This is a genomic window from Collinsella aerofaciens (assembly GCF_025289055.1).
In the GTDB taxonomy this organism is placed as follows: domain Bacteria; phylum Actinomycetota; class Coriobacteriia; order Coriobacteriales; family Coriobacteriaceae; genus Collinsella.
Map to the genome: position 1 here is coordinate 1 of NZ_JAESIQ010000010.1, position 57,139 is coordinate 57,139.

Genomic DNA, 57,139 nt, shown 5'->3' on the forward strand with positions numbered 1-57,139 from the left:
CACTTACAACACTATAGGCTTCATTGACGCAATCTTTTTCTATGTAGTCGGCCCCTTATCAAGCGAACTGGTCGCTTTCCTTGTCTGCCTCAACCTGAATCAACGAAGCCAAACTCATTCAGCGACTTCGGCCAAACAAGGAATCAATCTCTTCGCAATAACGATAATTCTGCAAATTCTGACAGTGTTGATTATCGCCCTGACCGCAACAAACGTTTTGAGGTATGAGTTCGGATTCATCGTGAGCTGTCTCGTGGCAATTGCCGCGGGTATAGCGGTCTCGTATACGACACTGGCAAAGAAGTGGCTCAACTAACAGGGCCTATTTGGAATCCGAATCGTCCATGGAGCCGTCGATGCCGATTTTGGTGTCGTCGTCCGTATTGGAATCGTCATCCTTGGGGCTTATAGGACAAATTGTGTATATCTCATAATGTATACGTTGCACCATGAGAGAGGGGTCTGTCATGAGCTGGAAACCGAGAAAATGCGTTATCGCCGGTCTCGTGACAACCGGTCCAGGCGGCGGCTTTTTTGCAACCGCAATGACATCGTACCGACTTTTCACTTGCATGCTCTGAAAGGAAGTCGCCATGTTGTCGCAAAATGAATCGAGATACTTGAACACAATCGGCTTTGCCCTGCTTGCATTACTCTTTGCTAGCGACCTTTTGCTGAAACCGCCCAAGGAACTCGTTTCGCTTGCCATAGCCTGCATTTCCGCCCTTTACTTTACGGCAACCCTATTCGTCGGACTAAAGGAGAGGAAAAAGGGCGCAGTCGCTGCATCTGCCGTAGGCGTGATCATAGCCATTGCCTCATTCTTTGTCTGACGCATTGGTGATCTAGGGGCGATATCGTAGGAATACGACCGGGGGAGCCGGGACCAGATTGCCCGGGTTGCCCGGTCGGCTCGCGCGACGGCGCGGCGGTTCGACAGAAAGCTCTCCGGACTTCACGCCGTTTCTGATCGCATTGTAGACAGCCATCTCGTCTTCGCAGTCGGCGAGCACGCGGTGTGCGTCGTCGTTTTGGATGTACAGTAAATCTCGAAGGTCCTCCATGCACCAGCGTCCGAGATTTGGCCATGCGCGTCGCGCGAGCTGATAAGTGTCGATTGCGATGTTGTAGTTAAAGTCCAGGCCAAAGCCGTCCCAGGCAGAACGGCATTGTTTCCTTGATTATCAACTTCATCCGGACACTTCCCGCATTCATCCGTGTGTGTACGGATGAATGCGGGGTTCGATACCCCGGCGGCCTGATCGGCAGGCCGCCGGGAATTCTCACTCCTCGATAAAAGCCGGCACTCGGTTAGTCCTGCGCATCTTGAAATCGCCAGTCTCGTGGGAGACGTAGAGAATACCGTCCATCCCGTCTCGCGATGCATATGACAGGTGAACAGAACCGCAATCCGATCCATCATTGTCGAGAAGATCGAACGAATTCGGATCGCTCGTTGCGGCCAAACGACCGCTCAGACAAGAGCCATCGTCATTACAGATTTGCCATTCCATGTCTTCGCCTGCAAGAATCGCCATAGACGGCCCGGTCGCGCCATCGCTGACATACATCCCGTCTATGCCAAAACCGTTTTCAGCGCCATCGATAAACGACTGCTCGGACCTATACCTCGCGAATGATGCGCACAGCGCCATTGCAAGACCGATCGCAAGGCCAACAATCGCTATCTTTGCATAGCTCTTGCCTATCATGTCATTCACCTCCCTCGTATGTATCGAGGTATTTCTGCTTGAGCGTCTGCGAGGACGACTTGATCTTTTCCACGAGCGTGCCGGCCTCGATGAAGTAGAACGAGTTGGTGAGGTCTGCCAGGTCGTCGAGCAGATGGCTTGAAATGAGCACGCTGCGTCCCCGCGCCACCTCGCTGCGCATCGCGTCGCAGGAGGTTTTCCGTTTTCCAGGATCGAGGCCGTTCAGCGGTTCATCGAGGATGAGGTACGGGCAATCGGTCGCTATCGCCATGGCAAGCTTTACCTGCTGCTTCATTCCTGTCGAGAGTTTACGGGTCGGCTTGTCGAGATATGGGGAGATTCCGAGGGAGTCGCAGAGCGAGTCGATGTCGGCGGCCGATTTCCACGCCTCCCTAACGAAAGCAAGGTGCTCGATGGCCGATAGCGTGGGATAGAGATCCGCGCTGCCCGAAGAGCTCAGGTAGACGAGTTCTGCAAATTCGGCTGATCGACGTTGGCAGATTCCGTCTGCCGCCAGGCTTCCCGAGCGGATGCGGGTGGGAAATTGGCCCGACAGCGCTTCAAGAAGGGTGGTTTTCCCCGAGCCGTTGGGAGCAACGAGGCCCGCCGCCGTTCCCGGGCTCAGGAAAAGCGACCCGATTGAAAGTATCGTCGTGCTCCCGTATCCCACGCTCGCGTCTAGAAGCTCGAGCCCATGGTGCTTTTTCGCGGGTCCAGGCTGTTTGGGGGAACGTGTCGCAACGGCGCCGACCGCAAAAAGGACCGCGACGTATGCCAGGGCCACGGCAAGCATCGATGCGCTGCCCGAACCGGAGCCAATGAATTCTGTCGGGAAGCATCCTACGTAACCCGTTGCCTCGATAGGCGAGAACACGGCCAGCGGCAGGAGCCCGAGCGCAGCGTTATGCCCTAGTGCCGAATCGGACAGTAACGGGAATGCCGGGGCCGCGACAAGCAGCGCGGAGGTAAGGGGGCCCGCGAGGACGCGCCTCGTTGCGGTCGATAGGACGGCGGAGCAAACGGATATCAAGGTTCCGCCCGCAAGCAGCGCGAGAAGCAGGGCTGTGAAGACGTTTCCCGCGGTCGTGGTGGTAAGCGCGCCGTCATGGAAGAAGGCGATCGGGTACCCAATTTGCCCGAAGCCGTTTAGGGCCAAGGCGTAAATGCCCCCGGGTGCGAGGCCGGCGAGGAGCATCGCGGTCCCCGCGACGATTATCGAAAACACGATCTGAATAAGGCGCCGGAATTTGGGCACGGGCGCCTTTGCCGCCAGGGTCCCGGGCCTTGTGGCGCCGAGCACGAGTATCGACGAGAGAAGGAAGGGGATGAAGGGAAGGAAAGACGGCGCCGTGGCAATGGCGTAAGGCAGGAAGGAAAGGAATGGCAGGTCGTTTGCGGAGGCCGGGATATCCGTGATGCCGGAGCTGCTCAGGGCACGGCAATACGCGAGGTCTGCGTCATTGGTCTCTTGGTCTCCCACGATGGACCCGGATTGGAAGCCTTCGTCCATGAGCGCGTAGTAGCTCTCGGCAGAATCGAGAAAGGCGGCGTCAGTTTGAGCGGCAAGGGCGGCGTTCGCGTATCTTGCAAGCTCCGCGTCAGCTTGCTGCTCTGGAGATAGGTCTGTGCCGCTGGCCTGGGGCGCGCGCGTATTGAATGCGTCGACAAAGCTCTGCATGCCCTGTTTCATAAAGAAGGGCCCGTAGATGGGTGAATTGAACGCAATGGGGACGGAAAAGGCTGCAGCGAGAACGAGCGTACAAATCCATACGGCCTTGTCTCTTAGGATTAGTTTGAGAAGAAGTCGACAGTACATTTAGAAGCACCTACGTTCCTCAAAGAATTGTTAGATTAAAAGTAACAGACCGGATGAAGATGCGTAAGATGGGGGCGAGGCGAATGGCTGAGCGGTATCGATACGCGGGTTCAACGGTATTATATTGACCACATAGATTATTAACTTGCTTCACTTGTAAACCTAATCGTCCTGTCATCATATTCAACTTCGAAAAAAGGGGAATGAGGGCATCCCGATGCATCGAGTATTACTGGAACCCTGGCGATACGCTGAATGATTTGTGACGAATAGTCATGTCCATCAAGAAGGCTCGACGCTTCGGGCAGCTAGTCAATCGATATATCAATTCTTGGAGGCATGTATTCCTACCATTTTTAAAGAAACAACGGCGGTAATCGCTATCGCGATTGCGCCAATAATACCGAGCGCCATCTATTTATACTTGATTTAAGGCGGAGTGGAATGTGGGCGCGCAAGGAGATGCGGAATCGATGAGAGCCTCAAAAAAAATTACTGCAGTGTTATCATCTTTCATCCTCTCTTTTCTTCCATTTCTGATTCTATGGGCGGCTTGGTCAGTCCTCCCTGATACAATTCCCGCTCATTGGAGTGGGGGTGTGGTTGATCGATGGGGTAATAAGCTTGAATTGCTGGTTGTTCCGCTGTTTTCTCTGATTGGTTCTATTGCAATTTCTGTGTACCTTATTGTTTCCACGCGGCGAAGAGAGTTCGCGGATTTCTCTGTTCGAATGCGACGGGACTTTGTTGCGTGCTATATTTCTAGTCTTCTTTTATCGACAACCTGCTCAGTGATAATTGCCGTTTGGGTTCAGTTGATTCTTACGCAAAGCACTGCGGTTGATGGGGGGCTTGGACTATCGATCCTGTATTCCCTTCCCGGGCTATATGTGATCTTGTGCGCTTTGCCGCCTTTTTATGCGAACGGCGAGAGCAAAAAGGCAGAGCGCCTGATAACAGTTCTTATTGGCGGCGCGGAAATTGTTCTTTGTGGAATAGTGCTTGAAGGTTCGGCTGCCTCTTATGCGATGATTGGACTGATGATTCTGTTCTGTGCGTTTGAGATTGTGTCACAGGTAAGGGATAGCCGGTCCTTATGAGTTGAATTACGCGCGTGCGGATATAAAGGTTGGCATGTTAAGCTGGTCGTTTTCTCGTTCTGTGACATTTGCAGTAGGATGAGTGGGACTAGGCGCGCTGCGGTGTGATGGTGACGGTTGAGACTTGTATCGCTGCAAATCCGCTGATGCACATTTTGCTATTGGGCTTGAAGGTAGGACCGACAGGCCTTTGTTTGGGATGTTCTGGTCGTCCAACGCGTGTTGCACGGCTGTATATTGTTACGCTCGTTCGGCGCTCCGTTGGAGCATTTCCGGGTTTGTCAGCATCATGACTTGGCCAAGTGACACGCTTGCCGGGACGGTTGTAACGCCGCGCCGGTTCCGTGTGCTCCTTCGTTGTTGGCCTGTCCAGCCGGGGGCGGATTCGGCCTCATGTTGTGGCGCACGGCCAACACCGAGATCGACTGCGACGTCCTATTCCAGTACTGCGACCTGCGCGAGGTCTACAAGCCGCTCGAGTACCTCAACGTCGCCCTCCAGTACGATGATATCCCGTACCGCAAGTGGTCGTCCCCGCTCGACCTAAAGGAGATCGGGATGGACGACCCAGCCTGCACGAGAGGTGCGCCCTGCAGCTCGGCTGGGAGCTCGCGGGGAATGACGCCACACGCGACCGCGCCGACATGTCCGTCGATGAGCTGATCGGGATGGGCGAGAACGAGGCGGAGGGCCGCGAGCTGGTCGTCTGGCTCCACGGCTACATGGACCCCTATGAGGGCGAGATCGACACCGCGAGGTATTCCAAAGACCAACTCGTCGAGATGGTGTTTCCCGACGGGATGCTGCCGTAGGCCCCCGACGGATGAAGGGGTCTGGCCGGCTTGGGCTCGTTGCCGGGCACGGTTCAGCCATCGAGTGGCCCCAGGCGGGGCGGGGAGGATATGCCGCTGCATGCGTTGCGGCTTCCCTAGGGTTGGCTGTATCCGAACCCATTCGAGCCTATACACTTCGCCGGCTTTTTCCATCGGTCTTGCCGCAGCGGCAATGTCCGCACGAGCAGATATCATCGGATTCACGGAAAGGCGTTCGCCGCAGACGCACGCGTCGCGGCAGGGGGAGGAACCATGCTGGCTGAGAAACTGGTACGCGCGAGGGGCGCCGGCATACCGTGGGCGGACAAGACCGGCATACAGCGCTTCTTCACTGTCTTCGGCCCGGTCATCTACATAGCCTGGGGACTCCTGCTGGCGTTCGGGACCGTGTGCGCGGCGATCATCGCGTGTGCGTTCGAGCGGAACCCGCCGAGGAGAAGGCGGTAGGTGGCATACACCCCTCGTCGCACGCACCGGGCCTCAATCCCTAAAATATATAAGTACGCCTTCCGTTTTCAGGTTTTCGATGAACCTGTCCGTGGCACCATTGAGCCTCACGGTGACGTCGACGTCCCTGCCGAGTGCGGACGCGAGCGAGTCGAGCATGGACAGGTAATCGGAGGACGTGCAGGACGGATCCAGCCCGAGGAAGAAATCGACGTCGGATGAATCCTTCTGCTCGCCCCTTGCGAACGAGCCGAACAGTACGGCCTTTTTGACGAACGGGTTGGCAGCGAAAACCGAACGGGAGCGAGTGACGGCATCGAGACGGTTGCCCACGGGGGCCGAGGGGTTCTCGCAGTCCTCAACGAGCCATTTCATCGCCGCTTCCTCCTTCGGATTAACCCATTGTCTTCGATTGTAATTTTCCCGCCATGCCGCAGGCGACAAGTTTTCGCAATCGGGTCGGGAACGCACCTATATATAAGTGTATATCCCAGACGGGCTATCGCCTTCAGGCAAGCGACCACGCGCACGGTAATCTTCCGCGCCGTGCCCGTAGCGGCCTACGCCGCTACACGGCTACACGCCTACGGGGCTACACGCCGCCGCCCGGCCGAACGGCGGGTGGGTCGCCCATGGGCGCCCTCGGGCCATGCTCCCATTTTTGAGAGAGCTGCCGTCGGGGCTTCCCGAAAGCCGCCTGCATTCCCGCGGACGCATTGCGCAATCGTAAAAAGAAGGGCACGGACGTCCGCGTTCGCGGAAACCCGTGCCGCATTTGCGTAACCGAGAAGACCGGGTAGAATCTATCTAAACGCGTTTCCACATTCCCGTACTTGCACTACGGATTTGGGAAAGCGAATGCCTCAGCCTCTACTCGACCACGGTCGCCTCGGTCGGGATGGCCCCCAGCACTGCCGCGTACTCGGTGGGGTAGAGGCGGCTGATGGTCTGAACGTCGCGGATGAGGACGTTGCGGTCGTCGGGCTCGGAGATGCCGTAGCCGAACGCCTCGAGCGTCTCGATCGCCTCGCGGATCTTCTGCTGGAACATGGGGCCGGGGTCCACCCTCAGGCCGAGATAGCCGCGCCACAGGCTCGGCGACACGCGAAGCATGTTCTGGATCTTGGACATCGGCTCGATGTCGGCGTAGACGTTGAGCGTGACCATGGCGTCCTTGTGCCCGAGGATCGACTGCAGCGCCTTGATGTCGCCGCCGTGGCGGATCCACTGCGTCGCGAAGGTGTGGCGCAGGCCGTGGAACGTGATCAGCTCGTCGTTGGTGCCCATGAGGCCGTTGGTCTCCGAGAACGTCTTGAACGCCCTGCGGATGTAGCTGGTGGTGGCGAAGGAGCCGTCCGGCCGCGACACGACGTAGCTGTCCGCGAGGTCGCGCAGGCCGAGGGCCGATGCCTCCCGGAGCCTCTGCGAATCGATATCGTGGATCTCTTTCAGGAAGGGGAGCAGGCCCACCGGGTCGATGGGGATCGTCCTCAGGTCGTGGTTCTTGGTGTCCTTGATGAAGGAGCCCCTGTCCTTGACGTAGGCCACCGAGTGCCTGACCGTGATGAGCCCCGACTCGAAGTCGACGTCGCACCAGCGCAGGCCGCAGACCTCGCCGATGCGCATCCCGGTGTGCAGGGCGAGCACGACCGCCCGCCTGAAGGTCGAGTCCGGCATCATCGAGGTCACCGAGTTGAGCTTCGGCACGAGGTCGGAGCGCAGCGCGTTCCTGGGCCTGGCGATGACCCTGGGCGCGAGGGCGCCGTCGAACGGGTTCCTCCCGATCGTGTCGTTGCTCCTCTTCAGCAGGACGGCGTAGAGCCGCTTGCCGAGCTTGAAGGACTTGTTGAGCGTGTCCGGAGCGGTGCCCAGGGCGATCCTGCGCCTCGACCACGCGTTGACGTCGTCGGTCGTCACCTCGTTCACGGGGACGAGGCCGAGCTCGTCGCGCTCGATGTGCAGGGCGCTGTAGTGGTAGTCGTCGCGGGTGGTCGGGGTGATCCTGTTCATCTCCAGGCAGAAGTCGATGAACTTCTCGAGCGCCTCGGAGAGCGGCAGCGCGGCGTAGTCGTCACGCTTCTCGGCGGGAAGCCCGGCGCCGACAGCGGCCCTCGCCTCCTCAGCCTCGGCGAGCTCGAGCTCGATCTCCGACCTGAATTCCGAGAGGAAGCGCATCGCCGCCGCCTTTCCCCTCGTGCTCTGCTTCAGGCAGGGCACGCCGGTGTTCTTGGTCCTCTGGACCTTCTTCCCGGTCATCTCGTCGGCCACCGTCACGACGGCCTGCCACTTGCCCTTGTTCTTCCTCACGCCGCCGGGTCCGCATACGCGTAAGGTTTTATTGCTGCATTTCTCGTTTTTCATGTCTGCTCCTAAATCCACAGTTGATTAGAAACAGATGGGCCCACCTGCGGGAACCCGGGGAGACGACGATTCGGGGCTCCTACCCCCGTTGATTAAGTCATCGGCTGCACCGCGCTCCGCAAAACCGATAATATTCTAACTTGACAAAACGCGCTGAGCTGGGTTAATTTACATACGTAAAAACGCTCTACTTGCGCTATCTGCGCGTGCTTTAACAAAATAACCACAGGTCAGGGCCATTCTGGGCCCGCTGGGGGTCAAGGGGTCGCTGGTTCGAATCCAGTCGTCCCGACCAGAAGTTTGCAGGTCAGGCACCTAGTGCCTGACCTTTTTTTATGCTGGGTCACCAGATGGGTCACGAATGGGTCACCGGCTGTTTTTTTAGATGATAAAGACATGCCTTTCTACCTGCCGCGCCCAACCCGGATAGGTATCCGGCGGTGTCGAACGCCAGTTCATAGCCGTTCAGGGTCGCTTTGCCCAGCAGCACCGCGCCGGGGCAGCGGGTTTCAACTTGATGGATATCAAGGTTGCTACCGTACGCGAAGTTGATGATCGAGGGTGCAGTCTCGGGGTGACGGGCTGAGGCGTTGTTGCGCTTCTCATTGTACTTCATGGTTCACGCCTTTCGGTGTTGTGATGGGCTTCGGTCGCTCGAGCTGATTGCAGCATACAGTCTGAAGCCGAAAAGGCGTGAAAACCTGAGATTGTCATTTTAAGAAATAGAACGAAAAGGACGGCCATGCACGAAATCGCGCAGGCAGAAAGCGCTGTTCGAGGCGCATCCTGCGAAAGGATACCCGTTCAGAAGCGTTGTTGCCAGTTTTTATCGATTCAATTTTTTACGAGCGCACGAAGAGGTTGCGTTTAGAAAAACGCAAGGGCGGCTGTTTTGCCTGTAAGCAAACATGAAATCGACCGCAGCGGTACCGCCTGGGAGGGCGGACGAGGGACTTGGCCGCAACCTAATCCCCGGGTGCGGCTGCTACGCTCACTACTTGAGAATCGTAGACCGCCCAGTATGTTCCATCCAAGAGTCGCAACACGAAACAGCGGTCATCTTTGCCTATTTCGGCGGCGTTTACGCATTTCTGAAGATCGGCGTGGCGCGCGTAGCGGCCGACGAGCTTACCTCCATTTACAAGCACGACTTTAAGGTCGAGGCCCATCTTCTCGTACATGACAATGCGATCTAAAACGGACACCTCGCTTGAGTCGAAGTCGGGCCTTTGCCCACCGCGGCGAATCCCTCGTTCAGTCAATGCCCTGTCGATCCCGCCCTTTGCGTAGTCGCTCAGCTGGGAATAGATTCTGCCAGCGAGATCATCGGCCAAGACGCGCTCTGGGTCCCCGCCTGACCGTTCCGCTCGAAACTCGCCTAATGCCGACAGCATCAGGTACACCTCATGCAATCGCAGCGGCAGGAAGATCGGGCGAGCCGTCGACTTCAGGCCGCCGCGGCTTGTCGGCTCGGCCTTGATGTAGGAGTCGCCAAAACGCACGCCGCCTGCCAGGGCGCTCAGGCGTTTTTGCACCGCCGTGCGCGAGCAGCCCAGGTACGCGGCGATCGCTTGCTGGGTCATTCCCTTATGCGCCGCTTTGAGCAGCATGAGATTTGCCTCGTCCGTGCCTATGAACGATTTGTCCAAGTTGTAGTGGCGCTTTTTCAGGGCGCCGCCAATCTCGTTGCCCTTTTCGAACAGCTCGTGCACGCTCAGGAACAATTCATGGCGGCCGTTGCTTTGGGGGCCTTCCTCTGAGTTGGCATAATCTGCCAGCGCCTTGCAAAACGAGCGATAGTTTTCGTCGGTGACGAAAATGGGCCACTGCATGTTGTGAAAGCGTGTGCCTTCACGTGTGTCGGCGAATTTCGCATACGCAGACTCAGGATCGCAACCGACCCTTTCCGCAATTTCCGCAACTCTCATGCCAATCCCTTCCGCAACCCAATCACACGCACGAAAAACCTATCAAGCCAGAAGATTGATGTGGCAAAAAAGAAGAAGAGGCATTACACCCCTCCTTCCGGACAGCCTGTATCCCGGTTCCCTGCCCGCCAGTTCGCCCTCCCCGAAACCCTCGGGGCGCTATGGGGTCGAGCCCCTCCGCATGGAAAATTCTATCGCGGTCATGCCCGCTATGCGTGTCACGCACACCACGCCAAACGTCAGGTTTACCAGCCGGGACTGAGCCCTCTTTCGAGAGCAGGGTTATATTAGCATCTACAAACTCGAAAAACCCTGCCGCATTTGAGGAGTACCAAGAAAAAGGTCTACACCTTGAATATCAACCTCATCCGAACACCTCCCGCATTCATCCGAACAAGTACGGATGAATGCGGGAATCCGATACCCTGAGGGCCGGATCGGCCGAGCCACTGGGCACAAGCGGGACACGGTCCAGAGGATGCCGGGGCGCGGGGTCCCGTGCGGGGAGATCGCGAGGGAGCCGGGCAGGTCGCCCTCGACGATGAGCGCAGAGATACCGTCGCGCCCACCCATGAAAAGAGGGTTCCCTCGCAGGCGCCGCATCCGCACGTCCCCGCAAAGAAACCCTCGCACTCGCATCTCTACCTGCGAACCCGTATGCAGCCTCGCGCGTGTGTTCCGCAGTTGCTAGTCGCGGTAGAACGAGCCCATGTAGCGGATGTACTCGTCCTCGGTGTGGTTTGCCTTCCAGTCGTGGACGGAGTCCTTGTTGCGCTGGCCGGCGATGACGGAGAGCTCCTTACCCAGCTTCTCAAAGGCCTCGTCGACGCACTCCTCGGGGGTGAGGGCGATCTTCATGACGGCCTCGCCCTGCGGGCCGCCGGGGAGGTTGGACAGCAGGCTGGGGGTTAGGGTGGTGCCGAGGGTGATGACCTCGACGTCGACGCCGGTGCCCTCGCACTCGCAGGCCACGGCCTCGGTCATCTTGAGGATGAAGGCCTTGCCCGCGCCGTACTGGCCGTTCCAGGGGCTGGAGCTGATGCCGGTCATCGACGAGACGTTGATCACGGCGCCGCGGTCCTGGGCGGCAAAGATCCGCATGTAGTGGTGGAAGCACTTGAGGAAGGTCACGACGTTGACGTTGATCATGGCCTCGTGCTTCTCCCAGGGGGTGTCCTGGATCTTACCGAAGCTGTGCAGGCAGGCCACGTAGCTCATGAAGCCCATGTCCAGGCCCTCGGTCGCGGCGAAGACGGTCTCGGCAGCGCCGGGCTGGCTAAAGTCGGCGCGCACGACCTTGGTCTCCACGCCGTAGGTCTCGCGGATCTCGCCTGCGAGCACGTTCAGCTTCTCCTCGCGACGGCCGACCATGACGACGTTCATGCCGCCGGCGGCGATCTTCTCGCAGAACGCCTTGCCGACGCCCTCGGTCGCGCCCAGGATCAGGCCCCACTCACCGTACTTCTCCCTCAGGTTCATGCTGCATCCTCTCTCTCGATGCCCATGCGGGCACATCTCCTTTAGCGTGCGACCGCACAGCCGCACACGGTGCACCATTATGCGCTGAACAAGAGGGGAGCGTGTTCACGACTTTGCGAACGAGCCCGTAACAACGATGAACGGTGTCGGTCTATCACCACGAAGAAACCCTTGCGGCATCGAGAGAGGAGGTGCTGGCAGGTGGAACCAAAAGGTGAACGCCGCCATCTCTAGCTCCACCTTATCGGGTTTCCCGTCGCAAGCGATGCTTCAAAGAGCTTGCGCAGCGAAACGTTGGCGAAGGTCCAGGACCACGCTTTGCTGCTGCCCACTGTGACTCGGCCCTCGGCTCTGCGTAGAACCCGAAGCCGCTTTTGCAGTCGATGCGATTGACTCCGTCGAGGTCGGTGAGGGTGTAGCTTTCGCCCTCTCCATCCTGGCTCGAGCGTCCCTTGCGCTCGAAAGCAAAGTGACTTGACGCGAAGAGCACCTCACCAGCGCCGTTAATTTTTGGCATCTTTGGGGGCTGATGTACACAAATGCGACTCCACGTGCCGACCAGCAACGTCCTCCACATGTCTGGACTCTCTATGCTTGCGCTGGATAGACATCGCAGGAACGGGTATAGTATCGAAAGTTTTGTCGTTAACCAGCGGGGGAGTCCTGTGGGCATCAAAAAGAAGATCAAAAAGGAGCTTATCGGCACTTCCGATTACCCGTCGAATAAGATCTTTACGATCTCCAATTTCATCACCTTTACGCGCCTGATCCTCACCCTGGTATTTCTGTACCTGTTTGTGACGGACAACAACCGCGTCATCGCCATCGTTATCTACGCCGTTGCCGCCTCCACCGACTGGATGGACGGTCAGATCGCCCGCATGACTAAGACGGTCTCATGGCTCGGCAAGGTCATGGATCCCATCTGCGACCGTGCGCTGCTGTTCACCGGCGTCTTGGGACTGGTGGTCCGCGGAGAGCTACCCATCTGGGTCTGCGTGCTCATTATTGGCCGCGATATCTATCTGGGCATCGGCACGCTTATCGTGCGTCATTATCACCGTCGCCCCATCGATGTCGTCTTCCCCGGAAAGATTGCCACAGCGCTGCTCATGACCGGATTCTCGCTCATGCTGCTCGGGTTCCCCGTTGTTGACGGCCTGCAACTTTTACCTTCAACCCTCACGGCCTTCCCGGGCCTCAACGGAAGCTCGGTGCCCCTCGGCATCTTCTTTGTGTACGGCGGCGTGATCTTCTCCATGCTCACGGCTGTCATCTACTCCATTAAGGGCGGAGCGGCCATTAAACAGGCTCTCACGCATCCCGAGGACGAGGACATCGACTTTCTGAACCCTGAAATCGAAGACTGATTCGTTGGGGTATGATTACGTACGGTTCATTATTTGCGGCACGTCCGCGATAAGTTAGGGGTTGTCATGGACAACATGGTTAACAATATGCCTCAGAATGATAAGACTGCTGACGCTACCTGCGTATTCCGCGTGCCTTCAAGCGACGTCACCGTTCCCGACCTCATGGCCAACGTGCGCATCACCGCCCCCGTTCTGTCCATCGTCAAGGGTCCGCAGACTGGTGCCGCCTTTGAGCTCGAGGACGACGTGACCACCATCGGCCGCGATCCTGCGAACGGTATCTTCCTCAATGACATGACCGTATCGCGCAGCCATGCGCGCATTATTCGCGAGGGCCTCGGCGCTCGCATCGAGGACCTGGGCTCGCTCAATGGCACCTGGGTCGACGGTGCCATCGTCAATGCAGCCCCGCTGCACGACGGTTCTTCCGTCCAGATCGGTACGTTTACGCTCATCTACCACGAGAGCACGCCGGAGCGCATCGAAACCGGTGAGTAGGGCATGGCCGAACGCAACTATCTGAGTATCGGCCAAGTCGTCAACCTACTTCGAGGCGCATACCCCGATCTTTCGAACTCAAAAATTAGATTTCTAGAGGATGAGGGGCTCATTACCCCTCATCGTACGCCTAAGGGATACCGTCAGTACTCCAAGGAGGACGTTGATCGCCTAGAGGTCATTCTGCACTTGCAGAAGACTCGCTACATGCCGCTCAACGTGATTAAGCAGCGCTTGGAAAATGCCACGGACCTGTCAACGCTCGCCTACGAGGTGGGCTTGCTGTCCGATGTTCCGCTCAAGACGGAGCCCAAGGAGACTAAACAAAAGCTGCATCCCATCGAGACCATTCCCGATATGCTGGGCGTCGAGATTTCGTTTATCCGCTCGCTCGCCGAGAACGACCTCATTCGCATCATCAAGAGTCCGCAGAATCGTGAGCTCGTCGATGGCCGCGATTTTCCGATTATCCGTTACTGCGCCGAGCTGTCACGCTTCCATATCGAGCCGCGCAACCTGCGCCAGTACGTGTCTTCCGCCAACCGCGAGTCCTCGATGTTTGAGCAGGTGCTCGTGAGCATGCTCGGAATGGATACCTCCGATGACGAGCGCGACGCCAAGCTCGAGCGTGCGTTTAAGAAGCTTCACGACCTGACGGAGGGCGTGCACACCGCGCTGCTCAAGAACCGCGTTTTTGAGTCGCTCAACGCCGTGGTCGAGGACGCCGACATCGATGCACTCGATGAGGAAATCACTCGCTCCGAGTCAACCAAGGCCAAAAACGAAGAGATAGGCGCGCCGGCTTCGCACGAGGATTCCCTCGTAAAGCCGCTCAAGGTCGTCACCCCTTCGCAATCCGGCACCGCCACCGCGGGCAAATAACAGTTGCCGCTTATCCGGCAACCCATTGAAAGGTCATGCAATGTACGACTTCGAATCTCAAATCGTCGACATCCCCGACTATCCCGAGCCCGGAGTCATCTTTAAAGACATCACGCCGCTCTTTGGCAATCCCGAGGCGCTCAAAGCCATGACCGATTCCCTCGCCGAGCACTTTGCCGGCATGGGAATCACCAAGGTCGTGGGCCCCGAGGCTCGCGGCTTTATGGTTGGCGTACCGGTGGCTGTAGCCCTTGGCGCCGGCTTTGTTCCCGCACGTAAACCGGGCAAGCTACCGCGCGAGACCGTGAGCCAGAGCTACGAGCTCGAGTACGGAACGGATTCCATTGAGATCCATGCCGACGCTATCAGCTCTAAAGATACCGTGTTGATTCTGGACGACTTGGTCGCGACGGGCGGAACCGTCGAGGCAACAGGTAAACTGGTGCGAGATATGGGCGCAAAGCTTGTCGGTTACGGTTGTATCCTTGAGCTTGCGTTTCTCAACCCGCGCGAGAAGCTCACGCCGTCTGATGACGATGTGGAGCTCTTTAGCCTGGTGACGGTGGACTAGCCGTTACCCTTAGTTACTGGAAAGGAAGCTACATGCGCACAGCAAACACGCACAAAAACATGGCACGCTGCGCTGCTACGGCAACCCTCGCTTGTGTTTTGGGCTTGGGCCTCGCGGCTCCTGCCTACGCCGATACCGCATCCGACCTTGCCGCTGCTCGTACGAAGCTCGAGCAGATCGGTACCCAAACCCAGCAGATTTACGATGAGCTCGCCACGCAGACGCAGGCACTCGATCAGACTGCTGGCGAGATCACGCAAAAGCAGCAGGAGATCGCCGATGGTCAGGCCAAACTCTCGACCTATGTCGCCGGCGAGTACAAAACCGGCGGTCTGAGCCTGCTTCAGGTTCTGACGGGTGTCGATGACCTGAGCGATATGCTCAACCGTTTGTTCTACTACGGCAAAGTTTCCGATAAGCAAGCTCAGACCATTCAAGAGGTCAAAGAGCTTAAGCAGCAGCTCACCGATAAGCAGGCCGAGCAGGAGAAGAACGTCGCCACCACGCAAAAGAAGGTTGACGAGCTTAACGCCCAGCAGGCTGAAGCCCAGAACGTCGTAAACTCCCTGGATTCGCAGCTGCAAGCCGAGCTTGCCGCAGAGGCCGAGGCCAACGCCGCGCTGCAGGCCGGCATCAACGCCAGCACCGCCGAGAAGGCCACGGTGAGCAACGAGACTGCCGGTACGACCGAGAAGACCAACAACGGTGGCCAGACCAGCAATAACAACAACCAGGGCGGCAACACTCCGGCTCCTACGCCGGCACCTGCTCCGACGCCGCAGCCCTCCACACCTGCTCCGGCTCCGACGCCTTCTGCTCCGAGCCAGTCCGTCGACGGCGGTTCTGTTGTATCGCGTGCATACAGTAAGCTTGGTTGCGCTTATTCCTGGGGCGGAATTGGCCCGAACAGCTTCGACTGCTCTGGTTTTGTTAGCTATTGCCTCACTGGTCGCTATTGCCGCCTGGGCACCACGGGTACCTTTATGGGCTGGACGCGTGTGTCCGATCCGCAGCCCGGTGACGTTGTGGTCAACTCGTACCACACCGGCATTTACATCGGTGGTGGTCAGATGATTCATGCTTCCGACTACAACACGGGTGTTATCATCAGCTCTGTTGCCGCCGGCATGAACAATAACTACATCTTCGTGCGCTACTAAGTATTCAGATAAAGCAAACGGATATGGACCTCGTGGCTTTGAGTCATGGGGTCCATTCTTTTACCTTTCGTGCAGGTCGCTATCAAGTTTTGAATACTAGATAGCGACCCAATCGGTCTGCAAGATGGCTATAATTGTTAGGGAACAATTAGAAAGGACCCTCTATGAGCTGGGCACTTATCTCCGATTCAAGCTGCAACCTCCGCGATTGGCAACCGACCGCGCCCCATACCACCTTTTCATTTGCGCCCCTCAAAATTCGAGTGGGGGAGCGTGAATTCGTCGATGACCTTTCGCTTGATGTTCATGAGCTCAACTGCGCTGTTCAGGCGGAGACGAACGCTTCTTCGAGCGCTTGTCCCAGCGTAGGGGAGTGGGCCGAGCTCTTCAAATTGGCAGACAAGACCATCTGCATGCCGATCTCTGAGGGCGTGTCGGGCAGCTACAACGCGGCAGCCACGGCTCGCGATATGGTTCTTGCCGAGGAACCGGACCGACAGATTCATCTAGTCAATTCACGCGCAGCTGGCGGCAAAATGGACCTCATTTTCCTGCTGTTCGACCGCTATCTTGCAAGCAACCCGGATGTCTCATTCGAGGATGCTTGCGCATACTTCGATAGTCTTGAACAGAACAGCAAAATCCTCTTCAGTTTGTGCAATTACGAAAACCTCGCCAAAGCCGGACGTATCCCTAAGGCAGCCGGCGTCATTGCCAACAAGCTCAATATCCGCATTTTGGGCACGGCGAGTGAGGCCGGTAAAATCGAACTCGTCGGGCACACGCGTGGCGAAAAGAAGATGCTCAACAAGATCATCGACACCATGGAAGCCGAGGGCTTTACGGGCGGTGAGGTCGTCATCGACCATGTGGAAAACGTATCGAGCGCCCAGGCGCTGGCCGATCGCATTATTGAGCATTGGCCCGACTCCAAGACCATCATTATGCCCTGCAATGGCCTGGATTCCTATTACGCCGAGATGCACGGCCTCATCATCGGCTATGGCATGGGCGTAGCTTCGGGCAAATAAAGTCCAACCAGCAAAATACGGGCGGGACAAAGCGACAGATGGCTCTTTGTCCCGCCCGTTTTATACGTCGGCTAGCTATTAAACCCGTTGAACTTGAGATAGCTCATCAGGTACGCTTTCGAAACAAAGGATGAAACCGCGCTGCGCACAAGCAGCGACTCACGCGTTACCTGATGCGCCGTATCGGGAACCGGCGTCTGCTCGACAGAAAACGCCGAACGAATCGATGCCTCGAGCTGATCGACCACATAGTCGAAGGCCGTCGGGGCATCGTAGCTCAAACGCTGAATGTTAAAGAGCGCCTGCACCGCAGCAATAGGTAGCACCTGCTTAAAGATGCAGATAGCGATCAGGCGGGCAATCTGCTCGCGACCATACTGCTTTTTGACCGGAGCAGGCACCAGGCCGACCTTCACGTAGTTATTGATCATCGATGGCGTAATGATAGGCTGCTCAACGCAAATGGACAGCGGCTCCATCCAAAGCGCAACATACTCAATAACCTGGTCGCGGTAGAGTGTCACATTGGGCAACTGGTCATAGCGCGGCAGACTCAACGTATTGAGTTTGCGCACGATATCGGACTGAATAAATGCATCGGGCAGCACAGTGGGCTGAATATCCTCAGGCTTAATGCTGACCGACGAACCGGACATCGGGATAACGCGTTTGGCGTGGTTCATAAGGATCCTCCGTTCATTAGCTATATTGTATTCTAGGTTATCTAGTTTTGCATACTATATAGCAGGAAAGTAAAAGAGGCTGGACAGCACATTGATGCACCGTCCAACCACTTTGTTTTAAAGATAGCAACCTTACATAAGATATATTATCGTACTTATCTACGGAGAAATGCGTATGCGCTGGTTGCCGCTATGGCTCCGTCAGAAACCGCGGTCACAACCTGGCGCAAACGCTTGGAACGGATATCGCCAGCGGCAAATAGACCTGGCGTGCGGGTCGCCATGGATTCATCAGTCAGAATGCCGCCATCAGGCGCCAGATCGACTAGATGCTCGACAAGTTCGGTATGGGGTTGCGTCCCGGTATAGACAAAGATGCCGAAAGAGCCGGGCTCAAATGACTCGGTATGAATTTCCCCGGATGAATTGTCCTTAAAGGCGATCGTCGTTGGCATGGCTTCGCCCGAGAGCTCCACAATACTAGTTTGGTACCTAACTGTAATATTGTCCTTTTCGAGTACTTTCTGAACAACACCATCGGGCGCACGGAACTGGTCGCGGCGCAGCACGATGGTCACACTGCTGGCAATGTCTGACAGGAACAATGCCTCTTCGCATGCCGAATTGCCACCACCGATTACAAAGACCTGTTTGCCGCGGAAGAACATGCCGTCACATGTTGCGCAATATGAAACGCCACGACCGCGATAGGTATCCTCGCCAGCGAAACCTGCCGGACGCGGGGTGGCACCCATGCAAGCGATAACGCTCGAGGCCAGCGTATCGCCCATGTCGTGATGCACCGTAAACAGCGCTGCATCGGCATCGTAATCGATACCCGTAACCATGCTCCATGCGACCTGCGCTCCCAGGCCCTCTGCATGCTGCTGAAAACGCTCGCCGAGTTCGGCACCACTCAAGAGCGGAATGCCCGGATAGTTCTCGACTTCATTGGTCGTGGCGATCTGACCACCCGACATGCCCTGCTCAATAACGGTCGTCATCAGGTTGGCACGCGCAGCGTAAATGGCGGCAGCATAGCCCGCGGGGCCTCCACCGATAATCGCAACATCAATCGGCTGATCGGTAGTCATGAAGAATCCTCTCGTCGAAACGTTGTCGTTCTTTGCGCTCATACCCAAATTTACGTGAACATGACACTCATGCACTACAATGTTAAATCGCGTAACAAAGCTGAAGGGGAGTTATCGATGGATCAAACGCAGACGGGCAATAGCGCTCCCCTGCCCATGCAAGCTACTCCCCAACCGGAGCAAATGACCGTTTCACCTGCACAAAAACCCCTAGTAACCATTGTGCACGCATCGGTTGGATCGGGCCACAAAGCCGCCGCCAACGCGATTGCACAAGCATTTGACCTTATCCGCGGCACCAAGGGAATCCCTGAGGATATTGAGATCGAAGTCCTGGATATCCTCGATTTTGGACGCATTAGGTTCGATGGTAATAAAACAGCAGCGTCGTTTACCGGCGCCACGCGTCCCATTTACGACCTGACCTGGCGATATACGCTTACGGGACATCTTCTCTGGGGTGGCGGCACGGCATGGTCGCGAATTATGTTCCCCGCCTTCAACGAATATATTCGTCGCCGCAGGCCTATAGCCGTGGTCGCAACGCACATCACAGCAGCCAATGTTGCCGTGGGCGCCCGCGTCATCACGGGTATCGATTACCCGGTCATCTGCGTACCAACAGACTATGAAGTCGAAGGCTTTTGGCCCCACAAGGACACCGACCTGTTCTGCGTGGCCAACGAGTTTATGGCCGAAACGCTGCGCCCGCGCAAAGTTCCCGAGTCAAGGATCCGCATAACGGGCATCCCCATCCGAGCCGGTTTCGATTCAGATTACAAACGAGAAGATGAGCTCAGCAAGTTCAATCTCCCCATAGACAAAACCGTCGTATTGGTGATGGCCGGCGCCAGTTTGCCCCAACCATACGTGCGTTTCCGTGCCGCGATGGACCACACGCTCCCCTTCTTACGCAGCTTTGAGGACATGCACTTTGTCTTTTTACCGGGCAAGGATAAGGAATACGCCACCCGACTCAAGACGCTCTTCGACGCCATGAAGCTCGACAACGTGACGGTACTGGACTACGTAGATGACATGGCGGCCCTCATGCACGGCTGCGACCTGGCAATCCTCAAATCGGGCGGACTCACCGTCACCGAGTGCCTGTGTGCTCATCTGCCGATGATCCTGCTGGGCAAGTCCTATGGCCAGGAAAAGGCCAACACCACCATGCTTACCGGCATGGGCGCCAGCATGCACGTCACCACGGCACGAGAGCTCATCGTAACCCTGCGCCACCTGCACGACCATCCCGAATCACTCAAAGCCCTACTCATCAACGGCGAAGTACTACGCCGCCCCCACGCAGCGGAGGACATCGCTATCGCAACCATGGAGCTCGTAGGCAAACCCCAAAAGCGCAAACGAGCCTTCTGCCGCTTCTACTGGGGCGGAAAACCCGCGCATATCCGCTAGTCGAATGTCCGCCGCTCTGCCGGAGCCGCCCTTATATCATTCCATGCTCAAACATTATCGCTTCGCTGCGAAACTGCGCGTGGAACGATATAAGGGCGGCTCCGGCAGAGCGGCTGCGTTTACTTACTAGCAGCTACTTCGGTATCCCCTCCATTAGAACCTGCAAAGGTAAAACAGGAAAATATAAATACAGTAAGCCGATGCTACAAAGGGACAGCCCCTTTGTCGCATCGGCTTACTAGAAAAGTAAATATTGTTTCAAGCGAGTAGCCACCCGCCCGCCTCTCACACATATCGTTCCACGCGCAGTTTCGCAGCGAGCGAAGCGAAGCGAGAATGTTTGAGCATGGAATGATATGTGTGAGAGGCGGGAGGGAGGGATATGAGCGCCCCTAGGCGACGCCGCTGGAGCCGAAGCCTCCGTTGCCTCGGTCGGTTTCGTCTAGTTCTTCTACTTCTACGAGGTTAACCGTGGGGACTTCTTGGATGACGAGTTGGGCTATGCGGTCGCCTTTGTTGATTTGGATGTTGTTGGAGGGATCCAGGTTGATGAGGATAACCTTGAGTTCTCCTCGGTAGTGGGCGTCGATGAGGCCCGGTGTGTTGACTATAGACAGGCCCTGCTTGATGGCGAGACCGCTGCGGGGCTGGACGAAGCCGGCGTAGCCATCGGGCAGTGCGATAGCCAGCCCAGTAGAGACCAGACGACGTTCGAAAGGCTTCAGGACGCAGTCCTCGTTGGAGCGCAGATCCAAGCCGGCATCGGTGGGATGGGCGTATTTGGGAAGCTCGACGGTGGGATCGAGACGCTTTATGTTGAGGGTAATGTTGGACATGGAATCACCTTAGCTTGTCGAGCTCTTGCAGAAACTCATCGACGTCTTTGAAATCGCGGTAGACCGAGGCAAAGCGGATGTACGCCACCTTGTCGATCTTGGCCAAGCGTTTGAGCACCATGTCACCCAACTCATGGGACGTGACGGCCGTCAGCGTGCGAGAGCGCAGCTCCACCTCGATGTCGTCGATAATCTCATTGAGCTTCTTAGTGTCGATATCGCGCTTGATGGTGGCGCGCATCAAGCCGACGAGCAGCTTATTGCGATCGAACCGCTGCTTGGTTCCGTCCGACTTAATGACCTCGATTGGGTCTTCGCATCGCTCGAACGTTGTAAAGCGGTAATTACACGAGCAACATTCGCGACGGCGCTTAATGGTGTTATTTGACTCCTGCATACGGGAATCAACGACGCGGGTATGTGCCTTGCCGCATTTAGGACAGCGCATGGTACCTCCTCTTAAACGATAACAAGGGTACCATGCGCAGCGCGATAATGATTACGAACGAGCAGGAACCTTAAGATGCGCACCGGCGGCGAGCGAACCATGCTCCAGATGATTGACGTTACGGATCATGTCGGAAGTCTCTTGCGTGGAAAGGCCTTCGATTGGATATTCCTCGGCAAGCGACCAAAGAGAATCACCAGGCTGAACGCGAATGGTCTCGTAGGTAACGTTGGAAACGGACTCGGCATACGCGGCGTGACGAGCGCTAAAGACCGACGTAGCGAGGACAAAAAAGAGCGTGAGCGCAACGGCGACGGCAACAATCGTCGAGACCTTCAGGGCAGCGGGAGTCGGCGCGGCAACAGCATACTGAGTGCGAGCAGACTTTACGGGCAAAGGCTGATAACCGGAACGTCCACCCTTGACAACAGTAAAAGCGGGCGCGGTAGGCGTCTCGAGCTTAAGGGCGAGGTTTCCCTGGACCATATTCGTTGCGTTCATCATGTTCTCCTCTCGCGTGTTTTGCTGAGAACAGTTTTATCAAGCCGCGCGGACAAAAATGTCTAGCGCGAGAACGAATGTTCGGTTATTATTATCTTCGAACAGTTGTTCCTGTCAAGCAAAATTCGAACATTTGTTTGACATGGGTAGAGAGGATGCCCTGATGGCTCGCAAAATTACCAAGCGCCAGCAGCAAATTTACGACTTCATCAAGGAATATCAGCAGGAGAAGGGTTATCCGCCCAGCGTACGCGAGATGGCTTCTGCCGTGGGCCTATCCTCCCCCAGCACCGTGCACGCCCATCTATCTGCTCTGGAGGCGCGCGGGCTACTCAAGCGCGATGCCACCAAACCGCGCGCCCTGGAACTCTTTAACGAGGACGGTTCCTCTGTCTCAATTTCTAAATCTGACGAGCCCACCGCACCTCGCGGAACGGTCTCGCTACCGCTCGTTGGTCGCGTCGCGGCTGGGATTCCCATTCTGGCCGAGCAGAATATCGAAGACACTTTTACTATCCCGACCGAAATCGCCACCGATCAGGGTTCCTTTATCCTTGAGGTGCATGGGAGCTCAATGATCAATGTCGGCATCTTCAATGGCGATTACATCATTGTCCGTGAACAAAAGAGTGCCATGAACGGCGAAATTGTCGTGGCCATGATTGATGGTTCAGCGACCGTCAAGACGTTCTACAAGGAGCAGGGACGCGTACGCCTGCAGCCCGAGAATGACACCATGGAGCCTATCTATGCAACGAATCCCGTTATCTTGGGCAAAGTCGTCGGCTTGATGCGCCGGTTCTCGTAATGCAAAAACGCATCACCATCTTTGATACCGTCCGCGGGTTTACGATGATTTCAATGGCAGGTTTTCACGCTTGCTACGATCTCGCCTACCTGTACGACTGGGATATGCCCTGGTTTACCCAGACCGTCTTTCAAGACATCTGGCGCGCCAGCATCAGCTGGGTATTTTTGTTTATCGCGGGTTGGATGTGCACCCTTTCGCGCAACAATATCAAACGTGCCGCCAAATACGCCTTAGCAGCACTCGTCGTCTGGCTGGCAACAACACTTGTCTCAGTCGACGATTCGGTTAATTTTGGCATCATCTACTGCATGGCCGCATGTACCGGCATCGTGGCGTTGACCGACCCCGTCCTTAAGAAGATATCGGCGAGATGGGGCATGTCCCTATGCCTTGTGTTGTTTGCCCTCACCTGGAGCATCCCCAAAACGATCTACCCTGTCCCCTACCTGGCGTGGCTGGGATTTCCAAGCCCTGGGTTTGTCTCAGGTGATTACTACCCCATCATCCCGTTTATCTTTATGTATCTTGCAGGATACTTCGCCGCACATATAGCGCAGGGAATCGATAAGACCGCCCCAAGCTGGGCCTACGCCAATCCCGTCCCGGAGCTCGCCAGCCTTGGACGTCATGCACTCCCCTTTTATCTGCTGCATCAACCCATCATTCTGGGCATTTTGGAGCTCGTCTACTCGGTGCGATAACGCTCGAGCCGCGGCGCGATACGGGCCGGCAGCTTCGCCACAATGCGAACGCCGTCCTCAAGATATTCCTCATGCAAAAGGGTTCCCTGCTCATGCACCAGCGTGATGAGGGCGCCCTCGCGATACGGGATATCAGCAGAGAGCAACACATCGGTAGCAGCCGCCTCACGAGCAATACGGTCGACGAGATCGTCGAGTCCCTCGCCCGTCTGGGCCGAGAACAGCACGGCCTCGGGATAGCGACGACGGAAACTCAATCGATCAACGCTATCGAGAAGATCGATTTTATTAAACACCGTAAGCGTCAAACGCTCGCCGGCACCGATCTCGTCAAGAACGCGATCGACTGCCTCGAGCTGGCGCTCATAGTCCTCGTCAGAGGCATCCACAACTTTAAGGATCAGATCGGCACCAAGAACCTCAGACAGCGTGGACTTAAAGGCATCAACGAGACCATGCGGCAGCTTTTGAATAAAGCCGACCGTATCGGTAATGGTCATGCCGCGACCGCCGGGAAGACGATACGAGCGCGTCGTCGGGTCGAGCGTAGCAAACAGCTTGTCCTGCGAAAGTACCGTAGAGCCGGTCAGACGATTGAGCAACGTCGATTTACCGGCATTGGTATAACCGGCTAACGCGACGCGAAACGCCGGTGACTCAATGCGGCTCTTGGATTGAACATCGCGACGCTGTTCAACCTGCTTGAGCTCACGACGAAGCGCAGCGATCTTATTACGAATAAGGCGACGGTCGACCTCGAGCTGGCTTTCACCCTGACCAAAGCGTGAGCCGATGCCGCCGCGCGTCTGTTCCTTGGCGAGATGGCTCCACATGCCACGCAGACGAGGCAACAGATATTGAAGCTGTGCCAGCTGTACCTGTAGGCGTCCCTCACGCGTCTGAGCATGCAGGCCAAAAATATCCAAGATCAGTGCCGTACGATCGATAATCTTTACCGGCTCGCCCACGGCTTTCTCCAAATAGGATTGCTGCGAGGGCGTCAGGTCGTCGTCAAAAATAACGACATCGGCATCCATGCGATGCACCAGGCCGCACAGCTCTTCAACCTTACCGGAACCGATAAACGATTTAGGATACGGCTTTACCAAACGCTGTGACAAGCGTGCCACGCACTGGGCACCAGCCGTGTGGGCAAGACGCTCCAGCTCATCAAGCGAGCGATCGAGCGGCCATTCATTGTCGCGCCACTCAACACCAACTAATATGGCACGCTCGGGCTCGGGTGCCGTGGGAACAAGGGGGAAACGGGCCATTAGGCAGCCTCAATACGATGCAGGATGTCCTCAACGACCTCATCGATCGTAAACTCGTCCATATCAAACCACACGATACGGTCATCGCGCTTAAACCACGAAAGCTGACGTTTGGCATAGCGACGCGAACGCATCTTGATGAGTTCGCGAGCCTCATCCATAGAAATCACGCCATTGAAAGCATCAATGATCTCTTTATAGCCAATTGCCTGCATCGAAGTCAGGGCATCTCCCAGCCCCTGTTCCATAAGACCGCGAACCTCATCGACAAGACCCTGTTCAAACATCAGATCGACACGCAGGTTAATGCGCTCGTAGAGCACCTCGCGATTACGCGTCAGACCAAACCATAGAGCATGATAATGCTCGCGCGGAACACTAAACTGACTTTTTTGCCTTGCATAGGAGATACCATCATCATGCATCTCGAGCGCACGAATCACACGGCGCACGTTATGGGGATGAATAACAGCAGCCGATTCTGGGTCGCGCTCAGCAAGCAGGGCATGCAGTTCTTCCTCGCCAATACGCTCGGCAAGCTCCTGATAGCCCACACGGCGATCGTCCTCAAGTTCACCCGAGGGAAAGTCCATCTCATCGAGGGCGGCCTTGAGATACAGCCCCGTACCTCCGCAAAAAACCGGCAGACAACCCGAACCAAGGAGACGTTCAACATGTGCGCGAGCGTCAGCCTGATAAAGCGCAGCAGAATATGCCACACCCGGATCTACAATGTCGACGAGACGCAGCGGCGCCGTACACTCATCGGGCGTCATCTTTGCGGTACCGATGTCCATGCCGCGATAGATTTGCATCGCATCGCACGACAGCACTTCGGACGAAAGACGAGCGGCCAAACGGTCGGCAACATCACTCTTACCAACCGCCGTCGGACCGACGATCGCAACGGCGGAAAGACCTGCCCCGGGAGAAACCATTAGCGCGGCTCGCCCACAACGGAGCCGGACAAATACCAGGTCTTGGCAACGTCAACGTCAACATCAACGATCTTGCCAACAAGCTGATCTATACTGTAACCCTCGGGAATAGGCGCATGCACGGTCTGATTCTTAGGACTCTTGCCCAGCAGGACCGCGTCGTTCTTTTTACTCGTTCCCTCAATGAGCGCCGGCACCACAGTATGAAGCTCACCCTGGTTATACTCGTGCGCCGTAGTCTCGATAACCTTAACCAGGCGGTTGAAACGCTCGAGAATAACCTCATGCGGCGTAGGATCGTCAATCTCTGCGGCCGGGGTACCGGCGCGCTTGGAATAGATGAAGGTATAGGCCTGGGCATAGCGGACCGTCTCGGCAAGCGAGAGCGTCTGCTCAAAATCTTCTTCAGTCTCGCCTGGGAAGCCGACGATAATGTCGGTCGAGAGCGCGATATCGGGCATACGGTTGCGAATGCGATCGACCAGGCCCAAATAGTCCTCGCGTGTATAACGGCGATTCATCTCTTTGAGGATCCGCGTCGAACCTGACTGGACGGCCAAGTGCAGCTGCGGCATAACGGCAGGCGTCTCGGCCATAGCGTCGATGGTCTCAGGCAACAGGTCCTTGGGATGCGAAGACGTAAAGAAGATGCGCTCCACACCCGTATCGCCCACGGCACGCAGCAGATCGGCAAAACGCGGCTTGCCAAACAGATCGCGACCATATGAGTTAACGTTTTGGCCTAGCAGCGTAATCTCACGCACGCCCTGGCGCACCAAACCAGTCACCTCGTCGACAATCTCCTCGAAGGGGCGGCTCTTTTCGCGACCGCGCACGTACGGCACGATGCAATAGGTGCAGAAATTATTGCAGCCCGTCATGATGGGCACCCAGGCGTGATACTGGGTCTCGCGATGCCACGGCATGCTCATGGCATCCGTATCCTCATGCTCATTGGTGCGGATATGACGCTTGCCGTCAAGGAACGCCTCGGCAATGAGCTCGGCCACATGTGCGATAGAATGCGTGCCAAAGATGACATTGACGTTATCGACGTTGGTGAGCAGGCCCTCGCCATCACGCTGCGCAATGCAGCCGCCCACGGCAACCACGCGCTTGCCCGAAGGCGAAGGCGGCAGGCTTTTGCAGGAATTGCACTGACCGTACAGGCGAGTATCGGCGGCCTCACGCACACAGCATGTCATGAAGACAACGATATCGGCATGCGAGGGATCGAGCGCCATGAGACAGCCATACGAATCAAGCAGACCGCTCACGCGCTCGGAGTCGTGCTGATTCATCTGGCAGCCAAAGGTGCGGATAAAGTAGGTTTTACCGGCAAGAATATCGCGTACGGAACGCTGATCCATGTGCATAAGTCCTAACGTTGGGGAGCGAAACGAGGCAAGCAGAAGCTATGCCACAGGCTTAACATCATCCATGACGACGTTATCCATAGCAGCTCGATTGATCTGGTGAACGTAGATAGAAAGGCGGATGGCCGTGCGCGACTCCCCGTTAATGAGGATGTCGGAGAACACGGGCGCGCAGGAAATATCAAAACCGGTTGGGATCAAAAAACCGCGCGCGATGGCAACGGCCTTAATGGCCTGGTTGACAGCACCGGCGCCGACACACTGGATGTTGACGGGTACACCATCCTTGACCATGCCGGCGATGGCGCCGGCAACGGACGCGGGCGATGATTTGCTTGATACCTTCAGGCAATCCATGAAGAAACTCCTGCGTTTAAAAGTACGTTTTAACTGCAATAACTGTATCGTACCGAGAGGACACGGTAAAGATGCTATTCCTCTTTGGCAAGATCGAAGGTCACAGTGATTCGATCACGCGAAACACGAATCTTTGGGTCGCCGCAAAGGTTGAGATAGTACCTGGCGGCAAGGTCATTGAAGTCCCGCTCCACAGCACGCGAAAACTGTGCCATGTCATCCTTGGCAATACGTAGCCCGCGACGATCCTTCGCGAGATCGACAGGAGCCGGCGCATGCGAGGACGAATCACGCTCGCGCAGCAGACGCGCGGTCACACCGCGAACGGGCTTAATCTGCCCTGCCAAAATGCGATGTGCCGTGCGCTCGGACATCTCAAGACCCAAACCCGAGCAGATACGGATAAAGTCCTCGGCATCAGAGGCAAGGCCTAAACGATCGACAACCGGAAGCTCGCTCTCGTCATCAATGAACAGGAGACGCGACGTATCGAGCCGACTTGACGCCTGAGCATAAAGGGTCGCGGCAATCTCAGACGGAGAACCAAGATAGACATCGCAACCACGCAACTCCTCGAGCGCAAACTCACAAGCAGCGCGAATAATATTATGCGGACCGCGAGCACAGACATAACGTCCATCCTCATCCTTGACGGCCTGGGGCCAGCTGGACTGATCGGCACGCTCGCTGAGGCGGTCGGCCGCAACGCTCACCTTAAAGGCCGAGCCAAGATCGACACCGGACGTGACCACACGGGCCTCGTCGGTGTTCTGCTTGATCGAAAACAATGCCATGCCACGACCGTGAACGCCCCAACGGTCCATCTTCATGCTCTCGAGCTTGGAGGTAACGCGGGCATCGAAGATTCGCTCTTGCATATCCTGCGGAACGCCCGAACCGTTATCCAGAAAGACAAGCGTGCGGACGCCATCTTCCTTGGTCGTAGCGAGATAGACTTTGTCGGCGCCAGCATCGCGAGCATTACGGAGCATTTCAATGACGATATCCTCGACATGCTGAATGTCGTGCTTTGCCTGGCGCCTCTCGGCCTCCGAAACGCGGAGGCGGACATAACCCTCGCCAAGGTTCTCCTCGACGCGAAGGTTGCCCTCCCCCGACATCGACGCGATAAATGAGATGAGCTCGTTCGCGTCGCTCATGTTATTTAGCGATATCGACAGCGCGGCTCTCGCGAATCACGACGACGCGCACCTGACCGGGATACTCCATCTCTTCCTCGATCTGATGGGCGATATCGTGAGCCAGGACCGTGGACTGGGCATCGGAGATCTTGTCCGGCTGAACCATGACGTGGACCTCGCGACCAGCCTGCATGGCATAGGTACGCTCGACGCCTTCATGGGAGTTGGCAATCTCCTCGAGCTTCTCAAGACGCTTGATGTAGTTCTCGGCAGACTCGCGACGGGCACCGGGGCGAGAGGCGGAGACGGCATCGGCCGCCTGTACCAGGACATCGAGCACCGTGTTGGGGTCGACATCGGCATGGTGAGCCTCGATAGCGTGAACGATAACGGGCTTCTCGCCATAACGGCGGGCAAGCTCGGCGCCGATGACGGCATGCGGGCCCTCGACGTCGTGGTCGATTGCCTTGCCCAGGTCGTGCAGCAGGCCGGCGCGCTTAGCGGTCACAACGTCCAGGCCAAGCTCGGAAGCCATCACGCCGCACAGGTCAGAGACTTCGAGGGAGTGCTGAAGCACATTCTGACCAAACGAGGTACGGTAGCGCAGGGCACCAAGGGTCTTGACGATCTCGGGGTGCAGGTCGTGGATACCGGTATCAAAGGCAGCCTGCTCGCCAGCCTCGCGCACGCGCTGCTGAACCAGGTCGGCAGCCTTGTGATACATCTCCTCAATGCGGGCGGGGTGAATGCGGCCGTCGGCGATGAGGTTCTCGAGGGCAACACGGGCGGTCTCACGACGGACCGGGTCGAAGCTCGAAAGAACGACGGTCTCAGGCGTGTCGTCGATCACGAGGTTGACGCCGGAAACCTGCTCGAAGGTCCGGATGTTGCGACCCTCGCGACCGATGATACGGCCCTTGAGGTCATCAGAGGGAATGTGCACGGAGGTAACGGTGACCTCGGCTGTGTGGTCGGCAGCGCAGCGCTGAATCGCCAGGGACAGAATCTCCTGGGCGGTCTTGTGGCACTCGGCGCGAACCTGCTGCTCGGACTCGCGAATGATCGTGGCAGCCTCGTGGGTGACCTCGCCGCGAACCTTATCGAGGAGCTCCTTGTGGGCGTCCTCACGGGTCAGGTCGGCGATACGCTCGAGCTCGGAGGTCTGCTTGGCGCAGAGCTCCTCAAGCTCGCGGGAGCGCTTCTCGACCTGACCGGCCTGGCTGGACAGCTGGTGCTCACGCTTGTCGAGAGCGTCGTTTCGGCGATCAAGGGACTCCTCGCGCTGCATCACACGGTTCTCGAGCGTACGAATCTCGCTCTTACGCTGCTTGTCCTCGGCCTCGGCGGCCTGCTTGTTCTTGATGATCTCCTCTTTAGCCTCGAGCAGAGCCTCTTTTTTGAGGGTCTCGGCCTGACGCTTAGCATCACCGATCAGGGACTCAGCCTGTGCGTGTGCCGACTGGATCTTTTCGTCGGCCTCGTGAAGACTACCCTGCTTGGCGGTGCGCATGTAGGCAATGGCGGCGATGGCACCCAAAACGATGCCAACGAGCGCTGCGATGATAGGCATGCTCACTCCTTTTTATGGATTCGTTACACAACAAAGCGAACCGTCCTTACGAACGGCTCGCGACATTTGAGTAATATGGGCGCAGCTTATGCGGGTCGGATACAGATAAACATATAAACAAACTCATCACAGATGAGCACATATCACAAAGCAAATGACAGTGTTTATCGTACGTTGAACCACAACAACTGTCAAATAAATGGCCCCGGCACGGCGGCTAAAACACGGTGAACGGCAGGGCCACAAAACGCATACGCCTAAACCGCACATTCCTCGCGTTCGGCATCGAGACGTGCCTTAACGGCATCGGCGGCGACGTGATACGAGAAGCCCTTGCCCATCAAAAACCGAACCAGTTTTTCGAATGCGCGCGTCTCTGGAACACGCCGCTTGGCGAGCAGGGCTGACGCACGCGCCAAATCGTCTTCGACGGCAAAATAATCCTCGGGATAACCGGGAATGTCATCGAGCACGACATGACGGCGCTTGAGCTCGGTCTCGATTTTGCGCTGTCCCCAACCGCGCCGCTTGCGCTCCTCGATAAAGTACGAGCAAAAGCGGCTCTCGTCTAAAAAACGATACTCGGTGGCGCGCTCGACGGCGAAATCGATCGCAGGCTGGTGAAAGCCGTAGCGAGCCAGCTTGTCACGGACCTCACCCGTCGCATGGTCGCGGCGCGATAACATCTCGGTCACCATGGTAAGTGCACATTTACGCTCAATGAGCTGCACCGCCTCACGGAAGTTGTCCCAATCACAGGGAAGATCGGGGCGGTTTTTGACATACAGCCGCGCGACCCGCACGGGAATCCAAATGGACCGCTCAAAACCGCCCTCAAGCTCACAATCGATATGTGCGCAAGGCTTTTTGGACGCATACCCGCTCGAGAACGAGGAGACCGCCTTCTTATCGGGAAAGACGACCGTGGCCTCGGTCACCGTATACGACATGAGCGTAACCGCTACTCGTCGTCATCATCGAGCATGGCGGAACCATCGATGGCGTAAAGCTCGTCAAACTCCTCAGGCGCAGGCTGATCGGTCAGCTCGACCTCGGACGGAGCATCGTCATCAAACTCAAGTCCACAGGCAAGGCGGACCTTATGCTCAATCTCGTCGGCACAATCGGGGTGTTCGCGCAGGAACGCCTTGGCGGCCTCGCGACCGTTGCCGAGCTTATCCTCGCCATAGGCAAACCAGGAGCCCATCTTCTTGCAAATGCCGCACTCGACAGCCATGTCCAGAATCGAGCCCTCCTTAGAGATGCCCGTACCGTACATGATGTCGAACTCAGCAGAACGGAACGGAGCTGCCACCTTGTTCTTAACGACCTTGGCGCGCACGCGGTTACCGATAACCTCGTCCTTAAGCTTAATGCTGTCGATGCGGCGAATGTCGATACGCACCGAAGAGAAGAACTTAAGGGCGCGGCCGCCCGTCGTGGTCTCGGGGTTGCCGAACATGACGCCGATCTTCTCACGCAGCTGGTTAATGAAGATGCACGTCGTGTTGGACTTGGACAGCGAGCCGGCGAGCTTGCGGAGCGCCTGGCTCATCAGGCGAGCCTGAAGACCGACCGTAGTGTCGCCGATTTCTCCCTCGATCTCGGCACGCGGGGTCAGCGCAGCGACGGAGTCAACGACGATGGCATCGATGGCGCCGGAACGCACGAGCATGTCAACGATCTCGAGCGCCTGCTCACCCGTATCGGGCTGGGAAATGAGCACCTCGTCGATATCCACGCCGATGCGTGCGGCATACGTGGGATCGAGCGCATGCTCGGCATCGATAAATGCCACAACGCCACCCATTGCCTGGGCCTCGGCCAGGATCTCGAGCGAAAGCGTCGTCTTACCGGAGGACTCAGGACCGTAAATCTCGACGATACGGCCGCGCGGCACGCCGCCGATACCCAGCGCGGCATCGAGGGCCAGGGCGCCCGTGGGAATGGCCTCGACCTCGAGCTCGGGGCCACCATCGCCGTACCTCATGATGGAACCCTGGCCGAATTTCTTCTCGATCTCGGCCTTGGTGGTGGCGATCATCTCATCGCGCTCTTTACCCGTCGTGCGAGCATGAACGGTACGTACGGGACCTGAATTCTTGGCCATGAATAGCCCTCCTCTTAACAACCTGCATCGATAATAAACGAACGGCTGTTCGTGGTCAACCGTTCAGGCCAATCATATGCAGGCAGTCTTTCCAAAACCAAACCAAACGCCGACCAAACACTGACCAAATGCTTGACCACAAAGGGCCAAATAAGAGCAAAGAAGGCGAGAATACATCTATAACCAGCACAAACGCTAAATTTGTCAGAGGTCCCTATCTCCACAATTAAGGGGCCCGGAGGCCCCTTAAAACACGTCTATTCCATAGAATCGAGCACGCAGACAATGCGACCCAGTGCCTCCGCGACCGCATGGGCACGAACACACGAACGGTCGCCCTCATAGTGGCAACGCACAGAGTCCACGACCGGCACGCCCCCATCGGCGGAACGATACGCCCAGCCAATATAGAAAGTGCCAGCCGGATCGTCCTCAGTGCCACCGCTGGGGCCGGCATAACCCGTTGCGCTCACTGCAATATCGCTCTGGTACAGCTCCAGCGAACCCACCGCCATCTCACGCGCAGTCTGATGCGACACCGCGGTATAGCGGTCGAGCGTCTCCTGCTCAACACCAAGAACGCGATGCTTAATCTCATCGCAATAGGTCACCGCACCGCCGCGCAGCACCGCCGACGCACCCGGGATATCGGCAATCGTCGAGGCGATCATACCCGCCGTCAGCGACTCAGCCGTCGAAACCGTCACGCCCCGAGCGCTCGCGCGCTCGACAATATCACGCGCCAGCTCCTCGTTATGTGCGGAAATCTGCTCAAAAGAGTCCGTCATACCCACCAGGACCTAGACCGAAAAGACGATCTTGCGGCAGTTCCAGAAGTACTGGGCGCCCGAGATAACGGTCAGGACAACGGCAACGGCGTACAAGAAGCGCGACACCGAGTAGATGCCGAGCGTCAGCGCCACCGGGCCAAGGTGCAAGCCGGCCATAGCAAAAACGCACAGGTAACCGCAGATGGAGACCATCGTGGTTGCCGTCTTGTACTTGCCGAGCTTATCGGCCGCAACGACCACACCCGCCGCACTCGCGACCATGCGAAGGGCGCTCACCAGAAGCTCACGGAACAGGATAATGAACACCGACCACACGGTCACCGCGCCAAAATCCAAGAACAGCAGCAGGGCCGAGAACACGAGCAGCTTATCGGCGATGGGGTCCAAGAATTTACCGAAGTCGGTGATCTCATTGCGCGAACGCGCCAGATAACCGTCGACCTTATCGGTGAACGACAGGATCACATACAGAATGAAGGCAGCGGCGGCGAGCGGGCCGTCGAAGGTGCTCCAATCCGTACCGGCAACACTCGTGTGAGAAAGCGCCGACACGATCATGAACACCGGGATAAAGACGATGCGAACGCACGTCACGATGTTGGCGGGCGTCCAGACACTCGTCAGTTCCTTATTGCTCTCGTTTGCCACGACGCTCTCCTACTCCACAACATGACCGATAAGCTCATAGCAGAAGCTATCGGTAAACTCGACAGTCAGAATATCGCCCACGGACGCCTCGCTGGCGTCCAGATGCACCGCTCCATCGGAATCGGGCGCCTGGAACCAGGCATGGCCGATCAGCTCGGCGCCGTCCTCGGTCTCTTCGATACCGTCGACGATCACCTGGGCGCGCTCGCCCACATGGGCGGCGGTGGCGGCAAAGCCGAGCGACTCGGCCAGGTCCATGGCCTCCTGGGCGCGCTCGAGCTTAACCTCCTCATCGACCTGACCCTCCATCTTAGCGGCCAGGCTGCCCTCCTCCTGCGAGTATGCAAAGACGCTCGTGTAGTCAAAGCCGACGGTGTCCATAAAGTCGATAAGGTCGCGGAACTCGTCGTCGGTCTCGGTCGGGAAGCCGACCATGGCCGTGGAACGAATCACGATGCCGGGGATGCGCTCGCGAAGGTCGCGGAACAGATCCTCGAGCTCCTGGCGCGAACCGGAGCGACGCATGGCCTTGAGAATGCGCGCGTCGCAGTGCTGCACGGGGATATCGATATAGGGCAGCACCTCGGGCGTATCGCGAATCGTCTCGATGAGTTCGTCAGTCATGCCCTCAGGCTGCAGATAGAGCACGCGGACCCAGACGTTGTGCGGGCGCACGGCCTCGGCGACGGCACGCAGCAGCTGCGCCAGATTGCGCGGCGAGCCATCGGCGACGTCCTCGTCGGCAAAGTCGGTACCCCAGATGCCCGTGTCCTGGCCGATCAGCACGATCTCGCGCACACCGCCGGCAACCAGGTCGCGCACCTCGGAGATGATGCTCTCGGCATTGCGCGAATGATAGCGACCGCGAATATAGGGGATCATGCAGAAGCTGCAGAAGCGGTTGCAGCCATCGGAAATCTTGACGTAGGCGACAGCACCCTCGACGGTACGTTTGACCTGCGGGATATAGGCAGCAATCTCGCGCTCGACGCCCAGCACGCCATCGATGACCGCCACGATGCCGTCCTCCTCGTCGGCCTTCACAAAGGCAGCGACCTCGGGCAACTCGTCAGGCAGGTCATCGCCATAGCGCGACGGCACGCAACCGCACATAACGATGGGGCAAGAACGAACACCGTCCTGAACCTCGTTGGCGAGTTCGAGCGTGGTCTCGATGCTCTCGGACGTTGCGGAGGCGAGGAACGAGCAAGTATTGACGATAGCGATATCGGCATCCTGCGGGTCGAATGCCTCCTCGTAGCCCGCGGCGGTCAAAAGAGAACGCATACGGTCGGTGTCAACCTCGTTCTTAGCGCACCCGAGGGTGATGTAGAGCACGGAGCCCAAAGGTGTATCCATGTTGGAGAGCGGTCCTTTCGATTGATATTAGCGGTAGTTGGTGAACTGCAGCGGCTGGCCGTAGTCCTGGTCGCGCAGGAACTGGATCACGGTCTGCAACGCGTCCTTCGAAGCAGAGGAAACACGCAGCTTATCTGCCTCGATGGTCACCTTGACCTTGAGCTTTTGGTCCTTGATGTCCTTGTTGATCTTCTTGGCGGTCGCCTGGTCGATACCCTCGACGATATGGCCGAGCACGCGCACGGTGCCGCCCGACGCCGCCTGCGGAGCATCCCACGAGACAGCCTTGAGGTCGATGCCGCGCTTGATGAGCTTGGAGCTCAACACGTCGATAATCTGTTTGGAGACAAAGTCGGCCGGGGCGTTGATCGTAAAGAGCTTGTCGCCCTTCGAAAGCTCGATCGTGGCGCCGGAATCCTTAAGGTCATAGCGCTGGGAAATCTCGCGCGTGGTCTGCTGGAAGGCGTTGTCGACCTCTTGCATGTTGACCTCGGACACGACGTCGAAGCTGGAATCTTTAGCCATGATGTTTCCTTTCGCGTACGAGCGGCTTAGTAGCTATCGTACGAATAGTCGGTAGAATCGGTGGGCGTCTGACCGTCAGATGCGGTATCGGCGCCATCCGTGGACTGGGCATCGGTGCCGTCGGTGGTGTCGGTACCATCGGTGGTGTCGGTACCATCAGAACTTTCACCATTCTCGGAATCAGTCGTCTCCTTCTTGGGAACGGTGATCGTCACACGCGCCACGCCCGAGGTCTTGGTATCGTAACGGACCTTTTCGCCGTTCTTGGTAACGGTGACATCGGAAGGCTTGGACGTGGTGATCTCGATCGAGGACTCGGGCGTGTACTCCTGCTCAAAGGGGCCAGTCGCCTGGGCGCCATAGACCGACTTTCCGTCGACCTTGACCTCAATCCACGCGGTCTTTCCCTTGGCAACGGAGACCTTGACCTTCGTGACCTCGTTCTCTTCCTTCTTGGCCGTCGTCTTGGTGGCGTCCGAATCAGTCGACTCATCCGTCGCCTCATCGGTGTCTTCATCCTCGTCGACCGTTTCGGTCTTCTTAGAAGACTTCTTAGTCGTCGTCTTGGTGGCAGTGGGCGTCTCGGGCGTGGTCTCGGGCGCCGAAGATGCGCAGCCGCGCAGAAGCACCACGATGAGCACAATCAACAGCAACGCCACGGCACCGATGCCGGCGTAGACGATACGCGGATCGAGCCCGTTGTTTTGAGGAGCACGTGATCCGCCGCGTCCACGACTGGAACTGTTGCGGCCGCCTCCCTGAGGCATACGACCACGATTGCTATCGGAACGGCCGCGATAGCCACCCTGGCCCTGAAGGCTGCGCTGACCCGAGCGGGGCGCAAGTTCACCGCGGCCTTGATAGCCACGCTGGCCCGAACGCGGAGCCGAAGAGCGCTGGCCATACGGCTGTGATTGAGAGCGAAGACGCGGCGTCACCTGCGTGGTATCGGCATCCGCATAGCCACCGCGAGAGCGTCCGGTGGAGACACCACGGTAACCGCGATCAGAATAGCCGCCGTCGCCGTAGCCGGCACGAGGGTCACGCGCCACGCCGCGGGCAGCGGGAAGTGCACGGTCCTCGGGCATCGGCGTACTGCGGAACCGGTCACGCTGTGAGCGAATCTCCTCGCCTGAACCCGTCTCGGTAATATAACCGGCCTGCTGAGGACGCTGTCCATAGCGGGTCGAACGACCGCCCTGAACCATCAGGAAGCGCCCGTTATCGACCGAGGAACGTGAATTGACGTAGCCGGCGGCGTCCTGAAAACGACCGCCCTGCTGCGACGTCTCACGTTCGTATGCCATCAGGTCGTCAAAGTAGGCATTGACGACCTCGCGCGGATTGAGGCCCAAAAAGCGAGCATAGCTCGAAATCATGCCCTGCGCATAGCCGCGCGGCGGCATCGAAGCAAAGTTACCGGTCTCGAAAAACTCGATGATCTGCGGCCTGATTTTGATGGTGTTGGCGACCTGCTGAATGGAAAGGCCCATTCGGCGACGCTGCTCGAGCAGCATGTCACCAAAGCGTGCAGCCATCAGAATCCTCCAAACTCACGATCTTCACGTGCCATCTCGGCGTCGACAGACTCCAGCGCGGCAAGCCCCTCCTCGTCCAACAGGACCTCGCGCGGCTTAGAACCGTCGGGCGGGCCGACGACACCCTTTTCTTCCAGCATGTCCATAATACGCCCGGCACGCGCATAGCCAACCTTCAGACGACGTTGCAGGCCAGATGTGGAGCCAAGCTGCGATTCCACCACAATATGGGCGGCTTCCCAAATGAGCGGATCATCGTCTTGCGGCTCGGCGACTCCGGTGCGGACAATGCCGCCGCCACCCGCCATGGACATGGAAGCGGGCGCCACGGCAGACAGGATCTCCTCGTGGTAGTCGGGCTCGCTCTGCGACTTGACGAACTCGACAATCTCGTTGATTTCGTCGTCCGAGACAAAGCAGCCCTGGATACGGCGAGGCTTGCCCCAGTCGACCTTGGAGAACAGCATGTCGCCCAAACCGGTGAGCTTTTCGGCACCCATCTGGTCGATGATGACGCGCGAGTCGATGCCCGTGGCAACGTTAAAGGCGATACGGTTGGTGATGTTGGCCTTAATGAGGCCCGTCACCACGTTGGAGCTCGGGCGCTGCGTGGCCACGATAAGGTGGATACCGGCGGCACGGCCCAGCTGAGCAATACGCACGATCGAGGCCTCGACATCCTTACCGGCGACCATCATCAGGTCCGAGAGCTCGTCAATGATGATGACCAAGTAGGGCATCTTTTGCGGCGGGTTGTCGTAATGCTCAAACTCGCCGGCGGCCTGCTTTTCGTTATAGGTCGAAATCTTACGAACGTTAAGGCGCTCGAAGACCTTCAGGCGACGCTCCATCTCGGACACGGCCCATTGCAGAGCGCTCGCGGCCTGCTTGGGCTCGGTCACTACAGGCACGTAAAGATGCGGCAGACCGTTATAGCCCGCAAGCTCGACGCGCTTGGGGTCGACCATGATCAGGCGAACGTCCTCGGGAAGGGCGCGCATGAGCAGGGTCGTGATGATGGAGTTGATCATGACCGACTTGCCGGAACCCGTGGTACCGGCAATCAACAGGTGGGGCATCTTGGCAAGGTCGGCGACGACCGGCGTGCCCTCGGCGTCGCGGCCGATGGCGAGCTCGAGCGGACCGCCCTTCACATAGGGCAGCACGTCGCCCAGGTTGACGTTCTGGCGCTTGCGGTTGGGAATCTCGATGCCCACGAGCGAGGTGCCGGGGATCGGGGCAAAGATACGCACCGACTGGGCAGCGAGCGAAAGCGCGATATCGTCCTCGAGGCTCGAAATCTTACTCACGCGCTCGCCCTCGCCGGGCTGAAGCTTAAAGGTCGTAACCGTGGGGCCGGCGATCCAGCCGACCACGCGGGCACTGCGGCCAAACTCAAGCAAGGTGGATTGCAGTGACTCGGCAGTCTGTTCCAGCTCCTTGTCCGAAGACGCGGAGGACGCCGACTGCGGGTTGGCATGCAGGATCTCGAGCGGCGGAAGCTTGAGGCCGTCCTCTTCTTCGCCCTCGTTATCTGCGGCGCCGCCGTCCGCTCCCCCATCGCTAGCCGCAGCCGATTCGACAGCACTCGAGGCAGACGCATCGGCAACCTTGGGATGCTTCAAGAAGTCGGGGATCTGAGGTGCTGCCGAGACAGGATTCACGGCAAACGGCGGCTCGGACTCGTCGATCTTATCGGGGTCGTCTTCCATCGAAAGCTGACCGGTTACCTGGTCGCGCTTTGCATGGCGGCGCGGCAGCAAAGTTGTCTTTGCGGTCTCAATCGGAGCCTCGTCATCCTCGTCATCGCCCTCGGTGAGCTCAATCTCGCTATCGGACCAAGACGGGTCGGGCTCGCTTGTATTGAGCTTAGGCGCAGCCTTGCCCTTCTTGGCATGGCGGCGCGGCAGCAGCGTCGTCTTAGCGCGCTCAGCCTCAACCGACTCGGACACGTCGACAAACGGATTCTCGTCCTCGTCGTCATCGTCCAAAACCGGGTCCACATCGTTGCCCATGACCGTGGTCACGGCAGCATCGGAGCCCTTTTGACGAAGAATGCTCAGGTGCGGACGGGCAACGCCGGGCACCGACAGGGCTTCGTCGTCACCCCACGGGCTGGCGTTGACATCGGCACGACGGCGCTCGACAAAATCGGCCGCACGGTCGCGAGCAGAGCGCAAAACGCCGCCAACCGAAAAGCCGATGATGACCAAGCCCACGACGACAAAGCCCAACAGGACTACCATCGCGATAGGCTTACCCAGGGCATTCTGCAGCGCACTCGCAATAAACGCACCGATGTAGCCACCCGAGGCGGACAAATTTTGCGGCGTGAACATAAGGTCACAAGAAACACTCGTACCCGGCACCATCAGCGAAAGAATGGAGACGACGGCGATAAAGACCACGGCGCCGCCCGCAACAGAGCGTACGTTGAGCGGCGAGTCCTCGCCTAAAAAGAGCGTGGCGGCAAACAGCAAAATGACGATCGGCAGCACGTAGGCGCCCAGACCAAAGCCCAGGTGGTAGAAACCGGCAACCGCAGCCGTAACAGGTGCGGTCGCCGGCGAAATCACGGCAATGAAGGACGCAATCGCCAAAACGGCGATGACCACGCCGGCGATATCACGGTTGGCCGAGGGCTCAACCAAAGGCTCAAAATCGTCGAAGTCCGCCTCGTGGCCCTTATTGGCACGCAGATGGGAACCGGCACCCTTAGCAGATGCCGGTTGATTATTGGCCTTATTGCCTTTGGCGTTTTGTGCAGATCCACGCGCCAAACTAAACCTCCATGACGACCGGGATGATCATCGGACGGGTGCGCGTACGGCTCCAGATAAAGTTAGAGAGCGAATCGCGCACGGCCTTACGAATAGCATCGGAACCGCTGCTCGTAAAGCTGAACTTGCCCTTCTCGATCGTCTTCATGATAGACGCGGAGGCATCCTCAGAGAACTGGTCGTCGATGGCAAACGAGACGCCGCGGCCCGAGAACTCGATGGCCTCGATCTTCTTGTGTTTAAGCGAGACGATGGCAACAGCGGTAACCATACCGTCATTGGCGAGCTTCTGACGATCGCGCAAGACGATGGGGTCGGTATCGCCGATACGAAGGCCGTCGACGTAGACGACGCCGGACTCGACGGGCGTACCGCGCTTGACGATACCGCCGCGCATCTCGAGCGTGTCGCCGTTATCGAGGATAAAGATGTGATCATCCTTGATGCCCATCTTGCGGGCCAGCTGAGCATGGGCGCGCAGATGCACGGCCTCACCGTGAACCGGCATAAAGTACGTGGGCTTGGCCATGGCCATCAGGAGCTTAAGCTCCTCCTGGCTGCCGTGACCCGAGACGTGGACAAGAGCACGGTTCTTATCCCACACGTCGCAGCCGAGCTTGGCCAAGCTGTTGACGACCTGCTGAACGGCTTTCTCGTTGCCGGGAACGGGAGTTGCCGAGAGGATGACGGTATCGCCCTCGTGGATGGAAAGCGTCTTGTGCTCGCCGTTGGCCATACGGGACAGGGCCGACAGCGGCTCGCCCTGCGAACCGGTGCACATGACGACGATCTTGTCGTCGGGCAGGTTATCGATATCGAAGGCATCGATAATATCGGCGTCGTCGATGTTGAGGTAGCCCAGCTCGCGCGCCACGCGGGTGTTAGTGAGCATGGAGCGACCGGTCACAACGACCTTACGGCCGCACTTGCGGGCAGCATCGCAGATCTGCTGCAAACGATGAATGTGACTCGAGAACGACGCGACGAACACGCGACCCGGGGCGTTCTTGATGGCGTGCAGCAAGTTGGGACCGACCTCGGCCTCGGACTTGGTAAAGCCGGGAACCGTGGCGTTGGTAGAGTCGGAAAGCAGCAGGTCGATGCCCTGCTTGGCAAAGCGGCTGATAGCGGCATAGTCGGGCGTGACACCATCGATGGGCGTCTGGTCAAGCTTAAAGTCGCCCGTGTGCATAACGGTGCCCTGGTTGGTGCGAATGAACACGCCCAGAGCGCCGGGGATGGAGTGCGTCATCGAGAAGAAGTCGAGTGAGATGCCGCCGAGGTTGACATGGCTGCCGCCCTTGACCTCGCGGAACTTGGGTGCGCGGATGCGGAACTCGGAAAGCTTGCCTTCGATAAAGCCAAGCGTCAGCTTGCTCGAGAAGATGGGCACCTTATTGTTGAGGTCCTGCAGCAGATACGGAAGCGAACCGGTGTGGTCCTCGTGGCCGTGGGTGACGACGATACCGCGGAGCTTCTCCTCGTTCTCCAGGACATAGGTGTAGTCAGGAAGCACCAGGTCGATACCGGGCTGGGAGTCATCCGGGAACATGAGACCGGCGTCGACGAGCACCATGTCGTCGCCGCACTCGAAGACCGTCATGTTCTTGCCGATGCCGTCAAGGCCACCGAGCGGAATGATCTTCAAGGGAGATGATTTTTTAGCTGCCATAGGTTAGTGTGGTTTCCTTTCTTCGAAACGGGTCTGGAACAACCGGCGGGGCGCTTCTGGCAAACCGACCGCCGGGAACGTACAAACATGCATCATAGAGTCGACGCAGTAACCACAGTATGATACCCATTTGCCCACCAACAGACCACCCATGCATCAAAGCCCCATCTGAACTGGTCCATCCCGCCGGTTTCCCGTGGGGCGGGCACTGATGAAGTTTCCTGCTCTACAGTCCTGCTCACGACGGAGGCCACATTAAGTGGCCTCCTGTTCGTGCGGAACTCGCGATAAACTTCATCAGTGCCCGCCCCACGGGAAACCTGCCAAATAGAGACAGGTTTATTTTGGTCGGTTTTATCTGGGAAGATGCTGCTGCGGCTATCTACAGATCTGTAATCTGACTACTGAATAGACTGTCTAACTAAATAGCGAGCGGCATTAACCAGCCCTTTTGCTTGCGCCCGGGAGGGACGCATATGAAGTTTATCGCGAGTTCCGCACGCAAAGGAAAGCACTTAATGTGCTTTCCGTCTTGCGCAGGACTGTAGAGCAGGAAACTTCATATGCGTCCCTCCCGGGCGCAAGCAAAAGGGCGACCCCATTGCGGAGTCGCCCTTGTTGAGCTGCTTATGTGTAGCTGTTACTCGGCGTCGTGGTGACGGCGGGGCTTGCGGCCTCCGTTGTCACCGGGACGGCGCGGACGATCGCTGCGCTCGGAGCGCTCGCGACGCGGACGCTCACGGCGCTGGAAGTGCTCGCCGTCGCCTTCGGAGGCACCCTCGGCACGAGCAGGGGCCTCGGGCTTGTCAAGACGATCGAGCGAGATCTTGCCGCGATCGTCGACCTCGATGACAACCACCTTGACCTCGTCGCCCACGTTGAGGACATCCTCGACCTTCTCCACGCGGCCCTTGGCGACGCGGGAGATGTGCAGCAGGCCGTCCTTGCCGGGCAACAGGTTGACGAAGGCGCCAAAGGGCTGGATGGAGACCACGCGACCGGTGTACTCCTCGCCCGGCTCGGGAACCTTGATGATGAGCTTGATACGCTCGACGGCCTGGTCGACGGACTCGCCGGTGCCGCCGACAAAGACGGTGCCGTCCTCCTGGATGTCGACCGAAGCGCCGGTCTCGTCCTGGATGCCGCGGATGACCTTACCGCCGGAACCGATGACGTCGCGAATCTTATCAGTCGGAACCTGGATGGAGACGATACGCGGAGCGGTGCTGCGCGTGGTGTGGCGCGGCTCGGGGATCACATCGAGCATCTTCTGCAGGATGAAGGCGCGACCCTCCTTGGCCTGCTGCAGGGCGCGGGCCAAGATGTCGAAGGTAAGGCCGGTGGCCTTGTTGTCCATCTGCAGGGCGGTGATGCCCTCGGTGGTGCCGGTGACCTTAAAGTCCATGTCGCCCAGGAAGTCCTCGAGACCCTGGATGTCGGACAGGACCACGGTCTTGCCCTCCTCCTGGATCAGGCCCATGGCGATACCGGAGACCGGGCGCTTAATGGGCACGCCGCCGTCCATAAGGGCGAGCGTGGAGCCGCAGGTCGAAGCCATCGAAGAGGAGCCGTTGGACTCCATGACCTCGGAGACGACGCGGATGGCGTAGGGGAACTCGTTCTCGTCGGGAAGCACCGGAAGCAGAGCGCGCTCGGCCAGATTGCCGTGACCGATCTCGCGGCGCTTGGGGCTGCCCATGCGGCCGGTCTCGCCGGTGCAGAACGGCGGGAAGTTGTAGTGGTGCATGTAGCGCTTGCCCTCGGTGGGCTCGATGGTATCCAGACGCTGGCCCTCGTTGAGCATGCCGAGCGACAGGACGGAAAGCACCTGGGTCTGGCCACGCTGGAACAGGCCGGAGCCGTGAACGAGCGGCAGGTAGTTGTCCTTCACCATGATGGGGCGGATCTCGTCGGCGGCACGGCCGTCGACGCGCTCGCCGGTCTCGACGACCATGGTGCGCATGGCCTTCTTCTCGAGCTTCTTGAGCGCCACGGGGATCTCGCGCTCCCAAGCGGCCTGCTCCTCCTCGGTGAACTCGGCACGGATGGACTCCTTCAGAGCCTCGACCTTACCGATACGGGAGAGCTTGTCGGCGTCGCGAAGGGCGGCTGCCATCTCGTCGTAGTGGGCGAAGATGCGCTCCTGGACCTCCTCGACGGGCTGGTCGAGCGGGTACTCCTTCTTGACGATGGCGCCGTTGACCTGCTCCCACTCGGCGACGAACTCGTCCTGAGCCTGACAGAAGGCAGCAAGGGCCTCCTGGCCAAACTTCATAGCGGCGAGCATGTCGTCCTCGGAGATCTCCTCGGCGCCGGCCTCGACCATCGAGATGAAGTCGGCAGAGCCGCCCAGCTCCAGGTCCAGATCGGAGTTCTCGCGCTCCTCATAGGTGGGGTTGACGATAAACTCGCCGGTCTCCACGTTGCGGCCGATGCGCACGCAGGCAAGCGGGCCCTCGAAGGGCACGCCGCCGAGCGTCATGGCCAAGGAGGCGCCCATGACGTTGATGACGTCGAAGGGGTTGACCTGGTCAGCGACGAGTGAGGTAGCGACGATGTGCACCTCGTTACGGAAGCCGTCCGGGAAGCTCGGGCGGATCGGGCGGTCGATCATGCGCGCGGTGAGCGTGGCCTTCTCGCTGGGACGGCCTTCGCGCTTGAGGTAACCACCCGGGATGCGGCCGGCGGCGTACATCTTCTCGTTGAAGTCGACGGTCAGCGGGAAGAAGTCGTAGTTCTTGCGCTCCTTGGAGACGACCACGGTGTCGAGCATCGTGGTGTCGCCCTGCTTGACCAGGCACGCGCCGGTGGCCTGCTTGGCAAGCTCGCCCGACTCAAAGGTGTAGGTCTTGCCGTACAGCTCAAAGGTCTTGGATACGAGTGTCATTGTTCTCCTTTACCCCGCAGACCCCTTGTCTGCGGGCTTCTCATGTGACGCGAGCCCCCTGCCCCCGCCACGCTTCAGAGCGTGATTGTTCACGCCCTTACACAAAAAGAGCGCCCCGCTGCGCAGGACGCTCTTAGCATGTACAAATCCTTACTGGATGTTGTCGCGAATGCCCAGAGCCTTGATGAGCTCACGGTACTCGACGATGTCGTTCTTCTTGATGTAGGAGAGAAGACGACGACGACGGCCGACGAGCATGAGCAGACCACGACGGGTGTGGAAGTCCTTCTGGTGGGACTTCATGTGCTCGGTCAGCTCCTTGATGCGCTCAGACAGGATGGCGACCTGAACCTTGGGGTTGCCGGTGTCAACCGGGGTGTTACCGAACTGGGCAGTCAGCTCCGCCTTGCGCTCTTTGGAAACAGTCATTGTTTCACCTTTCGTTTTACGTCGCCCGCGGGCGACTCAATTCGCCTCGGACTGGGAAGCCGCCGGTGGAGCGAGCAACCAAGGTCGAGGTACCAACAGGTCGGTATGTTACCACAAGCAGCCTGTGCCTGCGCATCATCACCGACCCAACATGAATTCCATCGCACGGAGCCGCTGATCGGTATGTGTTGCCGCCCAGACATGCGAAAGCCCGAGCAAAAAGGCTGCGGTATGGGGGTCGATCCTCTCGGCCATGAGTGCATCGAAGGTCATGGACATGAGGGCGCGCAGCCAAGCGACCTCACCGGTCGACACCAGCTCGGCACCCGGAACGCTCGAAGCGCACGACCCGCACATGAGACCGCCCGCCTGGGGCGAAAAATACGACAACATGGGGTCTCCGCACAGCACGCAGGCCGAAAAATCGGGGCGATAGCCAACGTGCGACAGCAGTTTAAAGACAAAGGCCGCCACGAGCAGGTCCATATGCGCCGAGTCGAGCCCGCTGCCGACAAGCGTGAGCGCCCGCTGCGTGATGGCAAAGGTAAACGGGTCCTCGGCGTCCTCGAACGAGCACACGCGCGCGACCTCGGCAATCGCGCTTGCGGCGCAAGTCGTCTCGTAATCGGGCGCGGCGCCGAGCGGCGCTTCCATAAGCTCGGCCTGAGAAACCACGTCGAGCGACCGTCCATGTGCGAGCAGCATATCGACGGTACAGAACAGCTCGCAGCGTGCCGCCAACCGCCCGCCGGGCTTACGCGCACCCTTTGCCACGGCACGAACCTGCCGACCCCGCTCGTCAAGCATCGTCAGGATCAGGTCGGTCTCTTTGAGCTTGGTCTTATCGAGGACGAGTACCTTTGTGCGATATGTCCGTGAGCCTGCCATGAGCGCTGCGCGCCCTTAGTCCTCGGCGTTGTAGCCAAAGCGGCGAATCTGTGCTTCGTCGTCGCGCCAGCCGGCTTTGACCTTCACGTCCAGCTCCAAAAAGACCTGGGTGCCAAAGATGCGCTCAAGATCGCGACGGGCGTCGATACCGATATGCTTGATCATCTCGCCGCCCTTGCCGATGATGATGCCCTTCTGGCCCTCACGCTCAACGTAAATGGTGGCATGCACGCGCAGCACCTTCTTGGTCTGCTCGAGCGCATCGCAGATCACGCCCACGGAGTGCGGGATCTCGTCACGGGTGCGGCGCAGAACCTTCTCGCGCACAAACTCGGCCACAAGGGTCTCGTCGGAAGCGTCGGTACCCATGTCCTCGGGGAACCAACGCGGACCCTCGGGCAAAAAGTGCGCAACGGTATCGATAAAGGCATCGACGTTGAAGTTCTTGACCGACGACGTCACGATCTCGTCGTCATATTCCATGAGCTCGTGGGCGGCCTTGAGCTGTTCCATAACCTGGGCGGGATCGGCCTCATCGGCCTTGGTGAGCACCAGGACCTTTTTGGAACGAGCGTTCTTGACGCGTTCGGCAACCCAAGCGTCTCCCCTGCCGATCGGCTTGGTGGCATCAATCAAAAACGCGACGACATCGACATCGTTCAACTCGAACAGCGCGCTCTTGTTGAGCTCGGATCCCAGACCGTCCTTGGGCTTATGAATACCCGGGGTATCGACAAAGACCAGCTGGTAGCCGGGACGGTTGACGACGGCGCGCATGCGGCGACGGGTCGTCTGAGCCACCGGCGAGGTGATGGCGACCTTTTTGCCATAGCAGGCATTAAGCAATGTGGATTTGCCTGCGTTGGGGCGTCCGACCAGGGCCACGAAGCCGCTGCGGAAACCAGGCTCAACGTCGCCAAAGCCCATAGGACCGTCGTCCTCGTCGCACAGGGCGTCGAGCTCCTCATCGCTCATGCCCTCAAACGGGTCGAACTCCTCGACATCCTCGAGCCCCTCGGTATCCACCGCGTCCAAAGTCTCGTCGTCCAGGATCTCATCGGTAGGCTGCATATTGTCGGACATGGGAATCCCTTTCTAAATAAAGCCGAGCGCGTGGGCAAATACCAGCACGCCCACAATCGCGGCGGTAATGGAAAGAATGTAAACAGAGGCGGCGGCGATGTCCTTCGCACGCTTGGCCAGCGGATGGAGCTCCTGGGTCGCTAGGTCGACGATAGCCTCCATAGCGGTGTTGCACAGCTCGCCGTGAATCACCAGGCCACAACAGATGATAATCGTGGCCCACTCGGCAATGTCGAGGCCCACGATGCAGCCGGCAATGACGGTGCACACGCCCGCCACGAGCATGACCTTAATGTTGCGCTCGGTCTTGACGGCGGTGACGAAGCCCTCCATGGCGTAGGAAAACGACTTTAAGAAGGACGGATGGTCCTTGTTCGATCCGGGAATCATAGACGGCTCCTAGTCGTGGGCGTGGTTGGTGATGGGGCCGACGTGGACTAGCTTGGGGTCCTCGCCGCGCTCGAGCGCCAGATCGCGCAGGATGGCGTCCTCGCGGGCCTCCATGACCTCGGCCTCGTCGTCCTCGATATGGTCATAGCCCAGCAGGTGCAGCATGCCGTGTACGAGCATCAGACGACACTCGTCAGCGGGGCTATTGCCAAAACCGGGGGCCTGACGGGCAATGACCTCCGGGGCCAAGATGATATCGCCGAGCTCGAGCGTCTCATCGGCGGGAATGTCATCGTCAAAGGCCGAATCGCACTCAAACGAGAGCACATCGGTGGTGCGGTCGATACCGCGCCACTCGTGGTTGAGCTCGTGCATCTCGTCCTCGTCGACATACGAAAGGGAAATCTCGACTTCACGCTCAACGCCCTCGGCGGCAAGCACAACCTCGCAGATGTGCTCCACCTCCTGCGCGTCGAGCAGCGTATCGAGCTCGGCATCGTTGCTGATCAATACACTCAACGGGACTCCTTTCGGTCGCGCGGGCGCTGCTCGCGCACGTCATCATAAGCTTCATATGCCTCGACGATACGACCCACCAGGGCATGGCGCACCACGTCGGCACGCTCGAGGTGAGAAAATGCGACATCGTCGACACGGCCCAAAATCTGCTCAACGTCAGCAAGACCGCCACGACGACCCACCAGGTCGCGCTGGCTCAGGTCGCCGGTAATCACGAACTTGGAGTTGAACCCAAGGCGTGTCAGGAACATCTTCATCTGCTCGGGCGTGGTATTTTGCGCCTCGTCGAGCACCACGAAGGCATCACTCAGCGTGCGGCCGCGCATGTAGGCAAGCGGGGCGATCTCGATCACGCCACGCTCCATAAGCTCATCGGTGCGCTCGCGATCCATCATGTCAAAAAGGGCGTCGTAGAGCGGACGCATGTAGGGATCGATCTTTTCCTCGAGGGTGCCGGGCAAAAAGCCCAGATTCTCCCCCGCCTCGACAACCGGACGCGTCAAGATCAGACGGCCCACCTCGTGACGCTTGAGCGCGGCAACGGCGAGCGCCATAGCCAGATAGGTCTTACCGGTACCGGCAGGACCCAAGCCAAACGTGATGGTATGCGAGCGGATGGCATCCACATAGCGCTTTTGCCCGAGCGTCTTGGGGCGAATGACGCGGCCGCGATACGAAAGCAGCACGTCATCGCGAAGCGACGTAGCCTCGTGCTCACCGTCGCGCAAGACGGCCAGGCAGCGAGAGACATCGTCGGCAGACAGCGTGCGCCCGGCGGCCGCCTCGCGAAAAGCGTGCTCGAAAAAGCGCGCCACGAGTTCGACCTCGTCCGGGTCGCCGCTCACGGAGATGCTATCGCCACGGGCGACCACATGGGCGCGAACCAAGCTCTCAAGCGCACGAAGGACGCCGTCGCCGGCGCCCAAAACGCGCGAGGGATCAATTCCCTCGGGAACGGTAAGTCTAATCTTCGAGGCTTCCATGAACCTCCCTGCGTGCATGGACCAAGCCGGAATCATCGACTCCGATGATAGCAACATCGAGCAGGCACGGGGCTGTAAGTCCACAGGTATCGTCAAGACGGGCATGATGGAACGAGCCGAGCGTCAGGTTGTCACCATACTCGAGCACGGCACGCTCGACCGTGCCCACGCGACGGCGAGCGTCGGCAATAGCGAGCTCCTGTGCAGCGGCCCGCATACGGCGGCTGCGCTCGGCCGTAACCTCGGGCGGAACCTGGTCGGGCATGTCGGCAGCAAGGGTACCGGGACGCTTGCTGTAGCGGAACACGTGCATACGCGAGAAACCCACACGGCGGCACAGCGCCAGCGACTCCTCGAACTCCTCGTCCGTCTCACCAGGAAAACCGACGATGACATCGCACGAAAGGGACGCCTGGGGCAAGTTGGCGCGAATCATACGCACCGTGTCCTCAAAGGCCTCGGCGCTATAGGGACGGCCCATGCGATGCAGGGTCGCCGTGCAGCCGGACTGCACGGGCAGGTGCAAAAACGGGGCGATACGCTGCGGGTAGCGCGCCATAACCTTAAGCAGGCGCTCGGAGATATCCATGGGCTCGACCGAGGAAATGCGCACATGCGGAATAGACGTGCGCTCCATGATGGCCTCGAGCAGCTCATCGATTTCGACATGCTCATCGGTCGCGCTCTTGCCATCGTAGGCACCCAGGTTCACACCGGTCAGCACCACCTCGGGCACGCCGGCCTCCTGGGCCTCGCGAACTTGCTCGAGCACGGACTCGACGGGCACGGAGCGCTCGGGGCCGCGTGCCTTCCACACAATGCAATAGGTGCAGCGATGGTTGCAGCCGTCCTGAATCTTCACGCCCAGGCGAGAGCGACCGAGCGCATCGACCACCTCGCCATCGCTGCAGGCGGGAACGCTATCGGATTCGACACCCAGCACCTCGCAGACGCGCTCGGCGACGTCAATCTTGGACGGCTCGGCGATCACGCGATCGGAGAGCTCCAGCAGCTCCTCGGGATGTAAATTGACCACGCAACCGGTCACGAGCACATAGGGCTCGTTAGGATGGGCCAGCGCATGACGGACGGCCTTACGGGTCTTGGCCTCGGCCTCGCCCGTAACGGCACAGGTGTTAATGACGATCAGATCGGCATCCTGGGGATCCACAATAGCAAAGCCCAGGCGCATAAGATCGGCAGTGATACGGTCAGACTCAACCCGGTTGACACGGCAGCCGAGGTTGACGACGGAAATATGGGGTGCGAGCACGCGGGCTCCTTAATCGAGGATATCGTCGAGGGCACTCTTGATACGGTCGGTCACCGACTTCTTACCAGAAGCGACGTCATCGCCCATCTCATCGGCAAAAGCACGGAGCAGCTCGCGCTGCTTATTGGAGAGATTGGTGGGAACGACCACGCGCAGTTGCACGACCAGGCGGCCACGCGAACCGCCACCGCCAATGCGCGGCATGCCGTAATTATTGACGCTCACGGTGTCGCCGTACTGGGCGCCGGCGGGAACCGTCACCTTAACGACCTCGTCGGGCATAATGCCCTCGACCTCGATCTCGCAGCCGAGCGCAGCCTGCGCAATCGAGATATCGCTCACCAGGTACAGGTCGTCACCGTTGCGCTTAAAGCGCTCATGGTCGGCAACACGCACGTTGACAATCAGGTCGCCCGAGGGCTCGCCGCGAAGGCCGGCCTCGCCAAAGCCGCTCACGCGCAGCTGGCGACCGGTCAAAACGCCGGCGGGAATATCGATGTCGATCTTTTCGTGCGAAGGCGTGCGGCCCTGACCGTCGCAGGTCTCGCAGGGATGGTCGATAACCGTACCCTCGCCATGGCAGTCGGGGCAAGGCGAGGAAGACTGAACCTGGCCCAGGAACGAACGCTGAACCGTCGTGACATAGCCCGTACCGTGGCAGCGGCCGCACTGCTTTTCCTGTGCGCCCTCTGCCCTACCGGTGCCATTACAGTCCTCGCAAGGAGCAAGGCGGTCATAACTGATCGTCTTTTTGCAGCCGAGCGCCGCCTCCTCAAGGGTCACCGAAAGCGAGATGGCCATGTCACGTCCGCGACGACGCTCACGACGGCTGCGGGCGCCACCGCCGGCACCGCCGCCAAAGAACGACGAGAACAAGTCGTCCATGCCCATGCCACCAAAGATATCGTTGATATCGACGTAACCCGAACCACCAGGGCCGTCAGCAGTGCCGTAACGGTCGTAGTTAGCACGCTTCTGCTCATCGGAAAGAACGGAATAGGCCTCGTTGAGCTCCTTGAACTTGGCCTCGGCCTCGGGGTCGTCCGAAACATCCGGATGTACGGTACGGGCCTTCTTTAGAAACGCACGCTTAATCGTCCGCGCGTCGGCATCCTTGTCGACGCCAAGCACCTCGTAGTAATCCCTATTTTCCGACACGACCGAATCCTTCCGACTTTCATTATTGTCACAGTGCGTCCTATACCCAAGCTGGGCCGACCGCAAACAGAGGGTTTGATGTTATTGCATTGCGTAGGGCGAAAGCATGGCACGTTGCGAGCAGCTCGCGAACCAAACCGACACGAGCGCGAACATGAAGCCGTTGGCAAAACCGTTGGCAAACTGCATCGCACCGCGCTTCCACCACAGCAGACTACGATGAAGCACACCGTCCGAAAGCACCATAAACAGGCCCATGGTAAACGGAATAAAGCACATCACGGCAAAGGCCGAGAACACGCCCGAAATGGCCGACAGCACCAAAAACGGCGCCACGATGCCCATCAGGTAAAAACCGGTACGAGCTTTGCCTTCCAAGCGCTCGGCTTCAACATGGGCGCGGCCGACCAGGTCGCCGCCCGCGGCACCGTTGGTGCCAGCATGCCCCATGCCGCTAATGCGGACCTCGTCGCCATCGTGCGTGCCGGCAGGAAACTCAATTGTCTGCTCGGAGGTCACACGGGTCCGCCCGCTGCCGCCGCAATCGGGGCAGGGGTCGGCGACGACCTTACCGGAACCGCCGCACTCGGGGCAGACTGACTGAAACGTGCCCGCACCAAACAGGAAGGACAGGTCGACGTCGATGTGGCCGCGGCCGCCGCAGCTCGGGCAGGTATGGGCATGCTCGGAGGAGACAGAACCCGAGCCGCCGCAATGTCCGCATGTATCGAAACGCGTGTAGCGGACGGTCTTGCGGGCACCGCCCTTGGCCTCCTTGGCGTCAAGTTTGATATCGACGACCACATTGGCGCCGTTCTCGGGATTGTAGGCAGCCTGGCCGCGACGCTGCTGGCCCCAGGCGCCACCAAAGGGAAAGCCGCCCTCAAAGGGATTGCCATAGCCTGTGTTGCCGGCGTAGCCGCCACCATAGGGCGAAGCCGTAGGAGCACCGGCAAAGGGATTGCCCGAGCGCATGGCGTCGTAGCGCGCACGTTTTTGCTCATCCGAAAGCACGGCGTAGGCCTCGGAAACCTCTTTAAACTTTTCCTCGGCATCCGGCTCTTTGTTGACGTCCGGATGGAGCTTGCGGGCCTTTTGCTGAAAGGCCTTTTGAATATCACGCGAGGTGGCGTCCTTGGAGACACCCAGAATCTCGTAATAATCTTTTTCGTTCATCGTCGCCATGCGCGGCAACCTCCTGCTCACAGCAGCGTATATATTCCGGTAATTCTACCCGAGCGGCCTAAGCTAGATCCCAAAACAGCTCGAACAGAACATTTCCATCGAGCCAGCCCAAGTGTGTCGGCGCCAGACGAGCTCGAACATAGCCCGCGACGACATCTGCCGAAGTGAAAGGTCCCTCATGGACCCCGAGCGTCTCGGGCACCCAAGTGGCAAGACCCAATTCGAGCGCGCGATCGCAGGCAGCTGCCAGCTCATCGGCCGGGATGACACGAGCCGCGCGAACCAAAAGGTCGGACGCGACACCGCGCGTCATGCGACAAGCAAGCATCAGGTCTTCGGCCGCAGCCTCGCGCTGCGACAGATATTCGGCCTCGAACGCCGTCGCGACATCGTCACGTTGCACCAGACGCACGCGGTACGAATCGCCTCGAGAAGACACGCCGGGGAACAAACCTACAAGACGGTCGAAATCCTCGGCGTCGAGCATGCCCGCGGCGGAACGACCCAGGCCCAGGTAGCCCCGTCCGGTCCAGTAGGCAATGTTATGGGCGCACTCATGGCCGTCGAGCGCATAGCTTGCCACCTCATAGGGATGATAGCCGGCCGCACCCAGACGCTCACGCGCCACATCCATGCACGAAGCTTGAAAATCCTCGTCGGGCTCGAGCGACTCATCGCGGCACGCCATGCGATAAAGGGGCGTCCCCTCCTCAAGCGTGAGCGGGTAGACCGACACATGATGCGGAGCCGCCGCCAGCACGCCATCGAGCGTGCGCTTCCAACTCACTGCGGTCTGCCCGGGAAGTCCGCACATAAGGTCGCACGACACGTCAAGCCCAGCGTTCTTGACCGTCGCGATGGCAGCGAGCGCCCGATCGGCATCGTGAATACGGCCGATGGCAGTAAGTTCGGTGTTATCGAGCGTTTGCACGCCCAGAGAGACGCGTGTGACACCAACCTTGACAAGTGCAGTGGCAAGCTCGGCGGTCAGCGACTCGGGATTGGCCTCGCAGGTAAACTCAACGGGGGCGCACCACGCACGAATACGCCGCGCCAGCTCCACCAGGCGCTCCCCCGCCAGCGACGGCGTACCGCCGCCAACATAGACGGTGCGGATCTGGTCGAGGGCCCCAGCCTTGCCAAAAGCATCGAGGCGCGCGTACAACTGCTCAAAATAGGAATCGAGCGCAGCGCTCAGGTCGCACGGAGCAAAACTGCTCGAGTCAAAGTCGCAATAGCGGCATTTTTGAGCGCAAAACGGCACGTGCACGTACAGCGCGGTAACGGCCACCCTTAAGCCTCCAGCGGATGAGGGGGCACCAATTCGCCGGCGGCAAGGGCAGCCTCGCAGGCCACCACATCGCGCTCGATCTCATCGACCAGCGCCATGAACTCCTCATACGTGGAGCAGCGCACCACATGGGCACGCCAAGCGGCGGCATGGGGCATGCCTTTTAAGTACCAGCTTGCGTACGTACGGGCACGCGACATGAGCGGCAGGAGCTCATGTGTCAGCGTTAGGTGCTCACGCAGGGCGTCTAAGCGCTCGACGGAGCTGCGCGCCGGCACCGGCGTGCCATCGAGCGCAAGGGCGCGAGCATCACCGAACACCCACGGATTGCCGTAGATGCCGCGCGCGATAAACACCGCGCTGGCACCCGAGCTGCGCAGATGCTCCGCGGCATCCTCGGCGCAGAACACATCGCCCGAACCGATCACGGGAATCTCGACGGCGTCGGCCACCTCATCGACGACCGACCAATCGGCCTGCCCTGTGTAGAGCTGCGTGGCGCAACGACCATGCACCGCCACCGCGGCGGCACCGGCGCCTTCGAGCATCTGGGCAAACGTCGCGGCATTACGGTCCTCGGCGTAAAAGCCCTTGCGGATCTTTACGGTCACGGGCACGTGCGCCGCGCCCACCGTGGCCTCGACGATCTTCTCGGCCAAATCGGGCGTGCGCATAAGGGCAGAGCCCTCGCCCTTGGTGACAACCTTGCGGGCAGGACAGGCCATGTTGATATCGATGAGCGACAGGCGATCGCCCACACGCTCCTCGACGGCGGCGACGGCACTCGCAAACTGATCGGGCTTGGAACCAAAGAGCTGCACGCAAATCTGCTGCTCCTCGTCGGCCGGCAACACCAGGCGCCACGTCTTGTTGCTGGCATAGGCAAGGCCTGCAACGCTCACCATCTCGCTGTAGGCAAGGTTGGCACCGCGGCGGCGGCACATGATGCGATAGGCGGGGTCGGTCACGCCCGCCATAGGAGCCATAAGGAACGGCTGCTCGGCATAAGCACCCAGCAGCCGCTTGCTGTATTCAGAAAGCGCCATAGACCTACTCGTCCACCTTGAGGATCGCCATAAAGGCCTCCTGCGGGACCTCGACTGAGCCGATGGCCTTCATGCGCTTCTTGCCCTCTTTCTGCTTCTCGAGCAGTTTGCGCTTACGCGAGATATCGCCGCCGTAGCACTTTGCAAGAACGTCCTTGCGACGCGCTTTGACGGTGGAACGGGCAATGATCTTGTTGCCGATAGCACCCTGGATGGGCACCTCGAACAGCTGACGAGGAATAATCTCCTTGAGCTTGTCGCATAGGCCGCGGGCAAGACCGTAGGCCTTGTCCTTGTGGACGATAAACGACAGCGCGTCCACCTCGCCGCCCGAAAGCAAGATATCGAGCTTGACGAGCTCGGAGGGACGATACTCGTTGAACTCGTAGTCGAGCGAGGCATAGCCCTTGGTACGGCTCTTGAGCTGGTCAAAGAAGTCCAAGATGAGCTCGGCAAGCGGCATATCAAAGCGCATCTCGACCGACTTGCTCGTGAGATGGATCATGTCGGTAGTAATGCCGCGGTGCTCGATAGCGAGCTGCATGACGGCACCCGTATACTCGGGCGGGCAGATGATCTTTGCCTTGAGGTAGGGCTCCTCGATACGCTCGATGCGCGTAGCCTCGGGCAGATCCTGCGGGCTACGGACATCAATCATCTCGCCGTCAGTCTTGTAGACGTGATAGTCCACCGAGGGGCTCGTGGCAATGAGGTCCAAGTTGAACTCGCGCTCCAGGCGCTCCTTGACGACTTCCATGTGCAGCAGGCCCAGGAAGCCCACGCGGAAGCCAAAGCCGAGCGCCACCGAGGTCTCGGGCTCCCACACCAACGACGGGTCGTTGACGTGCAGCTTATCGAGCGCATCACGCAGGTTCTCGTAGTCCTTGTTATCGATCGGGAACAGGCCCGTATAGACCATGGGCTTGGCCTCGCGGTAACCGGGAAGCGGCTCGGGGCAGGGATTCGACGCCCACGTGAGGGTATCGCCCACGCGAACGGCCTCGGGGTCCTTCAGGCCCGTGACCACGTATCCGACCTCGCCGACCGTCAGCGCGTCGACCGGGGTCTCGGCGGGACGCTTGACGCCCACGCCATCGACCAAAAAGTCGCCCTTTGCCTGCATCATGCGCAGGGTATCGCCTTTTTTGATGGATCCGTCAAAGACGCGCACCGTGGCGACGACGCCACGATACTCGTCGAAGTACGAATCCAGAATGAGTGCCTTGAGCGGCGCGTTCGCATCGCCCTTGGGCGGAGAGATCAAAAAGACAATGGACTCCAGCAGATCGTGGATGCCCTCGCCGGTCTTGCCCGAGACACACACGGCATCATCGGCAGGGATCGCCAGGTCATCCTCGATCTCGGTCTTAACCTCGTCGGGATGAGCCGAGGGCAGGTCGATCTTGTTGATGGCCGGCACAATGTCCAGATTGGCGTTCATGGCGAGCGTCGCGTTAGAGACGGTCTGCGCCTCAACGCCCTGCGTGGCGTCGACAACGAGCACCGCGCCCTCACAGGCTGCCAGCGAGCGCGAAACCTCATAGGTAAAGTCCACGTGGCCCGGCGTATCGATCAGGTTGAACTGATACGTCTCGCCATCGTCGGCGTCATAGGAAACGCGAACAGCATTGGACTTGATCGTGATGCCGCGCTCGCGCTCGATATCCATGGTGTCGAGCAGCTGCGACTCCATGTCGCGTTCGTCGACGGTATGGGTGAGCTCGAGGATGCGATCGCTGATCGTGGACTTGCCATGGTCGATGTGCGCAACGATTGAGAAGTTGCGGATGTGGGAAATGTCAATTGAAGTATTCATGCGGACTATCTTACCCGAGCGGTACAAAAAATGGAGCCTGTTCCATAAAACAGGCTCCATTTATGCGCGTAATCTGTGTGGTGTGAAATTTACAACTTAGGCGTTGATGCTGTTCACGAGCTTGGCAAGACCGGACTTGCGGTTGGAAGCCTGGTTCTTGTGGATAACATGCTTGGCGGCAGCCATGTCGAGACGCTTGGTGACGGTCTTGAGGGCAGCCTGGGCCTTCTCGGCGTCGCCCTCGGCGACGGCGGACTGGACGTGCTTGGTCAGCGTCTTGAGCTCGGACTTGACAGCCTTGTTACGCATGCGAGCTGCCTCATTGGTGCGGATACGCTTCTTCTGAGACTTGATGTTTGCCACTTCTGGAGTTCCTTTCGAGTTCCTTGCAAAAAATGTATGACACCTCTGAGACACGGTGAGGTCA

General features: G+C 58.7%; 57 protein-coding genes. 15 read left to right on the plus strand and 42 right to left on the minus strand.

Annotation, left to right across the window (positions count from 1 at the left end; all coding sequences use genetic code 11):
• On the plus strand, positions 1 to 316 hold a 316-nt coding region (locus JMJ97_RS04095; protein WP_260699262.1), incomplete at its 5' end, for a hypothetical protein.
• A gap of 277 nt (positions 317 to 593) precedes the next feature.
• Positions 594 to 833, plus strand: a complete 240-nt coding sequence (locus tag JMJ97_RS04100) for a hypothetical protein (RefSeq protein WP_260699263.1) — start codon at positions 594 to 596, stop codon at positions 831 to 833.
• 12 nt (positions 834 to 845) lie between these two features.
• Here the strand turns inward: JMJ97_RS04100 and JMJ97_RS04105 are convergent, their stop codons facing one another.
• From JMJ97_RS04105 to JMJ97_RS04115, 3 genes are all read right to left on the minus strand, one after another.
• Positions 846 to 1,064, minus strand: a complete 219-nt coding sequence (locus tag JMJ97_RS04105) for a hypothetical protein (protein ID WP_260699264.1) — start codon at positions 1,062 to 1,064, stop codon at positions 846 to 848.
• A gap of 219 nt (positions 1,065 to 1,283) precedes the next feature.
• Positions 1,284 to 1,712, minus strand: a complete 429-nt coding sequence (locus JMJ97_RS04110) for a hypothetical protein (protein ID WP_260699265.1) — start codon at positions 1,710 to 1,712, stop codon at positions 1,284 to 1,286.
• A gap of 1 nt (position 1,713) precedes the next feature.
• The gene (locus JMJ97_RS04115; protein ID WP_260699266.1) at positions 1,714 to 3,402 is read right to left on the minus strand and encodes an ABC transporter ATP-binding protein; all 1,689 of its coding nucleotides are present in this window, start codon (positions 3,400 to 3,402) and stop codon (positions 1,714 to 1,716) included.
• 572 nt (positions 3,403 to 3,974) lie between these two features.
• On the opposite strand from JMJ97_RS04115, the gene JMJ97_RS04120 reads away from it, so the two are divergent.
• The 4 genes from JMJ97_RS04120 to JMJ97_RS04135 all read left to right on the plus strand — a co-directional run bounded on the left by JMJ97_RS04120 (position 3,975) and on the right by JMJ97_RS04135 (position 5,908).
• Positions 3,975 to 4,628: a DUF1648 domain-containing protein gene (locus JMJ97_RS04120; RefSeq protein WP_260699267.1), complete on the plus strand. Its 654-nt coding sequence runs from the start codon at positions 3,975 to 3,977 to the stop codon at positions 4,626 to 4,628.
• Between the two features lie 393 nt (positions 4,629 to 5,021).
• On the plus strand, positions 5,022 to 5,291 hold the full coding sequence (locus JMJ97_RS04125; protein ID WP_260699268.1) for a hypothetical protein: 270 nt from the start codon (positions 5,022 to 5,024) through the stop codon (positions 5,289 to 5,291).
• Positions 5,292 to 5,296: 5 nt separating this feature from the next.
• Positions 5,297 to 5,440: a hypothetical protein gene (locus JMJ97_RS04130; protein ID WP_260699269.1), complete on the plus strand. Its 144-nt coding sequence runs from the start codon at positions 5,297 to 5,299 to the stop codon at positions 5,438 to 5,440.
• A gap of 273 nt (positions 5,441 to 5,713) precedes the next feature.
• A complete protein-coding gene (locus JMJ97_RS04135; RefSeq protein WP_260699270.1) occupies positions 5,714 to 5,908 on the plus strand; it encodes a hypothetical protein in 195 nt (64 codons plus the stop codon).
• A 33-nt stretch (positions 5,909 to 5,941) separates the two neighbouring features.
• On the opposite strand, the gene JMJ97_RS04140 is transcribed toward JMJ97_RS04135, so the two are convergent.
• The 5 genes from JMJ97_RS04140 to JMJ97_RS04160 form a co-directional block, all read right to left on the minus strand.
• Positions 5,942 to 6,283: a nucleotidyltransferase family protein gene (locus JMJ97_RS04140; protein ID WP_260699271.1), complete on the minus strand. Its 342-nt coding sequence runs from the start codon at positions 6,281 to 6,283 to the stop codon at positions 5,942 to 5,944.
• A gap of 495 nt (positions 6,284 to 6,778) precedes the next feature.
• A complete protein-coding gene (locus JMJ97_RS04145) occupies positions 6,779 to 8,269 on the minus strand; it encodes a tyrosine-type recombinase/integrase (protein WP_260699272.1) in 1,491 nt (496 codons plus the stop codon).
• 355 nt (positions 8,270 to 8,624) lie between these two features.
• Complete coding sequence (locus JMJ97_RS04150) at positions 8,625 to 8,885, minus strand: gamma-glutamylcyclotransferase family protein (protein WP_260699273.1); 261 nt, start codon at positions 8,883 to 8,885, stop codon at positions 8,625 to 8,627.
• A 349-nt stretch (positions 8,886 to 9,234) separates the two neighbouring features.
• Entirely contained in the window at positions 9,235 to 10,197 is a 963-nt protein-coding gene (locus tag JMJ97_RS04155; RefSeq protein WP_260699274.1) for a helix-turn-helix domain-containing protein, read from the minus strand.
• Positions 10,198 to 10,884: 687 nt separating this feature from the next.
• The gene (locus JMJ97_RS04160) at positions 10,885 to 11,676 is read right to left on the minus strand and encodes a 7beta-hydroxysteroid dehydrogenase (protein WP_006236005.1); all 792 of its coding nucleotides are present in this window, start codon (positions 11,674 to 11,676) and stop codon (positions 10,885 to 10,887) included.
• A 665-nt stretch (positions 11,677 to 12,341) separates the two neighbouring features.
• Between JMJ97_RS04160 and JMJ97_RS04165 the strand changes: the two genes are divergently transcribed.
• From JMJ97_RS04165 to JMJ97_RS04190, 6 genes are all read left to right on the plus strand, one after another.
• A complete protein-coding gene (locus tag JMJ97_RS04165; RefSeq protein WP_260699275.1) occupies positions 12,342 to 13,046 on the plus strand; it encodes a CDP-alcohol phosphatidyltransferase family protein in 705 nt (234 codons plus the stop codon).
• A 66-nt stretch (positions 13,047 to 13,112) separates the two neighbouring features.
• Complete coding sequence (locus JMJ97_RS04170) at positions 13,113 to 13,547, plus strand: FHA domain-containing protein (protein WP_006236002.1); 435 nt, start codon at positions 13,113 to 13,115, stop codon at positions 13,545 to 13,547.
• A gap of 3 nt (positions 13,548 to 13,550) precedes the next feature.
• A complete protein-coding gene (ftsR, locus tag JMJ97_RS04175) occupies positions 13,551 to 14,429 on the plus strand; it encodes a transcriptional regulator FtsR (RefSeq protein WP_260699276.1) in 879 nt (292 codons plus the stop codon).
• A gap of 40 nt (positions 14,430 to 14,469) precedes the next feature.
• Positions 14,470 to 15,000: an adenine phosphoribosyltransferase gene (locus tag JMJ97_RS04180; protein WP_055309911.1), complete on the plus strand. Its 531-nt coding sequence runs from the start codon at positions 14,470 to 14,472 to the stop codon at positions 14,998 to 15,000.
• 32 nt (positions 15,001 to 15,032) lie between these two features.
• Entirely contained in the window at positions 15,033 to 16,160 is a 1,128-nt protein-coding gene (locus JMJ97_RS04185; RefSeq protein WP_203572376.1) for a coiled-coil domain-containing protein, read from the plus strand.
• A gap of 164 nt (positions 16,161 to 16,324) precedes the next feature.
• Positions 16,325 to 17,191, plus strand: a complete 867-nt coding sequence (locus tag JMJ97_RS04190) for a DegV family protein (protein ID WP_260699277.1) — start codon at positions 16,325 to 16,327, stop codon at positions 17,189 to 17,191.
• Between the two features lie 71 nt (positions 17,192 to 17,262).
• On the opposite strand, the gene JMJ97_RS04195 is transcribed toward JMJ97_RS04190, so the two are convergent.
• Positions 17,263 to 17,874 carry a DUF1836 domain-containing protein gene (locus JMJ97_RS04195; RefSeq protein ID WP_260699278.1) on the minus strand — a complete coding sequence of 204 codons (612 nt, stop codon included), beginning with the start codon at positions 17,872 to 17,874 and terminating at the stop codon, positions 17,263 to 17,265.
• Positions 17,875 to 18,029: 155 nt separating this feature from the next.
• On the minus strand, positions 18,030 to 18,968 hold the full coding sequence (locus JMJ97_RS04200) for an NAD(P)/FAD-dependent oxidoreductase (RefSeq protein ID WP_260699279.1): 939 nt from the start codon (positions 18,966 to 18,968) through the stop codon (positions 18,030 to 18,032).
• Positions 18,969 to 19,085: 117 nt separating this feature from the next.
• Between JMJ97_RS04200 and JMJ97_RS04205 the strand changes: the two genes are divergently transcribed.
• Positions 19,086 to 20,387: an MGDG synthase family glycosyltransferase gene (locus JMJ97_RS04205; protein ID WP_260699280.1), complete on the plus strand. Its 1,302-nt coding sequence runs from the start codon at positions 19,086 to 19,088 to the stop codon at positions 20,385 to 20,387.
• A 392-nt stretch (positions 20,388 to 20,779) separates the two neighbouring features.
• On the opposite strand, the gene dut is transcribed toward JMJ97_RS04205, so the two are convergent.
• From dut to JMJ97_RS04220, 3 genes are read right to left on the minus strand one after another with little or no spacing between them, the layout of a single operon-like run.
• Positions 20,780 to 21,223, minus strand: coding sequence for a dUTP diphosphatase (gene dut, locus JMJ97_RS04210; protein ID WP_260699281.1), 444 nt, complete (start codon positions 21,221 to 21,223; stop codon positions 20,780 to 20,782).
• A 4-nt stretch (positions 21,224 to 21,227) separates the two neighbouring features.
• Entirely contained in the window at positions 21,228 to 21,671 is a 444-nt protein-coding gene (gene nrdR, locus JMJ97_RS04215; RefSeq protein WP_022093781.1) for a transcriptional regulator NrdR, read from the minus strand.
• A gap of 51 nt (positions 21,672 to 21,722) precedes the next feature.
• Complete coding sequence (locus tag JMJ97_RS04220; protein WP_260699282.1) at positions 21,723 to 22,172, minus strand: LysM peptidoglycan-binding domain-containing protein; 450 nt, start codon at positions 22,170 to 22,172, stop codon at positions 21,723 to 21,725.
• Positions 22,173 to 22,335: 163 nt separating this feature from the next.
• Here JMJ97_RS04220 and lexA point away from each other — a divergent pair, with 163 nt between their 5' ends.
• A complete protein-coding gene (gene lexA, locus JMJ97_RS04225; RefSeq protein WP_040359862.1) occupies positions 22,336 to 22,980 on the plus strand; it encodes a transcriptional repressor LexA in 645 nt (214 codons plus the stop codon).
• Positions 22,980 to 23,684 carry a heparan-alpha-glucosaminide N-acetyltransferase gene (locus JMJ97_RS04230; RefSeq protein ID WP_260699283.1) on the plus strand — a complete coding sequence of 235 codons (705 nt, stop codon included), beginning with the start codon at positions 22,980 to 22,982 and terminating at the stop codon, positions 23,682 to 23,684. Before lexA ends, JMJ97_RS04230 begins: the two co-directional genes overlap by 1 nt.
• Here JMJ97_RS04230 and hflX read toward each other — a convergent pair.
• The 29 genes from hflX to rpsT all read right to left on the minus strand — a co-directional run bounded on the left by hflX (position 23,669) and on the right by rpsT (position 57,075).
• Positions 23,669 to 24,958, minus strand: a complete 1,290-nt coding sequence (gene hflX / locus JMJ97_RS04235; RefSeq protein WP_260699284.1) for a GTPase HflX — start codon at positions 24,956 to 24,958, stop codon at positions 23,669 to 23,671. The two genes, JMJ97_RS04230 and hflX, sit on opposite strands and share 16 nt — an antisense overlap.
• Entirely contained in the window at positions 24,958 to 25,896 is a 939-nt protein-coding gene (gene miaA, locus JMJ97_RS04240; protein ID WP_260699285.1) for a tRNA (adenosine(37)-N6)-dimethylallyltransferase MiaA, read from the minus strand. Before miaA ends, hflX begins: the two co-directional genes overlap by 1 nt.
• The gene (gene miaB / locus JMJ97_RS04245; RefSeq protein ID WP_260699286.1) at positions 25,896 to 27,266 is read right to left on the minus strand and encodes a tRNA (N6-isopentenyl adenosine(37)-C2)-methylthiotransferase MiaB; all 1,371 of its coding nucleotides are present in this window, start codon (positions 27,264 to 27,266) and stop codon (positions 25,896 to 25,898) included. Before miaB ends, miaA begins: the two co-directional genes overlap by 1 nt.
• A gap of 45 nt (positions 27,267 to 27,311) precedes the next feature.
• The gene (locus tag JMJ97_RS04250; RefSeq protein WP_006235982.1) at positions 27,312 to 27,629 is read right to left on the minus strand and encodes a stage V sporulation protein S; all 318 of its coding nucleotides are present in this window, start codon (positions 27,627 to 27,629) and stop codon (positions 27,312 to 27,314) included.
• Positions 27,630 to 27,703: 74 nt separating this feature from the next.
• A complete protein-coding gene (locus JMJ97_RS04255; RefSeq protein ID WP_006235981.1) occupies positions 27,704 to 28,789 on the minus strand; it encodes an ATP-binding protein in 1,086 nt (361 codons plus the stop codon).
• 1 nt (position 28,790) lies between these two features.
• Positions 28,791 to 30,341: a ribonuclease Y gene (gene rny / locus JMJ97_RS04260; RefSeq protein WP_117770339.1), complete on the minus strand. Its 1,551-nt coding sequence runs from the start codon at positions 30,339 to 30,341 to the stop codon at positions 28,791 to 28,793.
• 257 nt (positions 30,342 to 30,598) lie between these two features.
• The gene (locus JMJ97_RS04265; RefSeq protein WP_260699287.1) at positions 30,599 to 31,291 is read right to left on the minus strand and encodes a regulatory protein RecX; all 693 of its coding nucleotides are present in this window, start codon (positions 31,289 to 31,291) and stop codon (positions 30,599 to 30,601) included.
• An 11-nt stretch (positions 31,292 to 31,302) separates the two neighbouring features.
• Positions 31,303 to 32,451, minus strand: a complete 1,149-nt coding sequence (gene recA / locus JMJ97_RS04270) for a recombinase RecA (protein ID WP_022094695.1) — start codon at positions 32,449 to 32,451, stop codon at positions 31,303 to 31,305.
• Between the two features lie 257 nt (positions 32,452 to 32,708).
• Positions 32,709 to 33,239: a CinA family protein gene (locus JMJ97_RS04275; RefSeq protein WP_260699288.1), complete on the minus strand. Its 531-nt coding sequence runs from the start codon at positions 33,237 to 33,239 to the stop codon at positions 32,709 to 32,711.
• A gap of 12 nt (positions 33,240 to 33,251) precedes the next feature.
• Positions 33,252 to 33,800 carry a CDP-diacylglycerol--glycerol-3-phosphate 3-phosphatidyltransferase gene (gene pgsA / locus JMJ97_RS04280; RefSeq protein WP_422110716.1) on the minus strand — a complete coding sequence of 183 codons (549 nt, stop codon included), beginning with the start codon at positions 33,798 to 33,800 and terminating at the stop codon, positions 33,252 to 33,254.
• 99 nt (positions 33,801 to 33,899) lie between these two features.
• Positions 33,900 to 35,249: a 30S ribosomal protein S12 methylthiotransferase RimO gene (rimO, locus tag JMJ97_RS04285; protein ID WP_022094698.1), complete on the minus strand. Its 1,350-nt coding sequence runs from the start codon at positions 35,247 to 35,249 to the stop codon at positions 33,900 to 33,902.
• 27 nt (positions 35,250 to 35,276) lie between these two features.
• Positions 35,277 to 35,774, minus strand: a complete 498-nt coding sequence (locus JMJ97_RS04290; protein ID WP_022094699.1) for a YajQ family cyclic di-GMP-binding protein — start codon at positions 35,772 to 35,774, stop codon at positions 35,277 to 35,279.
• Positions 35,775 to 35,800: 26 nt separating this feature from the next.
• On the minus strand, positions 35,801 to 37,312 hold the full coding sequence (locus JMJ97_RS04295) for a RodZ domain-containing protein (RefSeq protein ID WP_260699290.1): 1,512 nt from the start codon (positions 37,310 to 37,312) through the stop codon (positions 35,801 to 35,803).
• Positions 37,312 to 40,092 carry an FtsK/SpoIIIE family DNA translocase gene (locus JMJ97_RS04300; protein ID WP_260699291.1) on the minus strand — a complete coding sequence of 927 codons (2,781 nt, stop codon included), beginning with the start codon at positions 40,090 to 40,092 and terminating at the stop codon, positions 37,312 to 37,314. The genes JMJ97_RS04295 and JMJ97_RS04300 overlap by 1 nt, the downstream gene beginning before the upstream one ends.
• Before the next feature lies 1 nt (position 40,093).
• Complete coding sequence (locus JMJ97_RS04305) at positions 40,094 to 41,764, minus strand: ribonuclease J (protein ID WP_006235967.1); 1,671 nt, start codon at positions 41,762 to 41,764, stop codon at positions 40,094 to 40,096.
• 640 nt (positions 41,765 to 42,404) lie between these two features.
• The gene (locus JMJ97_RS04310) at positions 42,405 to 44,651 is read right to left on the minus strand and encodes a polyribonucleotide nucleotidyltransferase (protein ID WP_117639884.1); all 2,247 of its coding nucleotides are present in this window, start codon (positions 44,649 to 44,651) and stop codon (positions 42,405 to 42,407) included.
• Between the two features lie 150 nt (positions 44,652 to 44,801).
• On the minus strand, positions 44,802 to 45,080 hold the full coding sequence (gene rpsO / locus JMJ97_RS04315) for a 30S ribosomal protein S15 (RefSeq protein ID WP_035138510.1): 279 nt from the start codon (positions 45,078 to 45,080) through the stop codon (positions 44,802 to 44,804).
• A gap of 138 nt (positions 45,081 to 45,218) precedes the next feature.
• Positions 45,219 to 45,968, minus strand: a complete 750-nt coding sequence (recO, locus tag JMJ97_RS04320; RefSeq protein ID WP_260699292.1) for a DNA repair protein RecO — start codon at positions 45,966 to 45,968, stop codon at positions 45,219 to 45,221.
• Positions 45,969 to 45,983: 15 nt separating this feature from the next.
• Positions 45,984 to 47,051, minus strand: coding sequence for a GTPase Era (era, locus tag JMJ97_RS04325; protein ID WP_260699293.1), 1,068 nt, complete (start codon positions 47,049 to 47,051; stop codon positions 45,984 to 45,986).
• Positions 47,052 to 47,063: 12 nt separating this feature from the next.
• On the minus strand, positions 47,064 to 47,441 hold the full coding sequence (locus JMJ97_RS04330) for a diacylglycerol kinase family protein (protein ID WP_035138512.1): 378 nt from the start codon (positions 47,439 to 47,441) through the stop codon (positions 47,064 to 47,066).
• A gap of 9 nt (positions 47,442 to 47,450) precedes the next feature.
• Positions 47,451 to 47,960: an rRNA maturation RNase YbeY gene (ybeY, locus tag JMJ97_RS04335; protein ID WP_260699294.1), complete on the minus strand. Its 510-nt coding sequence runs from the start codon at positions 47,958 to 47,960 to the stop codon at positions 47,451 to 47,453.
• Positions 47,957 to 48,943 (minus strand): PhoH family protein, encoded by a 987-nt coding sequence (locus JMJ97_RS04340; RefSeq protein WP_260699295.1) that lies wholly within the window; start codon positions 48,941 to 48,943, stop codon positions 47,957 to 47,959. Before JMJ97_RS04340 ends, ybeY begins: the two co-directional genes overlap by 4 nt.
• A complete protein-coding gene (locus tag JMJ97_RS04345; RefSeq protein WP_260699296.1) occupies positions 48,924 to 50,216 on the minus strand; it encodes a MiaB/RimO family radical SAM methylthiotransferase in 1,293 nt (430 codons plus the stop codon). The genes JMJ97_RS04340 and JMJ97_RS04345 overlap by 20 nt, the downstream gene beginning before the upstream one ends.
• Positions 50,217 to 50,225: 9 nt before the next feature.
• Positions 50,226 to 51,374, minus strand: coding sequence for a molecular chaperone DnaJ (dnaJ, locus tag JMJ97_RS04350; protein ID WP_260699297.1), 1,149 nt, complete (start codon positions 51,372 to 51,374; stop codon positions 50,226 to 50,228).
• 81 nt (positions 51,375 to 51,455) lie between these two features.
• Positions 51,456 to 52,559, minus strand: coding sequence for a DnaJ domain-containing protein (locus JMJ97_RS04355; RefSeq protein WP_260699298.1), 1,104 nt, complete (start codon positions 52,557 to 52,559; stop codon positions 51,456 to 51,458).
• 58 nt (positions 52,560 to 52,617) lie between these two features.
• Positions 52,618 to 53,850 carry a radical SAM family heme chaperone HemW gene (hemW, locus tag JMJ97_RS04360; protein ID WP_260699299.1) on the minus strand — a complete coding sequence of 411 codons (1,233 nt, stop codon included), beginning with the start codon at positions 53,848 to 53,850 and terminating at the stop codon, positions 52,618 to 52,620.
• Between the two features lie 2 nt (positions 53,851 to 53,852).
• Positions 53,853 to 54,896 (minus strand): tRNA dihydrouridine synthase DusB, encoded by a 1,044-nt coding sequence (gene dusB, locus JMJ97_RS04365; RefSeq protein ID WP_260699300.1) that lies wholly within the window; start codon positions 54,894 to 54,896, stop codon positions 53,853 to 53,855.
• A gap of 4 nt (positions 54,897 to 54,900) precedes the next feature.
• Positions 54,901 to 56,712, minus strand: a complete 1,812-nt coding sequence (lepA, locus tag JMJ97_RS04370) for a translation elongation factor 4 (RefSeq protein WP_260699301.1) — start codon at positions 56,710 to 56,712, stop codon at positions 54,901 to 54,903.
• Between the two features lie 96 nt (positions 56,713 to 56,808).
• On the minus strand, positions 56,809 to 57,075 hold the full coding sequence (gene rpsT / locus JMJ97_RS04375; RefSeq protein ID WP_022094714.1) for a 30S ribosomal protein S20: 267 nt from the start codon (positions 57,073 to 57,075) through the stop codon (positions 56,809 to 56,811).
• Positions 57,076 to 57,139: the final 64 nt, after the last annotated feature.

Excerpts from the sequence above, each read along its gene's own strand:
- JMJ97_RS04155 (WP_260699274.1), bottom strand. The coding sequence starts at position 10,197 with ATGAGAGTTGCGGAAATTGCGGAAAGGGTCGGTTGCGATCCTGAGTCT.
- lepA (WP_260699301.1), bottom strand. The coding sequence starts at position 56,712 with ATGAATACTTCAATTGACATTTCCCACATCCGCAACTTCTCAATCGTT.
- JMJ97_RS04180 (WP_055309911.1), top strand. The coding sequence starts at position 14,470 with ATGTACGACTTCGAATCTCAAATCGTCGACATCCCCGACTATCCCGAG.
- miaA (WP_260699285.1), bottom strand. The coding sequence starts at position 25,896 with ATGGTTTCTCCCGGGGCAGGTCTTTCCGCCGTTGCGATCGTCGGTCCG.
- JMJ97_RS04170 (WP_006236002.1), top strand. The coding sequence starts at position 13,113 with ATGGACAACATGGTTAACAATATGCCTCAGAATGATAAGACTGCTGAC.
- JMJ97_RS04190 (WP_260699277.1), top strand. The coding sequence starts at position 16,325 with ATGAGCTGGGCACTTATCTCCGATTCAAGCTGCAACCTCCGCGATTGG.
- JMJ97_RS04275 (WP_260699288.1), bottom strand. The coding sequence starts at position 33,239 with ATGACGGACTCTTTTGAGCAGATTTCCGCACATAACGAGGAGCTGGCG.
- JMJ97_RS04105 (WP_260699264.1), bottom strand. The coding sequence starts at position 1,064 with ATGGAGGACCTTCGAGATTTACTGTACATCCAAAACGACGACGCACAC.
- era (WP_260699293.1), bottom strand. The coding sequence starts at position 47,051 with ATGTCCGACAATATGCAGCCTACCGATGAGATCCTGGACGACGAGACT.
- JMJ97_RS04250 (WP_006235982.1), bottom strand. The coding sequence starts at position 27,629 with ATGGATTGCCTGAAGGTATCAAGCAAATCATCGCCCGCGTCCGTTGCC.
- JMJ97_RS04145 (WP_260699272.1), bottom strand. The coding sequence starts at position 8,269 with ATGAAAAACGAGAAATGCAGCAATAAAACCTTACGCGTATGCGGACCC.
- JMJ97_RS04150 (WP_260699273.1), bottom strand. The coding sequence starts at position 8,885 with ATGAAGTACAATGAGAAGCGCAACAACGCCTCAGCCCGTCACCCCGAG.
- JMJ97_RS04340 (WP_260699295.1), bottom strand. The coding sequence starts at position 48,943 with ATGGAAGCCTCGAAGATTAGACTTACCGTTCCCGAGGGAATTGATCCC.
- JMJ97_RS04125 (WP_260699268.1), top strand. The coding sequence starts at position 5,022 with ATGTTGTGGCGCACGGCCAACACCGAGATCGACTGCGACGTCCTATTC.
- JMJ97_RS04255 (WP_006235981.1), bottom strand. The coding sequence starts at position 28,789 with ATGAGCGACGCGAACGAGCTCATCTCATTTATCGCGTCGATGTCGGGG.
- JMJ97_RS04200 (WP_260699279.1), bottom strand. The coding sequence starts at position 18,968 with ATGACTACCGATCAGCCGATTGATGTTGCGATTATCGGTGGAGGCCCC.
- JMJ97_RS04220 (WP_260699282.1), bottom strand. The coding sequence starts at position 22,172 with ATGAACGCAACGAATATGGTCCAGGGAAACCTCGCCCTTAAGCTCGAG.
- rimO (WP_022094698.1), bottom strand. The coding sequence starts at position 35,249 with ATGGATACACCTTTGGGCTCCGTGCTCTACATCACCCTCGGGTGCGCT.
- lexA (WP_040359862.1), top strand. The coding sequence starts at position 22,336 with ATGGCTCGCAAAATTACCAAGCGCCAGCAGCAAATTTACGACTTCATC.
- nrdR (WP_022093781.1), bottom strand. The coding sequence starts at position 21,671 with ATGCGCTGTCCTAAATGCGGCAAGGCACATACCCGCGTCGTTGATTCC.
- JMJ97_RS04160 (WP_006236005.1), bottom strand. The coding sequence starts at position 11,676 with ATGAACCTGAGGGAGAAGTACGGTGAGTGGGGCCTGATCCTGGGCGCG.
- JMJ97_RS04185 (WP_203572376.1), top strand. The coding sequence starts at position 15,033 with ATGCGCACAGCAAACACGCACAAAAACATGGCACGCTGCGCTGCTACG.
- JMJ97_RS04140 (WP_260699271.1), bottom strand. The coding sequence starts at position 6,283 with ATGAAATGGCTCGTTGAGGACTGCGAGAACCCCTCGGCCCCCGTGGGC.
- JMJ97_RS04100 (WP_260699263.1), top strand. The coding sequence starts at position 594 with ATGTTGTCGCAAAATGAATCGAGATACTTGAACACAATCGGCTTTGCC.
- recA (WP_022094695.1), bottom strand. The coding sequence starts at position 32,451 with ATGGCCAAGAATTCAGGTCCCGTACGTACCGTTCATGCTCGCACGACG.
- dusB (WP_260699300.1), bottom strand. The coding sequence starts at position 54,896 with ATGGCGCTTTCTGAATACAGCAAGCGGCTGCTGGGTGCTTATGCCGAG.
- dut (WP_260699281.1), bottom strand. The coding sequence starts at position 21,223 with ATGTCCAACATTACCCTCAACATAAAGCGTCTCGATCCCACCGTCGAG.
- JMJ97_RS04290 (WP_022094699.1), bottom strand. The coding sequence starts at position 35,774 with ATGGCTAAAGATTCCAGCTTCGACGTCGTGTCCGAGGTCAACATGCAA.
- ftsR (WP_260699276.1), top strand. The coding sequence starts at position 13,551 with ATGGCCGAACGCAACTATCTGAGTATCGGCCAAGTCGTCAACCTACTT.
- recO (WP_260699292.1), bottom strand. The coding sequence starts at position 45,968 with ATGGCAGGCTCACGGACATATCGCACAAAGGTACTCGTCCTCGATAAG.
- rny (WP_117770339.1), bottom strand. The coding sequence starts at position 30,341 with ATGCCTATCATCGCAGCGCTCGTTGGCATCGTTTTGGGTGCCATCGCC.
- JMJ97_RS04265 (WP_260699287.1), bottom strand. The coding sequence starts at position 31,291 with ATGTCGTATACGGTGACCGAGGCCACGGTCGTCTTTCCCGATAAGAAG.
- JMJ97_RS04130 (WP_260699269.1), top strand. The coding sequence starts at position 5,297 with ATGGGCGAGAACGAGGCGGAGGGCCGCGAGCTGGTCGTCTGGCTCCAC.
- JMJ97_RS04355 (WP_260699298.1), bottom strand. The coding sequence starts at position 52,559 with ATGGCGACGATGAACGAAAAAGATTATTACGAGATTCTGGGTGTCTCC.
- JMJ97_RS04205 (WP_260699280.1), top strand. The coding sequence starts at position 19,086 with ATGGATCAAACGCAGACGGGCAATAGCGCTCCCCTGCCCATGCAAGCT.
- JMJ97_RS04115 (WP_260699266.1), bottom strand. The coding sequence starts at position 3,402 with ATGAAACAGGGCATGCAGAGCTTTGTCGACGCATTCAATACGCGCGCG.
- miaB (WP_260699286.1), bottom strand. The coding sequence starts at position 27,266 with ATGGATCAGCGTTCCGTACGCGATATTCTTGCCGGTAAAACCTACTTT.
- JMJ97_RS04135 (WP_260699270.1), top strand. The coding sequence starts at position 5,714 with ATGCTGGCTGAGAAACTGGTACGCGCGAGGGGCGCCGGCATACCGTGG.
- JMJ97_RS04310 (WP_117639884.1), bottom strand. The coding sequence starts at position 44,651 with ATGACACTCGTATCCAAGACCTTTGAGCTGTACGGCAAGACCTACACC.
- JMJ97_RS04110 (WP_260699265.1), bottom strand. The coding sequence starts at position 1,712 with ATGATAGGCAAGAGCTATGCAAAGATAGCGATTGTTGGCCTTGCGATC.
- JMJ97_RS04330 (WP_035138512.1), bottom strand. The coding sequence starts at position 47,441 with ATGATTCCCGGATCGAACAAGGACCATCCGTCCTTCTTAAAGTCGTTT.
- JMJ97_RS04195 (WP_260699278.1), bottom strand. The coding sequence starts at position 17,874 with ATGAACCACGCCAAACGCGTTATCCCGATGTCCGGTTCGTCGGTCAGC.
- JMJ97_RS04230 (WP_260699283.1), top strand. The coding sequence starts at position 22,980 with ATGCAAAAACGCATCACCATCTTTGATACCGTCCGCGGGTTTACGATG.
- pgsA (WP_422110716.1), bottom strand. The coding sequence starts at position 33,800 with ATGATCGTGTCGGCGCTTTCTCACACGAGTGTTGCCGGTACGGATTGG.
- JMJ97_RS04295 (WP_260699290.1), bottom strand. The coding sequence starts at position 37,312 with ATGGCTGCACGCTTTGGTGACATGCTGCTCGAGCAGCGTCGCCGAATG.
- rpsO (WP_035138510.1), bottom strand. The coding sequence starts at position 45,080 with ATGACTGTTTCCAAAGAGCGCAAGGCGGAGCTGACTGCCCAGTTCGGT.
- hflX (WP_260699284.1), bottom strand. The coding sequence starts at position 24,958 with ATGGCCCGTTTCCCCCTTGTTCCCACGGCACCCGAGCCCGAGCGTGCC.
- JMJ97_RS04305 (WP_006235967.1), bottom strand. The coding sequence starts at position 41,764 with ATGGCAGCTAAAAAATCATCTCCCTTGAAGATCATTCCGCTCGGTGGC.